Here is a 57,671-nt window from a genome sequence, read left to right as displayed (position 1 = left end):
CAATTATTATAGAATTCTATCGCCTTCCTTCTCCATTTTTCGCGCAAACGATGAGCCTGCCTAATTCTTCCCTTAGCCTCATAGTCCCTCAGCTCTCGTAATTTATTTTTATATCGTACTGTATTTTTCCAAGGAGGAGACACAGAGAGCAAATTAAGCTCTGGATCTAAAAAGCCAAATTTTTGATATATAATTCGAAGGTTAATATCCAAGTTCTCCCCTTCTTCTCCTAATGTCCTCGGATGTTCTTGATGAAACCCTACCCTTTTCTTGATACTTACAAAAGATAACCCCTTCTGATACAAGCGGTAGCCTAATTCCCAGTCCTCTAATCCATATCTAATAAACTTCTCCTCAAAACAACCTACACGTAGCAAATCCCTTTTCTTTATAGAGACGCATCGTGTCACTAATAAAAGCCATGATGCCACATCTGTTTCTCTATAGGCTTTCCTTGCTTCGCGACTTCCTGTTGACCATTTATAAACGTATTTTCCAATATCATGAAAGCGATGGTATAAGTCCTCCGGTTTTAGAACAGATACAATATTCTTTTCTGAGCCCCAAAAAGTATCCTGCCAAAGACCAAGTGGCTTTAGAACTTCATGCATTTCCCATTTTTGCTTCTCTGTAAACTCCGGATAATACTGGACATAAGTTCTATTCCACGAACCAGGAATTCCTGATACCACAGTTTTAGGGTATCTCTTGTGATATTTGTGAATGATCTCAAGAAACTCTGGAATTACGATAAAGTCTGCATCACAAAAAATAACATATTTACCTCTTGCAAGAGAGATTCCATGATTCCTTGCATAAGATCTACCCGATTTTTTTTCTGTATTCGAATAAATTAATGGATAGGATGCTTCAAATTTCTTTACTACTTTCTTGGTTTGATCCGTTGATCCGTCATCAACAACGATAACCTCGAATTTTTCTTTCGAAAAGGTTTGTAGATTAAACGAAGCTAGAGTTAAAGGTAATTGTTCTGCGCGGTTATATGCAGGGATAATAACACTATACCTCATAATTTCATTTTCACCTCCACCGCTTCACTTCACACTGGAATATAACTGGTTTACATACTTAGCAAACAACTGATATTTTTTCTTTCGCTTCACTTTATTTAATTCTGTCCAGAATAATCCTTCATCTAAGGGGGCAGCATTAGGTGGAAGCAAATTCAAACCCGGAAATTTAACTTTTGCACACCTCCAAATCAATTTGTCTAGTTGACAGCTAAACTCTTTTGAAATGATTCCATCGGAGAGCAACTGTTCCCGTTGAAACAAAAAGTCGCTTTTCTTTTGCTCTTTTCCAATCGAGACGCAGTGGCAAAGTGCCAGTTCTGGGGATTGGTGCTTATTAACCATATACTCTATATTGCGCCTCAAATCATCGTTCTGTTTGCTCATATTTCGTACGTGTTCCTGATGATAATTTCTAAGGGTTGGGTCTACGATAAATTTTAACCGCTCTTTCCACAAGCGATAGCCAACGTCAGTATCCTCGCAGCCATATCCGACAAATTTTTCGTCGAAGCCCCCTATTTTCCTAAGGTGCTTTTTCCTAACCGATACGTTCATGACTACAAAAAATACCCAGATAAAAAAATAGGGATGATTACCATAGGGAGCAAAGTATCTTGAAATATCCGTATCGAAATGAAGCAGTGGGGAATTCTTCATTCTACTGACTTCCTTTTCCTTAAGAAGGCGAGTGTAGCGCTTAAATTGGAGTTTTTCCTTTGCAGAAGAGTACCTTTTCCTCAGTTTAGGCCTATCTTGCACAAGAGACTTTACTAGGCGAAAGGTATGAGGCTTAAAGTCTTGATAGAGATAAGAATAAACGGATTGCCAGAAAGACCCGCAAACGACTGCATATTTGGACTTCCTATGATAATTTGCATGTCGTTCAATAAAATCCCTTTCAACGATCATATCGCTGTCACTAAAAAGAATCACGTCCCCACCAGCAGCTTCAATCCCCGCATTGCGTGCCCCTGCCCGGCCTTTATTAGGGTTGTTAAAAATATATTTTACTTCAAAATCCCAAGTCTTCCGTTCGAACCACTGCTTCGTACCATCCTGAGATCCATCGTCCACAATAACGACTTCAAAGTTCGGATAGGTTTGATAACGATAGGACTCAAGCGCATAACGCAGCCTCTCCTTCGAATTGTAAGTCGTTAACACTACACTTATTTTGGGTGTCATACAATCAGATACTCCAAACTATTGATCCCCTTTCTGTCCTTTACTCATTCGTTTCATAAATTTCATGAGATCTTCCAGTGTTCCCAAATCTTCATACTCTTTTCCTACAACACAACCTATCTTCATGCCATCGGTCTTAGCTCTCATAAACACGTCACCTAATACAAGCTCATTTTCCCCTTTATACTCATCTTGACAGCGCGTTAGATATTGCTGGAAAGACAATCTCCAAACCGCTGTACCCCAAGCGAATTTCGTTTTCGGCTTTACCTTTGGTTTATCATGAATGTCAAGGACATGACCGATACCATTCTCCTGTTCTTTAAAACGGACCATACCCAACTTCCACCAGGAACTGGTTGGAAACACCCCCAATACAACATGAAGGTCTTGATTATTTTTCATTACCTCTATCATTTTTTCAAATAAACTGGGAGGTTGAAAATAAGTATCAGGCATCCCGAAGAGCAGTAACGTATCATCATCTCCCCAAATCCAAGAAGTGACTTGGGCAAGAGCATCTACCATACCTTTCTGCTTAGGCTGATAAAGATAAGAAAAGTTCATACCTAACTCTTTTCCATTTAAATAATAGCGGGGAATATCCGTTTTCTGTGGATTAATTACAAAAAATACATGATTCACCTTAGCCTGTTGAAGGGATTTAATTAAATGAAGAGATATTGGGCTTACTCTTAAGTTTCCATTAACAGTCTGAAATCCTGCAGGATATAACTCTTTTGAAAAGGGTAGAGGCTGTAGCCTACTCCCCAATCCCGCTGCAGGAATAATCCCTATTAATCTCAAAGGTTTAGTCCCTCCTCTCCTGTCTACGTGCAAATGCTACTCTTATTATATGGTCTAACAAAAAAACGAACACGGCTTGCACCCTGTTTCTAATCCCTATTAGCGTACAATTTTTAACAAAAATAAAATGAAAGCAGCTGGCCTCTACTATGAGCTGCTGCCTTCCTCCTGTGAGAGAAAGTTAATCTCTAGCGCAATTCTGTTCAACCTCCTCCCAAGTCATATAAATTCTCTGTATATCTTCTTCTATTAATTCACTGCCTAATTGGACCTCAATAAATTCTAGATTCGAAATGGCCATTATTCCATGTTTCACCCCTACTGGTATCTGAAGTACATCATTAGGTTTTACGCGGTAGATCTTGCCATCTATTGCAAATTCCCCGTCACCTGAGATAATTGTCCAAACTTCGTTTCTTTTCTGATGAAGTTGATAGCTGATGTTTTTTCCTTGATTAATTTTTATACGTTTAGTTAGTACTTCATTTCCATTCGGCGTCTTAATATGCTCCAATACTCGGTAGCAGCCCCACCGCCGCTCTTCATACATCGGCCTATTCTTATTGTCCTTCACATATTGCTTAATCTGATCACTTGCTGATTTCTCAGATACTAGAATTCCATCCGGACTAACAGCAACAATAGTATTTGTTAACCCCAAAACCGATACGGGCAAGTTTAATTCATTTATCAGATGAGTATTTATTGAGTCTGAACTCACCATTCCCTTTCCTAATACATAGGAATCCATTTTAGCGGTTAAAGTACTCCAGGTTCCTAAGTCAAACCAAGATCCATTAAAGGGAATGGCGATGATATTTTGTGCTTTTTCTACTACTTCATAATCGAAACTAGAAATAGGCAACTTTCCATATGACTCTAGCAATTGATTATAATCCTTTGGCAATCCCTTTTGTTCAAGCAAAGATAGAATAAACCCTAGTTTGAATGCAAAAACGCCACAATTCCACAATGCTCCATGGTCAATGAGTTCTTTTGCTCGGTCTGCACACGGCTTCTCTACAAAACCACGTACCGGTATTGGTGTACTCTGCTCTTCTCCCTCGCCTTTAGACTTAGGAATAATATAGCCAAAATTCGTTGCGGCATAGTCAGGAGTTTTACCTATGAGAGCCAAATCAGCTTTTAATTGGATTAAGTATTCTTCTAACTTTAAGATCGACTTATAATATTCTTCTCCTACATAAGGATCTGCAGGCATAAAACAAACAATTTCATCTAATGGAATCCGCTCAATGGAATATAAATAAGTGGAGGCTAAGGCTATTGCTGGAAAAGTATCTCTGCACTCAGGCTCAATAATAAGAGGGACATCACCCAACTGATTTTGCAAGATATCGATATGAGATTTTCCTGTACTAATTCTTGCTGCATCCTGTAAACCAACAGACTTTAGTTGTCTCCAGATCCTTTGAACCATAGACTCAAATTGACCGCTTGGCCCCCTTAACACTTTCAAGAATTGCTTGGATCTAGAATTGTTAGAAAGGGGCCATAACCTCTTACCGGAACCACCAGAAAGTAGAACGAGTTTCATTTGAACACCCCTTAATGAAATTACCGACTCTACTCCTATACTATGAATTATTTTCCTATCGGTTTTAGGTAGATAGCTAACTTTGTAAAAATCATCAAAAAACTAGATGTCATTCTATTAAAATAACTGACATGTAATAGTTTACTACACAATCTTTTTAAGGTTAGTCCGCATATTGTAAAAGTGGGAACACCAAAAACTAGAGAGGAGGGTTATAATCTATGAACAAAAGGAAAGAAGTAATAGAACTTAACAACGAGCGTTTAAAAGGAAGCAATGTGAAAATCGACGTTTTCATACCTGTCATTGAGAAGGACATCATGGTTCTCCCGTCTGTTATCGACGGCATTAGAAGTCATGTTATGCATCCCATAGGGAAATTCTATATCATATCCCCAGAAAGTGAACTCATTAAAGAATGGTGTAGGAAGAAGAAGTGTACGTTCATTGATGAAAATACCGTGCTGCCTATTACCAAGCAAGAAGCTGGTTCAGGATGGATATATCAACAGTTGCTAAAATTAAACGCTGACAAAATATGCTTGAATAAGCATATCTTAGTTGCTGATGCGGATACCATTTTTATAGCTCCTCACGCTTTCATCCGAGGAAAGAAGACTATTTTTTACTGTGCAAAAAACTATTGGGATTATCCACCCATATTCGATCATTTTGCCAATTTAACAGGGCTGCAAGCGGTTGCCCCCATTTCATTAATTAATCATTATATGCTCTTCAGCAAAAAGCGACTCATGAAATTAAAAAGGAGAATAGAATCTATCCATGGTAAGCCGTGGTATCAGGCAGTACTAGATACGATCGACCCAACCGCCTATTGTCCAATTTCCGAATTTGAAATATACGGAAATTACATGCTAGCTAAGCATCCTTCAAAAGTTATTCTAGCCAAGGGGAAAAATCGCGAGCGCAGAAGCAGTGATTTTTACAAATTGCATACTTTAAACTTTAACAAGTTGTCCAAAAAGTTCAATAGCATCTCCTTTCATAATCGAGGATAAAAAGATAATGAAGCAACCCTATCTATGGTATAAGGTTGCTTTATTTATTTATTCATATAACCCTTTCCTATAAATTTGTTTATTTTTCTAATAAGGGCATCTGTTTTTTTGTAACCTATTTTCCTAAGTCTGTTATTCATAAATCGCTTATGATAGTGGATAATATACGGTCTTATACTGTCAGGGGAGAATTTTTCATGCACCTTCTGATTAGTCTGGAAGTTCATTTTAAGAGGAAAGGGGGAAAACGGGAATTTTCCATCTTGAAGGGCTAAAGTCAGTGCGATTTGATCGGTAAAATAGCTTTGTTCGGCTAGCTTCAGTAATTCTCCTTCATAATGGTCAAGTAACAAAAGTATATACTTTTTCCACAATTTTCTTAAGGGCTCAACATATTGTCTAGGTATCGCTATAACTCCCGAATTGAAATAGGGGACGGTTTTATTTCCTAAGAAGGTTTCCATTTTCTTTTTGGGGAAGGGAATATCAAAGGTGGAGAACACAAGCTTCCATTGTTTACGGGATAAGAAGTCAACATAGACCGGTGCTGCTTGAATACGATCACCCTTGATTTGTTTCGTAAAATCACGAGCAACCGCTATATCACAATCTAGAAGTAGTAAGACGTCGAACTTCAATTGGTTATCTATCTCCAACATTCTAACCTTATTCGAACAAGGAGATCTTACATCGAATGGTTGGGAAATTCGCACATCCACACCTAGATCCTTTAACTCCTTCTCAATGCTAGGATCTACACTTTGATTAAAATAAACCATGCATTTCTGCTCGGCCATCTTCCCTCCAAAATGTTTTAAGGTCTTGAATAACACTAGAATCCTCTTATGATAGAGCTCCGTATTTTCACCGAAACATGAAATCACAACTGTTTTCTTGCCTCCCATGTCTTACCTCCTTTCTCCTAACTCCTAATTTACCTTTCATATATTGTTATTTTAAAAAGTAACGGTTTGATTTTTTAAATGGGTTCTTCTTTTTCTTCTGGTAGGAAGCAAAATTTTTTCTATAGGCAATTCTTGATTCGTCAAAGATGGGTTCACCGCTCGCAAAAAAGTCATAACTCCATGCTGTTTTTTTGTGATTCTGTTGTCCCATTTCTCTTAACTCTGTCATATAACGATCCTTTAATTTAAGAAGGTTGGCCTGGCTCATTGAATCATGGGAAAATTTTTTTACCATACTTTTTAATCTCCCCGTTTCGGCACCGGAAAAGTGAAAAAACTTCAACTGCTCCCCGTTAACCCGCCAACTTTCTTCTTTCAGCGAGACTTTTCTGTTAGCAGTATTCCAATAAGCAACATTATAGCCTGGGTGAGTAATAGCTCCTGCATTAAAAAAATAAAGAGCTAAATTTAACCATTTCTGGTCAAAAAAGAGACCTTCTGCAATGTCCTTATAACAGTAATGTTCTAACCTCTTGTGCCACCAGTCAAGAAAACGTCGTGACTCCTTAGAGTTCTTAAGGGCCAAAAAACCTGCATTAAATATTCCGGTTCGCAAAATGGGGAGTTCAAACTTAGGTACGCTAGCATCGCTAGCCTGTATTGTAGTATGGGGGGTAAACAAGATGTCATGATTCGAAAATAAGGCGGGGATCTCTGTCAGAGGGGCATATAAACGGATATCGGTATCTAAATAAACAAAAGTTTGTTCTTGTTTGTATTGATCCATGACGTATTTTAGGAGTGCCGCTTTCAGGGAGTTAGCAGCTTCAAACCTGTTATATTTAAAGATAAATTGGTTGAAATGATTAAGCCCTAGGTCTTTTGCTAGGACCAAGTTATCAAAAGGAGTAAAGTCCCATAAAGAGGGATCCAGTTTTTTCTCCACAACACACAAGACAACGATAGCATGAGGCATGTGTTCCTTTATAGATTTTGCCATCACTTTTGCTCTAGGGATGTGATTATTCGTAGTAACACTACAAATGAGCATAAGTTACCTCCCTTATTTAGTGTTTATATATCCACTTCCTTACCTCTTTATCTTTAATGGGGTGGACCACATAAACATGATCCTTCTTTTTTGCCTTTTTTACCTCTTTTAAAGTAAGGGCAGGTTTCCAACGAAGAAACTTCTTGAACGATGATGGATACCTTCTAAATTTTGCATTGCAGGAGACTGCAAGTGTAGGATAGAGCATCTCTCCCATATTACGAACCTTTACTTTTGAAAAGAATTCCTCTATCCGCTTGTTGTTTATTTTATCTAGCATTTTCTTAACAATCTTCCTCCTATAACACTGCAAGGGATTCGATGTTCTATATATCTTGCTTGGGAGAATATCTTTCCAGTATTCCCTTTCTTCTAGAAGCATTTCAGCCGGCTTCCAAATATCCCGATCAGTATGATCATACGTTTTTGTAAACTTCCACATGCAATCATAACCTACCATTGCTTTTTCTAACATGGCTTCATAACCATGATTCACAAACATCATGTCATACTCCATATAGACCAAGTAGTTATATTTTACTTTTTCCTCTTCTAACCATCTCGCGACGTCATAGAACATACGCCCCGTCATCGTAGGCTCAAAAGGTCTGCTATAAGGACAAATTTTTATTTTCTCTTTCTTCCTCGTTCTCATCCCAAATTTAGGATTAGTACCCCCATTATAAAGAATGATACAAGTATCCTTTTTATTGTATTTTTTTATGTTTCTCACCTGCTGAAGGAGGGCATCTTCATCTTCATGAGCTAACAGGGCATAAACAATCATCTAACAGCCCAACCTTCATCGCACACTTTTTTCTTAAAATAAGGATCATCGAGAACCAAGCCAAACCCTGGTAGATCTGGAACCAGAACTTTCCCCTCTTTAATTTCATAGCCTGATGTACACACACCGGGCACATGGACTTCATCCCACTCTATAAAGGTGAATTTATCCATATAGCAAGCAATATGGGCACTCGCATAATTGCCGAATGGTCCGCCGTAATTATGTGGCGCCTGTTTCACCCTCGTTCCTTTTAATTCGTCCTCCAATTCCAGCAGCTTGTTAAAACCGTAAAATCGTATATCATACTGAATCATGTCTATGAGCCCTTTCTTCGCCCAATCCACGAGAGCCGGGGCTGCTGTTAACCCTTCCCCATCAGCTATCATGACATGAATCTTATGCAGATTCATCCACTCATGTAGGTCTTCAAGTAAGATAGGATCTTCGTAGAATGGCTCTTCAATAAAAGTAAGGTTAGAATGAGCGGTCTCGGCAAGTACCTGCTTGGTTATATTCAAATTATAACTATTATTCGCATCAATCATAATATGAGCGCTAGAACCGACAGCTTCTCGTATACCATTAATAACAGCGATATCCCTATTAATCCCTTCCATTAACGGCATATGACGTGCTCCACGACCGACCTTTATCTTGAAGGATCGATGCCCCATGTTCCAACCATCCAACGCTCTCTCCTGCATAAACTTTATAGCTTCAACCTGATTGGACAAATGAAGTTCATCAAAGTACAATGTCGATTCGTAAATAGGTACTTGGAGTTGCGTAATTAATTTCTCACCTGAAATAATATCGTATACCGGCTTACCAGTGACCTTCCCTAGCCAGTCTAGTAACGGATACTCCAGCGATCTAAATTCTTCATTAATCCTGCCGTTCGAGCTGAAAATGTGGCGGACAGGCTTACCAATCCAATGACTGGCTTGAGATTTCGTTATCCTGGACCAGCCAAAACCAGTGATACCTTCGATTGTCACTCTTGCCACTTCGTTCATGTATACTTTTCCATGCCAACCTTTTCTAGCATTACAGCCTATTTCTCTCCATCGTTCCCCAGGCAACAACACCCATTCTACTTTCTCTATCCGTGCACTTGAATTGAGAATAGACGATAAATCCACCAGCCTACCTCCTTTGCTTAGATCGTCAATTTAGCCCTTTTTATATATCCATTCACGAACCTCTTCATCCTTCACGGGATGTACGGCAAAGATATTACTTTTCTTCTTTGCTCGTTTCATATCTCCGATGGTTAAAGATGGCCTCCATCTCAAATACTTTTTTGTATTACCTGGGAAGGTTCGAACTTTCGCACCGCAGGAAACGGCAAGGGTGGGATACAGCATTTCTCCCATACATCTGATTTTCACCTTGGAAAAAAACTCCTCCCACCTGTCCGGAGAAATTTTCTCTAGTATCTTTGACATGATCTTTCGACGATAAGTTTGGAGTGGGTTAAATGTTCGCGTAAGAATACCTCCTGGAAATATATCACCCCATGGCTCTATTTCTTGAAGCATGAACTTACCTGGCTCCCACTTTGTTTTTTCAGGGTCTGTAATTGTACGATTAATCTTCCATATGCAATCATAATCTTTAAGCCATTCATCAAGGGCATCTTCAAAGCCATCATTGACAAACATCATATCTGATTCAAAATAAACAAGGTAATCATATTTTACTTTTGTTTCCTTTAACCATCTTGCAACATCGTAGAACATTCTTCCGGTACCCTTAGGTTGAAACGGCCTGCTGTATGGGCAAATCTTTATCTTTTCTTTCTTGGCTACCTTTTTTCCAAACTTTTTATTGTTTCCACCATTGTACAAGACAATCAGTACATCATCTCGGTTATACTTCTTGATGTTCCTCACCTGTTGTAATAGCGCCTTTTCATCCTCATGGGCCAACAAGGCATAACAAATCATCGTTTTCACCTCCGATACTTAAATTTTCTTTTCTGCAATCTCCTTAAACAGCGTTAATGCCCGAGCAACCGCCTGGTCCATATTGTAATACTTGTAGTCAGCTAATCGACCAGCAAAAAGAACCTGGTCCTTAATCTGCTCTGCTTCCTTAGCATAGAGCCCGTAACTCTTGCGATTGTCTTCACGTGGGATAGGGTAATAAGGTTCATTCTCTTTAGGGTTATAAGACTGGGGAAATACGAACGAGATCGTAGTATGCCTTGAATTTTGTCCTGTCAGATGCTTTTGTTCCAATACTCGCGTAAAGTCGTATTCATGTGGATAATTAATGGTCCCTACTTCTTGATAATACTCTTGATTCATGTTTTGAAACTCAAAGCGAAGGCTGCGATAAGGGAGGGTGCCATGCTTATATTGAAAATACTCATCAATCGGTCCCGTGTATATCATTCGATCAAACTTAATAGCACCAATAAGCTCTCGATAGTCTGTATTTAATAAAAGTTTGATGTTCGGATGGCGCAGCATTCGGCTGAATAATACGGTATATCCATGTTTAGGCATTCCCTGATACGTGTCTTGAAAGTATCGGTTATCCCTGCTAATATACACCGGAACGCGTGCTGTTACCGATCGATCCAATTCTTCTGGGTTCAACTGCCAATGTTTCAAAGTGTACTCATAGTACACTTTTTTGTAGACGTACTCTGCTAAAAAAGTTAAATCCCCACTTGCTGTTTCACGAAGCTTTAAGATAGGGACTTTCGTACCGAAACCAAAATTGGAAATGAGGAGTTCTTCCAGCTTTTCAGCATACCTTGGAGGGAAAAGTTCATAGAGGGAGTTCAAGTTGAAGGGAACAGGAATCTTCTTACCGTCAACTACAGATAAAACCTGGTGGAAATAAGGGCGCCACTCCGTAAACTTAGACAAGTACTGCCAAACCATTTTCGAATTAGTATGAAACGTATGAGAACCATATTTATGAATCAGGATTCCGTTGTCGTCATAACAATCATAAGAATTCCCACCTATATGTTCTCGTCTGTCCACTAATAGGACCTTTTGATTCATTTGGGATGCAATACGCTCAGCTAGAGTCGCTCCGGTAAAGCCCGCCCCAACGATCAGCCAATCTACTTTCATTCATTTACCCTACCTTCCCGAAATTTGTCTATTTTATCTTCCTATACTTTTTTAATATTTTCCGTACTTTATCGGGATTCTCTTCAACCACGTTATCGCAAGTAAAGCTGCCTCTGATATTTCGATTATGAATAATATACACATAATTCTTCTTTGGCATATATTCATGAGGAAGCTTCACTGCCCCAGGATGGCCGCCTTTAAGCTGATATCGAAATCCTTTTAAATAATCACTCGTTTTGTAGATTAGTGTATAGAAAGGAGGGGATTTCCTAGGGTCAATGGACAACCGATGATGGACAGCATCATATTTATATCCCTTATTATTAATTAATACTTGGGTATCTTTTTTTGGCTTCCAGTCATAAAGCTGCTGGACAAAAGTCCTATGGTACATATCATCTGAATCCAGTCGCACCATAAACAGAAAATCAGAACCGTCTGCATACCTCATTACATGTTCTTCGATCTCTCCAAATCTTATAAATCTGATATTGTGAGGTAGCCTATCAAACTGATTAAGACTCTCGGTTACTATTTCCTCAGATGCTGGATCATACTTAATTAAGGCTAGAAAATTTTGATTGGTTTGTGCCTTTAAGCTTTGACAAGTATACTTCATAAAGATGGACAACCTTTGATCGATCCAAGGCTTCGTCAGCCTAGCGATATGATCGGTGCCGTTGTTCCTATTCTTTTTTTTCAGTTCATTGAAGCTCAGGTTAAAAACAATGCATTTTTTAGGCATTATCTCTCCTCCTAATAAAAACGCCAACCTAGTTCTTTTCTACTAATTCCGCAATTTGAAGATAACCTGATTTATTAGTCGTATAGACGGGCAGATATTGACTCCCCCACTTATTTAAGTAATATTCAATTACTTGTCTCCTTAGCAAGTTACGATGCTCAATAAAATTCTTTTGGGTTAATTGATTTCCATGCTTTCGTCGATTGCCTAGATGCTTGTCAATCCAATATATCGGATATCTGTCTATCAATTTAAGACAGATTCTCCGGTCCTCCATTAGCCTGCCTTCAAACGGGTCATTCGTATCCCATCCTCCAACGGAACGAACAGCTTCTGTTCGAAAGCATCTTGGCTGTAACATATTTTTAAAATATCGCAAGAAATCATATTTATTCTCAAACGATCGGTGGCGCATATAGCTTTTGACCACAAGTTCACCATCTTTTTCCTTCACAATATTAACATTTCCATAAAACAAAGCCGTTTCTTTAGATGCTTTTTGAATCGCTTTATTGAATTCTTTCAGAGTTCTCCTCTCAAACCAATCATCTGAATCTAATTGTACAAAGTATGGAGTATCAACCATAGATAAAGCATGGTTCATTACTTTTGATATTCCTACATTTTCTTTCAGTTTTACGTAGGTTATCCTTTTGTCGTTTAGAAATGCTTTAACTACTTTTTCTGAATTATCCGTCGAGCCATCATCAACTATTAATAACAGCCATCGTTCAAAAGTTTGCTTAAGGACACTTTTAATGGCCTTCTTTAAGGTATGCTCCCGATTAAAGGTTGGGATTACAACGGTAAAGAGCGGATTGCTCATTTCTAAGAACACCTCATTATTTCAGTTTTCCAGTAGCAGGTCATGGCTGCTGCTCATCGTTAGGGATCAATTCTTTTAAGACTAACCATCCATCCTTTCGCATCTCAAACACAGGCTTATAATGTCCTCCCCAATGCTCTAACATCTTCGTGTACAGCCATCTTCTTACTGTCGCAAATTTAGCCCGGTCAATCTTTGTTAAGTTTGTGGTGTGGATTCTGTAATTGTAAAGGTCTACATCGATCCAATGGAATTGACTGATGTTGATTAGCTTAAGGAGCAAATAACGATCTTCTCCTAATCGCCCTTCATAAGGAATATCCGGCTCAAATCCTCCTACTTCTCTTACGCTTTCCGTACGCAAAAAACGAGGATAGGGTATATAGGGGTACATAATAAAATCATATCTATCCTGAAAGGAACGATATTTTTGGACGCTCCGTAATTTTAATCCCCGCTCCTCTTGCTTCCAACGAATGGTATTTCCGTATACTAAGGAAACCGTTTGAGGCTGGGTCTCTATGGCCTCTAAGAGAAGCTCTAAGGCGTTTGGTTCTAGCCAGTCATCGGAATCAAGAATAACAAAATATGGAGACGTAATTTGGGATAAAGCAAAATTCAGGGTTTTTCCTGTACCTAAATTGTATGGCATCTCTATTAAGTGAATACGTGGATGTGCTAAAAACCGTGATGCTACTTCAACTGAATCATCTGTTGAAGCATCATCAATAATTAATAATTCCCAATCCTCGCAGGTCTGCCGCAGAATACTTTCTACTGCTTGAGAAAGATAGGAAGAACGATTATAAACGGGAATAACGACGGTTATCTTGCTCAAAATCATCACCTCCCTTTTACTTACAATTAATCACTCCAATCTGTCTTCTTATCATATGGATTTATAGATTTATATGAAACGGCTGATAACCTAGTAGGAAAAATAGTCTAGAATAAAAGGGCTATACACCAAACAGCCCTGCCTTAATTGGCAGAGCTGTTTCTACCTACACCCCAGTACAGAAAACCATAAGACTCCAGTTCCTTTTGAGGTAGAACATTCCTCGCATCAAATACATGTTGGCCTTTCATTTCTTCCTTTACCTTGAGCCAATCAAGATATAGGAATTCTTTCCATTCCGTACATAGTAGGATCGCATCGGTGTTTTTAATAGCTTGGTAAGCCGTTTTTGCTAAAATAATATCGGGAAATCTATCCTTTATTTTAGAATGAACAATAGGATCATAGGCGATGACAAATGCGCCAGCTTGCAGTAAAAGTGGAATTAATTTCAAGGAGGGGGCTTCCCTTATATCATCCGTATCTGGCTTGAAGGCTAACCCAAGTAAAGCAACTCGTTTCCCATGGAATCCTTTCAATTTATTACTCATTTGCTCTAATAGCCATTCTGGCTGACTGTTGTTGACTTCCTGAACTTGTCGCAGGATGGACATTTCCATTTTTGCATTTTTTCCCATAGAATATAAAGCCGCTACATCCTTAGGGAAGCAGGAACCCCCATAGCCCACACCAGCTTGTAGAAAATGAGGACCAATACGCTTATCGAGCCCCATTCCCTTAGCGACATCCGTTACATCAACTCGTAATAGATCACAAAGCTTTGCTATTTCATTGATGTATGATATCTTCGTAGCGAGGAAAGCATTAGAGGCATATTTAATCATTTCAGCATTACGGGGCGTTGTAATAAAGAGCGGTGCATCTACTTTTTCATAAAGCTTACACATTTTTTCTTTTGCAACTTCAGAATCACTCCCAATTACGATTCGATCTGGTTTGCGAGCATCCTGTAATGCCTTTCCCTCCTGAAGAAATTCCGGATTTGAAATGACATCGACTGCCACTTGGAGCTTGCGCTGTCTGATTTCACTTATTATTAATTCTTTTACCCTATCCGCTGTACCTACAGGTACGGTACTTTTATTAACTACTATTTTATATTCACCAATTGATTTTCCGAGTTCCTTCGCTACATCCTCAACATAGGTCATGTTAGGCTGACCATTTGGAAGAGATGGGGTCCCCACAGCAATAAAAATGATTTCCGACTCTTTGACCGCTTCTGAGATATCCGTTGTAAAGAAGAGCGTCTTGTCTCTTAACTGCTCCTGTATAAGCTCCTCGACTCCTGGTTCATATATCGGTAAGATCCCCTTCGAAAGTTTAGAGATCTTTTCCCTATCGATATCCACTCCTATTACTTGGTGTCCTAATTCACCAAGGGAGGCAGCCGTCGTAATGCCGACATATCCTGTACCAATGACTGCAATCTTCATAGGCTCCACCTTTCTGTATGATTTTCTTTATACTGTATTCGGCAGTAACCTAGAAAGCATAGGACATAACCCATTTCACTTAGATTTAGACAACAGCCTACTAAAAAGCTAAAAAGGGAAGGGATAGCGCAATCACAGCTAACCCCTTCTCTTTTGTATTCTTCCTGTTCTTCTTTTTTGCCTAGCTATGATACTCCTTCTAAATTGAAAAACAACTTCATCCATCACGTTTTCTAGAGTTTTGACTTGCTTTAGTACATCATGATTATTTACGACAATTTCTCGAGCATTCGTAATAAGCTGTTGCCAGTCTTCCTGCTTCTCGATCGCTCGCAGCAGAGCGGTGCCAAGTTCCTTTGGTGTATTCTCCTTAGCCAACAAACCGGTTTTCGCCTGTTTCACTAATTCAGGAATTCCTGCATGCTGGGTTGCCACAACTAATCTCCCCGACGCCATAGCTTCCATAAGCACGTTTGGAATCCCCTCTTCGTTCCCATCAGCAGCCGTACGAGAGGCAAGCGCGAAGATATCACATCGTTGCATTTCTTCTTGAACGATTTCATGGCTTTGTCTTCCTAGCAGCTCTACATTTCTTTCAATCCCTAAAGACCATATTAAGGATTCTAGTCTTTCTCTTTCCTCACCATCACCAATAATGGTTAGTCTTGCCTTAGGGTAAGACAATACAACTCGAGAAAAAGCGATGACGAGATCATCCATTCCCTTTTTTTCGGTAAGCCGTCCTACACTTAGGATTCGAATTACCTTTGGATCAGCGTTAAATTTGGGTCTAAATTCAAACTTGCTTAGATCTATACCTGATTTGATTACTGTAATCTTTTGAGGACTACACCCTAAATCAATTAGCTTCTTTTTCATATACTCGCATACAACCGTAAAACGTTCCCCTTCTGAAAACAGTGCAGGAAGGGATTCCCTATAGTCAGGTCGTTTGTTAAGCTGCCGTGACACATCCGATCCATGAAAAGAAGTGAGCATGGGCAACCGAGCTGCTCTCTTCAAGGGCAGCATCTCCACCCCCCCCATGCCGAAACGGGCATATATCAAGCGAATACCCTGGCGGCGAAGAACTACTGCCTTGTTTCTTATATTCTGGAGACAATAGACTCGTTTATAAGGGAAGTTCTTGGCCTCGGGCAATATTTCCTTACATAATACATACGGCTGATACTCTTCTAAATGCTTGATCTGCTCGTATATGAATGTTTCGCTAAGCGGCAGATACCGCTCCCTGTAAACGACGATAGGCTTCCGATTCCTCATCGATAGAGATCCTTTATATATTGAATTTCAGCAAGCAAGCCTTGTTCTAGCGGCATCCCTGGTGCATAGCCTAATTCCTTCTTGGCTTTTGTAATATCAGCCCATGTATGAGGCGGGTCACCGGCTTGCTTTTGGTCATATTGAATACGGGGCTCTATTCCTGTAAGCTTTCCTATAAGATGGATCACATCCTTTAGTACTGTTCTTGATGTGCCTCCAATATTAAAGGCTTCACCGATTCCTTTATACCTTGCAGCTAGCAAATTAGCCTCTACCGCATCATCTATGAACGTGAAATCTCGTGATTGTGTTCCATCTCCATAGACAGTGATCGGTTCATTGTTTAACATCGCCTTAATAAATTTATGAAACGCCATATCCGGACGCTGTCCAGGACCGTAAACCGTAAAATATCTAAGAGATACCGTTGGTACCCCATAATTGTCAGCATAGAGATGACATAATTGCTCACCCGCGAGCTTTGTAACACCATAAGGAGATAAGGGGCGTGGGATGGTTGTTTCTGATGTACTTCCTTCGGTTAGACCGTATATCGAGGAGGAAGAGGCATAAATAAATTTTTTTACTAGGCTATTCTTCGCAGCTTCCAACATCATCTGCGTTGCTAAAATATTGTTTTCTATATAGGTATTAAAGCTTTTTCCCCAACTCGTGCGTACCCCTGGTATGGCAGCCTGATGAAAAACATATTCTGTACCCTTTAGGAGGTCACCCCAGTCAAGCTCAAGGATTTGTTGTTGCAAAAAGGTAAAACCCTCCCGTCCCATTAAGCCACCAATATTTTTTTCTTTAATTTTGCGATCATAGTTATCGGTATAGCAATCAATACCGATGACTTCATAGCCTTCATCAAGAAGCCGCTTGCTGAGGGAAGAACCAATAAAGCCGGCACAACCGGTTACGACCGTTTTTTTCACTGTCCATCACCAACCTGTTACTTTTTCTGGTTTTTTCTCAGCCGTAATTTCTTTACGATTAGTAGCCCCGCGCGGTACCCGAAAACAGGGCTATACCGATTTCCCCATCTGCGCAAAGAGCTGTATACCAACTCCTTGCGCAGATGATTTCTTGCCTGGTAAGCATCCTTATTCGTTAATTGCTGGCGATGCTTTCTCCTGTTATATAAGATTCTGTCAATCCAATATACGGGATACCTTTCTATTAATTTAAGGACCATCCTTCGATCCTCCATGATCCGTCCGTTGTAAGCATCATTTATTTCCCAACCACCTACTTTTCGTACGGACTCTGTACGATAACATCTTGGATGTAACATATAGGTCATATAGGTTAGAAACTCGTATTTATTTGAGAATTGTCGATGGCGTATGATTTTCATCGCTTTCCATTTTCCATGGTCCTTTTCATGCCACATACGGATATTGCCGTAAACAAGGACAGCTTTAGGCCTCTTTTTCATCGCTTTTGAAAATTGCTTCAAAGTGTCCTTCTCTAGCCAGTCGTCTGAATCTAATTGGATGAAAGCCTCTGTCTCGACTTCTTTTAATGCTCTATTCATCACTTGGGAAATACCTATATTTTCTTTAAGGGGAATGAGACGAATCCGCTCGTCAGATAAATAGGGCTCTACTCGCTCAACGGTGTCATCAGTCGAAGCATCATCAATGATAAGGAGCTTCCAGTGTTTATACGTTTGGCGAATGACACTTTGAATTGCATCTTCTATGAAATCCGCGCGGTTGTAAGAGGGGATAACCACTGTAAACGTTGGGTCAGTCATTGAGATCCCCCTGATTCCGCTTCATCGTAAGGCGAGATTTATCCCCTAGATAAAAATGAAGTGATTTGGCATTTGCTGTTCCTTCCAGATGGACTTCACGCCCGAATACGCTCTTGGAAACAGGATATTGCAAGTGGCTAATCACGTTTTTTTCCAGTAAGATACTTTGATCAATCTGGCAATTTTCTATACGGCATTGATCTTGGATCGATACGAATGGACCGATAACAGCATTCCTCAGTATGCAGTCATCTCCGATTACAATTGGAGCAATCAACGTACAATTTTCCACCACAGTGTTCTTTCCTAATAGGATTTGGCCTTCATATTCCTTCTCTAACATCCATTGGTTGGCTTCTAACCATCGGTCTACCGTACCAACATCCGAGTATAGTTTTCTGGTAATCGTGTAGGTTATCGAGTGCCCTTGGTCAATTAGCCACTGAATGGCATCCGTAATCTCATACTCCCCTCTGGCTGACGGCTTAATGCTATTAACAGCATGAAAGATCTGGGAATCAAACAAGTAAGCTCCGATAACGGCAAGGTTACTTTTAGGTTTCTTGGGCTTTTCTTCGAGCCGAACGATATCGTTCCCTTTGATCTCTGCAATACCAAAGTCTTGAGGATTAGGTACAGGAGACAACAAAATGGAGCCATTCGTTCGATTCCTTTGATACGAATCGATCAGAGTGCTCAGATCCTCTGCAATCAGATTATCTCCTAGCAGAAGAATGAAGGGCTCCCCATCAATGAATGATTCAGCCTGTTTTACTGCATGGGATATGCCCTTTTGTTCCGTCTGAAAAATATACGTAATATTTGCACCTAAGCCGTCCCCGTTGCCAATCAATTGTTGGATTCCGTCTTGGGAGGGATGGATGACAATACCTATATCCTTGATTCCATTCTTGGTCAAGTTTTCAATACAGTATTTCAAGACAGGTTTATTTGCCACCGGCAGAAGAGTCTTTGGCTGTGAATAAGAAAAAGGCTGCAGCCTTGTTCCTTTTCCTGCACACAAGACCAATCCTTTCATATTACCACTCCTAAGGAAAGTTGTTTTATCTCCTCCAATTCCAAGCAGTCCTCTCTCTCTTTTACACATCTAAGGTGCCTTGACTGCTTATTTAAGGTCCATCCGAACAGATAGGTTAGCCTTTATGGGTGATCTATTAACATAGTCTATGAACCGGAGAATACCATGGACACGGCTCGTATCCATGGACCAACGCCTTTAATTGGTGGAAAGTACTTGATGCCCTGTATTTTCAAACTATATCAATCTATTAATCGATGTAGGCCTTCGTCTAATATTGTTCAGGTATACTTATGTCCATTCCTTTATATCATTTCTTGAATATAGTAAATCATGGTTGCTAGCTAACCAAATATTAATTTAGGAGGATGTTGTATGGGAATTCTTCCATGTCCGAAGAGGACAACTGTAACTGTGATGCAGCAAGATTTCTTACTAAAGTTCCGCGGTGTTAAGGAAGTTTCGGAGGGAATTTATCGCTGGAGTTACCGAGTATTTTTCACGGATTTTTCAGATCCCGATCCTGCTGATGCCCCTAGTCATATGACATTGCAATTGGGCGATTGTATCCTTGCCGCAAATATTGTTAATTGTGGTGCGGTAGTAGGGGCAACTCCCGTTGCTGAATGTGATTTTATTGTAACCGAGCAAGACCCTTGTCCACTAGATTCTCCCTCCCCCTGTGCAGGTCAAAGAATAACAGGAATTAAGTGGGATATAATAGAGGACGAGATTCCAGACCCATTACAACAAAACTTTATTGATTTCTTTTTTGATATGGATTTGGATCTTGAAGTAGGTCCCGTATGTATCGCTGTGAAAAAAGGGGCTGGAGAAGGTTCTCTTAATTGCGGCGTGATTTGCGGTCCAATTTGCCCGGTTTGGATTCCCGAATAGTCATACAAAAAGACTGCTGAAGGTTGCCTCAGCAGTCTTTATTTCTTATCAGCAAGCAAGATATCATCTTCTTCGACGGTCCTTCCTGCTTCTCTTTCGGTTAGACTGGCGCACGCCAACGCTCTCTTCTCTCGTTTCTTGAACTTCTACTACGGGTTCTTCCATAACGATCTCCGTCTTCTCCCCAATGGCGATCCAAGTCACCATGCCTTGCAGCTCACCTTCCTGCTTACGACGGACAACAGTGATAGTTGCCGTTTTGGTTGCTTGCTCCTTCAGTACCGTATAACAGTCGGCATGATTGGACATCGCTACGATTACATATTTTCCTTCTAGATAAGGCTGATCAAGTTCTATTGTTACATCAACCGATTCCTCATCTCCTGTGAAAGAAAACAATCCAATACCGAATTGCTGAAACGTGTTCTTACTATCTGCTGCGGTTTGAACCGGATTAAAAGTTAATTTTTCGCTAGGGATCGACTCATCTGCGATGTGTTCTTGCCCAATCGCGCCGGAAGCAATTTTATCCGCTGTAACGGCTTGATTCCTAATGTGAGGTGTATCAATAGCATCTTGGGATATATGGTCTGCTGTTACACTATCATGGGCTATTTTCTGTGCATTTACGCTGGCGTCCTGTAGCTTAGAAGTAGAAATAATGTCTTCTTCCAGATGATCTTCTTCAATACAACCCAGACTTAGATGTTCGGAAGTGATGGAGTTTCCTTGAACATGTTTGCCAGAAATACTATTCTCCCGCAAATGCAAAGATCCGATGGATTCTGCTTGAAGATGCTGAGCTTGGATTGTTCTTTCCTGGATGTGCTCTCCGGAAACGGTCTCCTTAGCTATTTTATCTCCGATTACTGAACCATCCCTTAGCTTTTCACTTGTTACACATTGGTCCTGTAATTTTTCAGTGGAAATGACTTCATCTTGGAGATGATCTTTCGTGATGCTGTTTCCTACCAAATGCTCAGATCCTACGGAGCTATGGCAAAGGTGCTTACCTTCTATTGCACCGTCCTGTAAATGCTCACCCTTCACGGCAGTCTTCGCAATCTTATCTTCTGTAACAGAGCCTTCTGCCAGCTTTTCACTCGTTACACTTTCATTTTGCAATTGATTAGTGGATATGGCTTGCTCCTGCACATGCTCCGTCAAGATGCAATTCTCTTGTAAATGGACGGAACCAATAGTCTGGGCATGAAGATGTTTTCCTTCAATAGCTCCATCAACAATATGATCGGCTCTAACGGAATCCCTAGCTATTTTTTCGCCAGTAACCGCTTCGTCTACGATCTTCTTTGTTGTAATACTCTGGTCTTGTAAGTGTACTACTCCAACGACTTGGTCCGTTAGATGATAGGACCTGATGGATTGAGGCTGCAATTGGTTACCTGTTATGCTCTTCTCTTCAATCAGAGACCCATCGATGGACCCCATTCTTAGCTTTTCTTTCGTAACGGCCCCATCAGCGATTTTTTCTACTGTAACACTCTGATTTCCCAGTTTTTCAGATATGATAGCGCCATCTTGAAGATGCTTGGTAGCGACGCTTTTTGCACTCAACAGATCTGGCTCAATAATCCCTTTTTGCAAATGATGGCTTCCGATACCCTCATTTCGTATGAGATCTCCATAGATGCTTCCCTTGGCTATTTTGTCTTCGGTAATTGCCCCGTGAACCAGTTTTTCAGTTGTTACCGATTCATTCTGAAGACTCGACGTGGATACTGCATCATCCTGCAGATGCTCTTCTGAAACACTATACTTACCTAGGTGGCCCGCTGAAACAGACCTCATTTGCAAATGATGACCCTGAATGATTTCTTCTTGGAGGTGTGAGGATGAGATAGCCCCTTTTGCAATATGATCTTCTGTTACAGATCCTTCCGCAAGTTTTTCTTTCGTTACACTTTGTGTCTGCAAATGATTCGATCCAATTATATTCTCTTGCAGATGTTCCTCAGCTATCATGTGGTTTCCAATTAGATCAGAGGAAATACATCCTTTTTGTAAGTGAGAGCTGTCAACTGATGCTTCCTTAAGATGATATCCTGAGATGGAATCCCTAGCGATCTTTTCACTAGTAACCGATTCCTCATCCAGTTTATCTGTCGTTACGCTTGCGTTTTGAATCTTTGAGGCAGAAACGGCACCATTTTGAATGTGATGCTCCCCAACTGATTCCTGTACAAGCTTACCACTTGTTACTGATTGATCCTGAAGCTTAGACGTAGTGATAATACCGTCTCGAAGATGTTTGTTAAGAATAGAGTCTTTATCCAATTTCTCACTTGTTACCGACTGATCCGCTAATTTTTCCTTCGTTACACTTTCATCCTGCAATTTATCTGTGGATACCGATTTCTCTTTAAGATGTTTTTTGGTTATAGCATCCGTTGCAATCTTCTCTGAAGTGACGGATAGATCTCTAAACTTCTCGGTTGTTAAGCACTGCTCCTGCAGCTTGGATGAGACGATCGCATAATCCTGGATATGATCTGCCCTAACCGCTCCCTTAGAAAGCTTTTCTCCAGTTACAGATTCTGGACTTAACTTCTCCGTTGTCACACTCTCATCTTGAATTTTAGATGTAGAAACGGATTCATCCTGGAGATGGGCTGTAGATACGGATTCTATAGCGATCTTTTCGGAGGAGACCGCACAATCTTCAAGTTTCTCTGTTGTCACAGCGTTGCTTTGGAGTTTTTGAGTCGAAATTGATCCATCTTCTACATGCTTTCCAGACACAGCCCCTTCTGCAAGTTGATCCGAAGTTACCGACCCTGCACTTAACTTGGAGGAGGTCACGCTATGATCCTGCAGTTTGTTGGTCGAAACGGATGCATCCCGTAAATGCTCAACAGAAATGGAGTCTTTGGCCAGTGTTTCCCACGTAATGGCTTCTGGCTTAATTTTCTCTGTAGTGATACTTTGATCCTGTATTTTAGAACCCGTAATAGCACTATTGTGAATGTGGTGTTCAAATATACTTTGCTTTTTTAGATGTACGGATGCCACAGATTCTGCTTGCAAATGGCTGCTATGAATCGTTTCAACCGAAATATGTTCTCCTGTTATGGACCCCTTAGCAATCTTTTCGCTTGTAACCGAATCCGGACTTAATTTTTCAGTGGTTACGGCATGATCCTGCAGCTTCGTTTCGGATACAATTCCGTCTTGAAGCTTCTGCTCTGAGATGGAATGTGCAGCTAAATGATTAGATGTAATGCTTCCGTGAACGATATGGGATCCCTCAACGGTATTTCCCTGAAGATGAGTGCCTTTTATTGCACTTTCAGCAATCTTATCTCCAGTAACAGCTCCAGGACTCAGCTTATTGGATGTAACACTTTGATCCTGCAACTTCATGGATGTTACGGACTGATCTTCAAGATGCTTTTCCGTTACGCTTTCTTTCATTAAATGCTGAGAAGATATGGATCCTTTTTGTAGATGCTCTCCATGAATAGACTCATTCTTAATGAAGTCACCATCTATTGTACCAACACTTAACTTATCAATCGTGACAGAGCCAGGAGCCAGCTTCTCCGCCGTGATGCTTTGATCCTTTAGCTTTGAGGTTGTGACGGAGTTTTCCTGAAGGTGAGATTCGGATATGACGTCTGTTGATAGGTGTTCCGAGGTAATGCTCTCATTTGCAAGATGCTCACCTTGAATGACTCCTGCTTGAATATGTCCGCTAGCAATAGAACCAAACCCCAGTTTTTCGATGGTTACACTATGATCCGCTAGTTTACTGGATGTAACAGACTGGTCAATCAATTTATCCGTAGAAACCGATTCGGCAGAAATTTTAGAAGTGGTAATGGAGTGATCCGCAATCTGGTCTGTACTAACGGCTGCATCAGAGATATGCTGCTGTTGAATCGACTTCATTTGTAGATGGATAGAGTGAATCGATTCAGGAGTTATTTTCCTAGCGGTTACGCTATTATCCTGCAGCTTTTCACCTGAAATGGAATTAGCAGCTAATTTTTCTGTTGCTATTGAATTCGGTGCAATTTTATCAGAGGTAATGGAAAAATCAGCAATATGCTGACTCTGGACGTTTCCGATAGCTAAATGCTGATGGTACACCGACTGATCTTGAAGTTGATGAGCTCCCACCGACTTTTCCGCCAGCTTATCTTGCGTTACGCTGCCATCGGATAGTTTGGTTGTCGTTACAGATTGATTCATTAGCTTTTCTGTGGTAATCGATTCAGAGGCAATTTTCGGAGTATTAATAGCTGATTCTTGAATGTGACTAGTGCGAATAGAACCGTCCATGATATGGTGTGCTTGAATAGAGGTCGATTGGATATGAGAGTGGGTTACAGATTGATTCGATAGTTTATCTGACGTAACAGCGTGATCAGACAACTTGGAAGACGTAATCGCATGATTCTTAATATGCTTCGTATCTACGGATTCATGAGCCAGCTTCTCATCTGTTACAACGTGATCTGCAAGCTTCTCGGTCGTCACGGCTTGATTGGCAAGCTTTTCACTCGAAACCGATTGGGGGGCTAGCTTGGAATGCTTAATAGCTTCATCGTTGATATGAGTTGTACTCACCGAGTTCTCACAGATATGCTGCTTGTTTATGATCCCTTCTTGTAGATGCTGGGACTGAATCGCACCATTGGCTATTTTCTGTGCGCTCACACTGAAGTCTGACAATTTTCGGGTAGTGATCGATTGATCGATAATTTTCTCCACTGAAATCGATTCCGGGGCAAGCTTCGCTGTTGTAACCGCATGATCGCTTAGCTGCTGAGTCCCAATAATCCCTTCGGCTAAGTGTTTCCTTTCGACAGCTTGTTCCTGAATATGATGAGATCTAACAGACCCTTGGGCAAGCTTCTCCTCATTCACACTTGATTTAGCCAATTTTGAGGAAACAATCGACTCATCTTTAATTTTATCTGTAGTAACAGAGCCATCTGCCAGCTTGGAGCTATCCACCGCTTCTTCAGCTAACTTTTCCCTGCGTACAGACTTATCTTTGAGTTTCTCTGAAGTTACCGCTTCCCGAGCAAGCTTAGAGGAGATCACCGCACCATCCTCCAAGTGCTCCGAACGAATGGCCTCCTCCATGACATGTCTTGATTCAATGATCTTCTCCTGAATATGTCTTGAACCAATGACTTGATCCGACAATTTAGGTGAGGTAACTGATCCATTTTTTAAATGAAAGGAACTGATGGCATCATTGGCAATTTTAGCGGTATTAATGACGTAATTCGATAAATGATCAGATTGGATGCTGGCTTTCTTTATCTTCTCTCCTGTAATACTTTGGTCCTGAATCAATTCAGTCGTAATAGACTGTTCGTGCAAATGCTTCGTTTGGATTGATCCATCGGCAATTTTCATAGCATCAATCGTTTTATCCGCCAACTTTTCTGAGGTTATGCTATGATTCATCAACTTCTCGCCAGAAACGGATCGATCCTGCAGCTTTCTCCCTGTAATCGCACCTTCTGCAAGATGCTCTTCTTCAATCGAACTGGGGGCGATCTTGCTTGAAATGACACTATGACTCGCAAGTTTAGAGGAATGGACTGCGTAATCCTTCAATGCCTCTGTATCAATACTGCCAGGTTTGATCTTGGATGCATCTATCGACCTATTTGCAATTTTTTCTTTTGTTATGGCTTCATTAAAAATATCGTCTGTATAAATGATTGGCTCACTGCTGCTCTTTTTCCTCTCTTTTAGTACCGTTTCTTTATTTAGTTGATTGCTTTGATCCGTTTCTATCATCTTTGATGGTTTACTTTTTCCAGTCCCTTTTATTTCTGCCTTGGATGCTGTATCTGACTTCGATGGTGTAACTTCTTCCTGTACTTGTTTTATTTCTTTATCTTTGGAAGGAATCTCATCGCGGTTGGTTATGATCTGACTTTCTTTGGGTGCAACAGGAATTTGATTAAATACTCTTTCGGCTCCTTCAGAAGGTTTCTTTGGGTTTTGCTCATCAAGTGTGTTTATAATATCCAATTCATCAATATCTAATGGCGTATTAAAATCCCTACCCAAATTCAGAATTAATGGCGAGCTTTTCTTTTTCTTTCGAGAATTTAATCCGTTGCGCTTCGGATTGGGCATTACTTTTCATTCCTTTCCCCTAGACTCATGTACCCCTACTACACGTAAGATATTCATTCGCCTAAGTAATGCCACAAAAATTGTTGAATTTGGGTAAACGCACAGCTCGTCTTCTAGATCAAGTATCGTCCAACGAAAGTACCCTTTTCGCTGGACGATAGGTTTGAATCCATTAGGCCTGAGTATTATCCTCGTTGAGTACCAGTGTAACTGGTTGAGGCTCCTTTACTTCATTTCCCACTAACTTCTCATATATCCGAACATATTTTTTTGCCGTTCTAGTCCAAGAAAACTTCCTGACATATTCCATACCCTTTTTCCCGAACTCCTCCCTTAGTTCTTCGGATTCTAGTAACGTTCTAATTGAATCATAAAGCTCCTGCTGATCTCTATCTAGGGAGACAATTAAGCCATTTTTCTTATGTTTCACGACTTCTGGAATTCCGCCTCGGTCTGAAGCGACTATCGCTTTTGCGGAAGCCATGGCTTCTAGGTTAACGCGACCGAACGGCTCTTGCCACACCGAAGGAATGACAACAAGATCAGCTAGTTGATAAATATAAGGAATTTTGTGGGGCTTAATGAAATTAGTAAAAGTAACATGATTCCCCAATGTCTTCGTTTTGTTCTGAATTTTTCTCACATAAGGTGTCATCACATTCCTTCCGTAGCGTGATGCACCGGTAATAATGAGTTTAAGATTGGGATAATCTTTCACAAGCTTAGGCATGACGTCAAGGATAAGATGGATTCCTTTTTCCTTCAGCAGCCTGCCAACGAATAGAAGGGTAATATCACCATCTCTGATTTTCAGTTTCTTTTGCAATTTAGCTATTTTTTCGTCTCTATCCTGAGCTTTTTCGAACGGTTTAGGGTCTATCCCCAGATGTACGGCATGTGCTTTCCCTTGAAACGCAGGGAAACTCTTCACATAATAGTTACGTAAATATCGGCTGTTTGTAATGAGTGCATCTGCCTTTTTGGCAACTCGCTTCATAGCCTCCCTACTTATACACGGAGGGGAAGCAAAAACGGTAGAATGCATATTTAACACAACAGGTAACTCAGGAAACTTTTCTTTAAGGTATAAGACGTAGAGAGGCCTATTTTCCACCATTACTATATCAGGCTTATCATTATGCATATGTTGCATAATTTTATGAAGGTATTGGCTAGAGTTCATAAATATAAATCGCTTATAGTGTAAATCCCCTATTTTCTCTGATCTTCTGTATTCCGGACACTTTTTTGCATAGACGGTCACTTCATGTTCTTGCTCCAATTGTTCAGCAACCATTTGGATATCATGCTCCACACTACTTCCAATTACTGGGGGGACAGAAAAACTACCTGGGCTTATGATTGCAATTTTCATGGCTACACCCCTGCTATTTGGTTATTTGTAATAGGGTATGTATCCTCATAGTTCGAAGACACGGCACGTGTCTAAGAAGTAGCGAGTACTTTTCCCTTACTTGCGATCTTGTGGTCTATTCTTGTAAAAAGCAGCATTAAGCTGACCTTGTATAATTTGGTTTCTTAGTTTTCCTTCCATCTGTTTCTTCTCCATCTTGCGGATCTCGAATGTCTGATAACCATCCTCCATCTTATTTGCAATCTCTACGAGACGATCCACATCATTAAACGAATACTTCCGGGTACCGCCTTTTGTTCGATCAGGAAAAATCAACTGCCGTTCCTCATAATAACGAATTTGCCTCTCTGACAGGCCAGTCAATTCACTGACAATACCAATCGTAATCACTTTCTTCTCCTTGTATGACATAACCGCCCTCCCAAACGAAACATTGTATAACATTCTATGTTATATTATATTACACAAACACAAGAAAATGAAGAATAAAACCCTCTAGTCTTAATAAGATCAGCTTAGAGGTGTATGGAAGTCATTATCTCTTACATAACAAAAAACCTCTCTTAGACGCTGGACGCTCTAAGAGAGGTTTTATAATTTAATCTTTATCTATAATAATTACCATGTTTAGTTGTCCTATGGTTTCCATTTCAAATGGGATACTCACAGCTTGGTCGAATCCATAGAGCTTAGTTTCCCCTACCATTACCGTAGGCGGAGTGATATCAATCACATAACCTCTTCCCGCTAAATAAGTGGATAAGTTTCCGACGATCATGTTACCGAGTTCACCCGCAAATGATTCAAGCATTTGATTATCCAATTGCATGCCAAACATAGATTCTCCCAACTTACATAAGGTATCCATTTTCCCGTCAAGAATAAAGCGAATATGCAAATCACCTGTTAAACTGACAAGTACCCCCAATTCCTTCTGATGAACCGGAGCTTTAAACCACGTTGGAGACTGGAAGCTTACGGGTAGTGGGATAATAGTCGAGATGGATTCTAGGGTTCCTTCAATTATTGGTGCAATTTTTTCATCCATAGGAATTAGCTCCCTCTTTCCTGGTTGGTTAAGCCATATTGATTGTATCGAATCAGGGCGTACCTTGGTGTGATATTTATCACACGGAGTATGTTGTAAGTATAGCTGACAGTCTCCATTTTTTCTATATGTTTTATTGTCATAGGCAAAAGAAAAAGAAGCCTTCATAGGCTTCCTACCTCTTCCTTTTTAGTAGAAACTTCCCATAGCGAATCGGATTTTCATACGTCTTATACCATTGCTGATCTAAGTGACCGTGATGGAAGCTGTAACGCAAATCTCTTCCATTCACTTCAATAAAATACGGTCTTCCTTCACTATCTACCCCGATATCAAATCCCACATCAGCGAGGTTTGGTAACTTCTTGCCAAGGTATTCGGCAATTTTGAGTGATGCCTTCTTAATAGCCTGAGTTGTTCTGTTGACGTCTAGCCCACAAGCTTCAAATAACTTTTCACACCGCTTCACCTTGCCCCCCCTCGCTACGTTGGTCACATGGTTACCTCTTGCTGCAACCTTTCCGACCATACCCGTAACCTGCCATTGGCCATTTCTGCTTTTTTGTACGGAAACCCGAATATCGAAGGGATTCCCTTTATATTCAGCAAGGGGGATGGCTTCCTGCAGGAGATAGGTCTTTGCGCGTGTCTTCTTTTTAAGAAGAGAATACATCTTAGCTGCCTTCTTTTTTTCTCTCATTCCTGCCGCTTGGATCTTCCAATGTGTTGGGCTATCCTTCACAATGCGGATGATCCCTCTCCCTATACTGCTGCTAACAGGTTTAACGTATATCGAATCGTATTCATCCATCATATGTTCAAGATGTTTTTTGTTAAATTTCATGGTATGAGGCAAATACTTTCTAATGCTCTTTTTGTTCATAAGTAAACGATGAATGTAAAACTTGCTATAACGGGTATGCTGATTAAATATGATTCGTCCTCTAGTCAGTGACTGTAGTCTTTTAAACAATACCGGGTTAGCAGACATTGACCGGTTATGAATCACGTTTGGGATCTTTTCTTTTACGAGTCGGAATCTGCCTTTATTCCAAAGATATCCCTTTACACGATTACGAGAAATCTCTACATTAGGCAAAGAGAAGTACAGAATAGACATGTTATTTTTGTTTGCAGCTTTATTATAAAACGATATCTTTTCATGACCTGTTCTTCTAATCGGAATTCCTTTCCAAAGGGCGTGGTCAAGTAAGATTCCCATTCTTGACTTCATTGTACCCGCTCCTTCCGTTTTTCCAACAGATACCTGGCATAGGCTACGGGCTTTTCATAAGTTAATTTCCAAGTGTCTAACATATTGCCCTTAGCAAAGCTGTAACGCTGATCCCGTCCGTTCATCTCGATGAAGTAGGGGTGTCCCAATCTATCTATTCCAAAGTCAAAGCCTACATCCGCTAAATGAGGAAGCTTCTTCTCTAAAGCATGGACTATATTTAGTGCTAGTTCCTCAAGTTTATCGCTCACCTCACCAAGAATAAGATCGGGATACTCCTGAAGCAATTCCTCTAAGCGATACACTGTTCCCCCTTGAGCAACATTGCTCAAAAAGTGTCCTGGTCTAGCAGCCTTTCCAATCATTCCCGTAACACCCCATTTTCCTTTTCCATCCTTCTGAATGGAAACACGTATGTCAAAAGGGCTGCCTTTATACGTTGCTAAGCGAATCGTCTCTTGCAGGAAATAAGCTCGATTACCGACTAGACGCTTTAGACTGGGATATAGTTCTCCGGTCGCTACCATGTGATCTGCCAGCTGTCTTCCTGAGCGGTATTTCACATTCCATAATAAGGGTGTAATACGGTCCACCTTAATAATCCCTTCTCCTACGGTTCCTTTATCTGGCTTTAGCATGATGGAAGGGTACTGCTGTCCCATCTTCGCTAGTTGTGATAAAGAGAAGCGATCACTCATCGGCAGATACTGTATAAGGCTCTTGTGCAGACTTAAGATCTCAGCAATTTCCACTTTGGAATATCTATTCCAGAAATTAAATAGAGATACCCCTTTTTCAGCCAGTTTCTTGCAATATGTGTAACCTAATGGGGATTGGAAGATAGCCCGATTATGGACAACGCGCGGAATCTTGATGTGATGTTGCTTCCAACGCCCCTCACTTTTCACTAGTACGTTTACTTGCCCATTTCGTAGGGAAACGTCTCGCAATCGGAAAAAACAAGGAGTTAGATCGTAGCGTTGCCCTGATTCATAGTAATAATCTATATTTTCATGGCCGGTTTGATCTCTTGGTATATCTTCCCATAGTCCATCATTCACTAATATCCCGAGCCAATCTTTTTTCATCTTCATCACCCATTTAGTTTCTCACGATACGTTATGTTCCCTACAGAAAAATGTGCTTTTACCAGAGAAAACGGGCTTGTACCTGGAAACCGGCAAAAAAAAAGAGCCTAAAGAGATCCTCTAGGCTCAGTCATCCTGATTATTTTCCAGATTCGTTCTCAAGCCAATTGTAAAACGGAAAAGGCTCTACTTTCTTAGGAACTGCTGCTGCTTGCGGGGGCTTGCGAAACTTCAAACTAAAATCACGTGCCTGCTGTGGGGTGCGAATTTGATTTCTCTGCCATTCATATAGAATTCTATCAATATAGCGGAAAAACATTTTATTAGAGATGACGGCTTCACGTAAAGCGGCAATAATAAGTTCATCCGTGTAATGATCTTGATCTTGCCACATGGCTAAGGTTTCACATTCTATGGGAGAAAGAGGCCGGCCAAATTCCTGTTCGAAAATCGTAAAAAGATTTTGTTGTGGCGGCTTAGATGTTTCCTCTATCCTTGGTTGAGCTAGCTGTGACATAAAGTGCAAAGACAGTTTCTCATACAGAGCATCAAGTTGATATCTCTCCGAACGAATTCCGGTGCCCTTCTCCACTACATCTTCTATCGTCATATACCCTTTTTGTACTAGCTTCTGGAGCATGTTAATAATTTGAATTTCTTCCGCCGTCATCCGGCTGGCAAGTTCTTGAATCGTGGGGAAATCCTTACCTTCTTGGTTAAAGGTAAGGATCTGAATAATGAGCATCATCTCTTGATCGGTAAGACCCAATTCCTTATATTCTTTAACTAGAATAACGGGGAGGGAGAGATTCCCTTCCTTAAATATTTGAGATAACCATTTTTCCATGCTTCTAATACACCTCATCCCTATTATACTACTGGCTAGGCAGGAATGTTAGAATTGATCTTTTCCAACCTGAATGGTATGAGAGTAAAAAAAAAAAACTATATCGCTTCTGCACCAAGCAATATAGTCTCTTATTCATCTATGGATATAAACGGTTAAGCAATCTCGGGAATGGGATGGTTTCCCTTACATGTTCTACGCCACACATCCAGGCTACTGTCCGCTCTAAGCCCAGTCCGAACCCAGCGTGTGGTACAGTACCGTATTTTCTTAGGTCAAGATACCACTTATAAGCTTCCTCATCAAGCTTATGCTCTTCATAGCGTTGCTTCATGAGTTCAAGATCGTCAATCCGTTGACTTCCCCCGATAATCTCACCATATCCTTCAGGAGCAATAAGGTCCGCACATAGAACCACTTCCGGTCGATTAGGATCTGGCTTCATATAAAACGCTTTGATACCTGCGGGATAATGTGTAATGAAGACAGGCTTATCAAAGTGTTCAGCAATGGCCGTTTCATCAGGTGCCCCAAAATCATCTCCCCACTTAATCTCGTGTCCCTTTTCTTGAAGCAACTTAATAGCATCGTCGTATGTGATGCGTGGGAAAGGAGCTTGAATGTTCTCAAGCTTACTGATATCACGATCTAATACCTTCAATTCCTTCTGACAATTCTTCAACACCGACGCCGCAACATGACTGACGAAGTTCTCCTGAATGATAAGACTCTCTTCATGATCACAGAACGCCATCTCAGGCTCGACCATCCAGAATTCAATAAGATGGCGTCTTGTCTTCGATTTCTCAGCTCGGAAGGTGGGGCCAAATGTAAATACACGCCCTAGTGCCATCGCAGCAGCTTCCGCATAGAGCTGTCCGCTCTGAGAAAGATAGGCATCTTCATCAAAGTACTTGGTATGAAATAGAGAGGTTGTCCCTTCAGCAGATGTTGGTGTCAGAATCGGAGAATCCACCTTGGTAAAACCATTTTCATGGAAAAACTCATACATAGAACGGATAATCTCCGAGCGAATAGCAAGGATCGCTCTCTGTCTTGGAGAGCGAATCCATAGATGACGGTGGTCCATCAGAAACTCTACTCCGTGCTCCTTAAGAGAAATCGGATATTCTTCTGCAATTTGTATGATTTCAATTCCCGTTACAGTAAGCTCATAGCCGCTTGGCGCACGTTCCTCGGCTCGTACAATCCCTGTTACATAAAGGGAACTCTCTTGCGTTAGCTCCTTTGCTCTTTCCCATACTTCAGGAGTTGCTTCCGCCTTCACCAAGACTCCTTGAACAAAACCGGAACCATCTCTTAACTGAAGGAACTGAATTTTTCCACTTGATCTTTTATTGTATAGCCAGACCCCAATTCGGATTTCTTGACCTTCAAAGCGTCCTAACTGACTGATAGTTGGATTCATATATAAACAGCCTCCATTATTTAACAACAATATGTATTATTGCCCTTAGAATTATACAATTCCAAGGGGGGAAAAGCAACTGAAAGTGCTTTCACCGTCTCCATTCTTTATAGAGGGCACGATCTATTTTCTTTACCTCTTTCAAAAAAGGTTTGAGTAACTTTTCCCTTTTCAGGTCTTTAAGAAATAGCCGAGGTTTTGAGCTCTTGGTTGTATACGCATTTACATGATCCACGACTTTCAATTCTTCATCCTTTGTCACAAGGATATGGCGAAGCCTCATATCAAGTCTAGTAAATTTTAGCTTCTTCATATTCGAAAGAATATCTAAAACTTGCTTAACGATAAGTTCGGAAACTTCACCATGTTTGCGTAAATGTCTTTTTAAATCCTTTCCCTTGATATATTCCATCACAATATAAGTAGGCGCTGACTCGTAGAGTTTAGGCATAAAGGACATCCTTTGTCCTGCTTCGATTGCTTTTAGTTCTTTTTTGGCACTTGTTTTTTTTGCATAGATCTTTACACAACGCTTGGAGGATAGTTTGAATACCGCACCCTGCGCTCCTTGTCCGATCAATTTGTATGTTGTGGGGTTTTTCACCTTTAATTTCGTTTCTCCCAACTTTCTTTGCTCTCTGACTTTTACCTTAATAGACTTGAAGTCTTCCATTTCATCCACCTCCTACTAAAAAATGCTATATACTTAATCTATGCATGTGAAAATAAAAAGCATTAGATGTTTGATGTTTTTTTGAACAATGCGCACATGTCTATATAAAAAGGCACGAAATCCTAACGATTTCATGCCTTAAATTTATGGGTAACTTAGGTTGACGGACGATTCGGACCATCGAGTTTCTTATCCCCATAGCCAGGAGCTTGTTCTTTTGCTGCTTCGGGCTGGTTCGTCATTTCATGCTGACGAATATTATCATTTGTACTTTGACGTTTCTTCGAGTATTTCATGGTTGGATTCTCCTCCTTCGCACCGTTTCGTATTTATCATCTTCACTTTTGTAGCATTTTATGTGTAAGGAGAGTTTCTCTAGATCAAAGAGTGATAAAGCTTTAACCAATCTTGCGATACTCTGTCAAAGTGATAGGTTTCGGCAGCGAGCTTGCGATTCAACCTTCCCATGAGTCGGGCCCGTAGAGGTTGTTTTATTAGTCTAATCGCATGTTTAGCATATACTTTCGGATTTTTATAATCCTTAATGATATAGCCTGTTTTTCCTTCATGAACGACTTCACCATTTCCTCCTCGTTTCGTCGTGATGATGGGCAGTCCTGCTGCCATGGCCTCATAATGAACCCTTGCAAGCGGTTCTTTCCATTGGGAAGCGCAAATAAAGAGATCTGCAGCCGCAAAATATCGAGGAATGTCATCTACAGGGACGTACGAAGTAAATACAATTCTTTTTTTTAGAGGTTTAGCACGTTTTTGAAGATAATTCCAATATTTATCCTTTTTATCATCAGCATACCACTTACTCCCCACTACTAGTAAGGTTGCTCTTGGCACATGCTGAACAATTTTCCTCATTGCATGAACTAAATGATGGCATCCCTTATAAGGAACCAACCGACTAACAAAAAGGATAAGTGGATCTTTAGCCTTGATTCCGTACTCTTTTCGGATTTGCCTCCTCCATTGTTTCCCTTTTTCTGACCAAACTGGTGCATATTCTTGCAAATCGACTCCCGTATAGATCGGTTGAATTTTTCCTTTAGCTGCGGGATAATCCTTGATAGTCTCTTTTGCTACAAACTGACTAACTGTCATGATTTGATCTGCATCTCTAAGTGAAAACGATCCGTGTTTTTCTGAATCATTTAGGAGATTATGCAAGGAGAGGACGAATTTAGATTGGGGGGAAATTTTCCTTAGCTTCGTTATCCAACCAGGTCGATTAAACGTTTGAATAATATCATAACTTTTACGTGAGATGTGAGAGCTGACCTCATCAAAAAAAGTCTCTGTTGGATATCTTATATACTTTACGCCTTTTACCGTCTCTTTATCCTTTAGAGCTGGATCGGTAATAGAATACACTGTGACTTCATGTTCCTTAGCCAAAATCGGTGCTACTCTAGAGATTAGGAGTTGAATAGCCCCTCCCTTTACCGGTGGACAGGGACCCCGATCGGAACTGATCAACGCAATTTTCATGTGATTTCATCCCTTCCCGCCACTTAGGCTTTCTTTACCAGTTTTCTATACAATCTTTCTAACTTTCGAACTTGATGTTTCATATTAAACTGTTTTAGTACTTTATCCCTTCCTCTTCTTCCCATCTCCCCCCATCGCTCAGGATGATGGATAAGCTTTAGTATTGATTCAGCTAAAGCCTTTTTATCTTTTTCCTTAACAAGATAACCCGTTTTCTTATGCTCAACGAGTTCAGGAATTCCTCCATGCCATGTAGAGACTACAGGCAACCCGCAAGCCATCGCTTCCTTAATGACATTAGGAATTCCTTCTTGATTTCCTCCCTTTGCTTTAATGCTAGCCAGAACGAAAATATGAGCTTTTTGCATCTCCTTTTGAACTTTTTCATGAGACAATCTTCCTAAGAAATGCACCTTATCTCGGATTCCTTTCTTCCTCGCACGTCTTTTTAATTCTTTTTTTAATGGTCCATCACCTACAATTCGCAGTTCCACTTTTGGAAATTGTTTATGCACCCGAGAAAACGCGGAGAGTAAGTATTTCATTCCTTTCTTTTCAACAAGCCGACCAACAGATAGGATAATGATTTTTTCACGTTTATTTAGCGCCCTTTTTTTGAATCCAAACTCGTTCACATTGATCCCGCTATACTGAATGTGGATTTTTTTCTTAGGACAACCGAAACGAATAAGAATCCTCTTCATATCTTTTGAGGGCACAGTGAAACCTTCCCCACTCTTAAACAACTGCTTCAGTTCTTTTCGGTAAGTATCACTTCTTTTGCGGTTGGTTGGAAGATCTGATCCATGAAAGGATGTTAGCATAGGGATTCCTAGCTTCTTCTTAACCGGTAGAACAGCCACGCCAATGGTACCAAATCGGGCATGAATAAGCTTTATTTTTCTTTTGCGGAGAATTCTCTCTAGTTGCTCGCGCTTTTTATACTTATAGACTCTCTTAAAGGGGAATTCTTTCTTATTAATCCTTCGTTGGGTACAAAGGATAGCCTTTGTTTTTTTTAGATTCGTCAGCTCATTATAGATAAAAGTCTCACTAATCGGTAGAAAGACAGAGCGAATGACAGCAACCTTTCGCAAGGTATCCCTCCTCAAATATACCTCCTCAAATACAACTGACAAGGACTGTTATTGTATTGTATGGATAACTTTAATTCCGCTCATAGACAAACACATAATTGGAAACAAAATCCTAGCCCTTTTTTTATATCGTCTTTCCAAGAAAGCACTGTCCCACCTCTGTTCTCATAAGATAGGATGAAGGTGGTGAAACCGTGATTCATTACATTGTTGGACGGAACTTAGGGCACTTGAGCCGTTGCGTAGCCAATGTGAAGAAGTTCAATCAAATCAGCGATCAGAAAGTAAAGGTCTTCGCCTTTAAACATTCCCATTCGTGGTTACGCTCCAACTTGCCGAAGGCTAAAATTCGGAGCTTTAGTAAGGAAAAATTAAAAGACAAAACCAAGAATTTTCTTAAGGCCAAACTGATTATGCATGACTGGAGAAAAGAAGTGGAATGGCTAAAAAAAGAAAGAGGAAAAAAAGGGCCAGTTATTGGGGGCATCTACCATAGCGAAATGTTTACAACACGGGAAGATTCGGATTGGACAACTAAATTTAAGCACGAGATTCACGATGTATCCGAAAAGACAACCGATATCTTCTTTCATATGAATCTTCTTCCGCCATATCGAACCCCCAAGCTTTCCACTTTTTATGTACCCATCCCCATTATCTCACGCAAAGTCTCCATGTCCCCTCAAAAAGTAAGAAAAGTACTAGGCCTCAAATCTAGTGAACCTTTCATCCTTATCCATATGGGTGGAGGAGTAGGACCATTCCGCTACAAATATATGGATGAATGGTATGATCGTCTCATGAAAGTACGCACTCCTTATCGCATGGTAGTAGCTAATCAATTTGGAGGTGTTCGCAGGAAATTTCCAAAATCGGTCATTCAGGCACCTTTATTTCCTAATGGCCCAGACTTGATTAATGCTGCCGAATTAGTCATTAGTAAACCTGGAATGGGGATTATGATTGACTGCATTACGACGGGTACTCCCTTGCTTTCCCTTCCTGCTGATTCTAAAGAAAGAGAAGTAAAAAACATGATGCTTCAAGATTTAACCAATAATCCATTATGCATCGCCTCAAAAAAGACGTCTGTACATCATCTTTCAAGGCAAATCCGGAGCCTCTTGGATCAATCCCAATTGATTAAACAATCCTTTCAACAAGTACCCTGCAATGGGGCAGAAGTCGTTGCTAAATGTATGAAAAAGCTCTCTAGAATTTCCTTAGAAGATCTGCCTGATGCCTATCCGGAAATTCTACGGCTGTCGCCTTTTGATATGCAACACACCAAACGCTAATGGGAAGGATGTTATGTTAAACAAACTTATCAAACGAGTGAACAAAAATTACGATCTAAAGATAAAAAAGAAATCTCTGATAAAGAAAGATTCTGCCATGGTGGTCAAATTAACCGATCAGAGCGGGACGAAATACGCTCTGAAAACACTATATACAAACAAGCAAAGGCAAGAATTTATTGCTCGTTCTGAATTACTGTTAAGCAAGAAGGGTGTCAAGCTAGCGAAGCCAATCCCAACTACGGATAATAAACTCTATTTCATCTACCGGGGACATCCGTACGTGTTATATGAATGGGCAGAAGGAGAGAGACATCCTTTAAATAACTCGAAGGATTTAGAAAGCCTAGTTAAAACCATAGCGGGAATGCATAAGGCCTCCTATAATTTAAACTTTCCAAAGAAGACGAAAGTGTATCGAAATACCAATTGGAATCGGGAGTATAAGAAGAGACTGAAATTTATTAAGCAATTTTATCAAACAAACAAAAATAGTGTTCATCCTCGGCTACAAGCCTACCTTCATGCCCTCCCTTTCTTTAGCAATATGGGCAAGAAGGCTTTAAAACTTTTAGCCAATAGCAAAGCCGACTCACTCTCTAAAAAGTATAAAGAACAAATCCTTGTTCATGGCGATGCCCATCAAGGAAATATCCTCAACCACGATCAAGAAAAAACGATCATTGATTTAGAAGACATACGCTATGATCTCCCATCCAAAGATTTAATACGGATTTTTGCTAAATATACGAAGAGGCATAAATTTGAGGGAGAAGTATTTGAGAAGATGCTAAATTCATATGAGAAGATTAATCCACTCGGCAAGAAAAAACGGAAAGTCGTTCTTATTGACTTTCTCTTCCCCAATACCATTTATAGAATGCTGCGCTTAAAGAAATATAAGATTCAATCCTTGGGTGAGGTTAAGGAGATCATTAAACAAGAGAAGAAGATGGCAAGGTACATTAGTCAATTGTTAGCTAATTACGACGAAAAAGACCCCACTTCGGCATAACGCTGAAGTGGGGTCTTTGTTCTTTAGCTTACTTCCTTACGCTCTTGCTTAGAGAAGTTGCGGAAAAAATCCCCGCTTAGAACTTCTTCTTTTACAAGAATCACGGCGCCCTCTTCCATAAGCTGACGCTTGGACTTTAGAATCTTTCTCGTTTTATCTAGAAGCTCATCTAGAATCTTAGAGCTCTCTGCTTGGATATCTTCTTTACGCAGCATCTCAAGCTTCACAATGCCCAATTGAGATAGTCCGCTGTCAATCATGGAGTGAACAAGTCGAAGAGCCTGGTCAAAATCACCCTTAGAACCTGTGCTGCGGTGGCCATATTTTAACTCCTCAGCGACAGCTCCACCTAAACAAATCATGATCTGCTTCTCAAGGTATTCCAATGTATACAAGTAGCGATCTTCTTGAGGATTCTGACGAACATAGCCCAGTGCCTGTCCCCGTGGACTGACCGTTACTTGAGAAACCGAATAAGGGTTAACCTCTTCAGAAATAATCGCATGGCCAAGCTCATGAATCGCAACTCGCTCACGTTCTTGCTCATTGGTCTCACGATCCGTCTTTTCTCCCATCATAACCTTGTCAATTGCAAGAGAGAAGTGAGCCGTGGTAATCATGTTAGACTTTTCTCTGAACGCATAAATCGCCGCTTCATTGGTAACACTTTCTAACTGAGCACCGGAAAAACCATAGGTTTCTTGTGCAATACGTTCTAGATCAATATCCTCTGCAAGTGGCTTGTTTTTTACATGGATGTTAAGAATCTGTCTTCTTGCCTTTTTATCCGGAAGGTCCACGACAATCTTACGGTCAAAACGCCCTGGACGCAACAATGCATCGTCTAGCATGTCGGAACGGTTCGTTGCCGCCATGATCAGAATACGTGGTTGGTCTGTCGTTGACATCCCATCCATCTCGGTTAGCAATTGGTTTAAGGTTTGATCATATTCACGGTGATGGCTGCCTTCACGCTTCCCACCTAAAACATCAATTTCGTCAATAAAGATAATGCCGCTGTCTTGATTATTTTTCTCGGCTTGTGTCTTTACTTCTTTAAAAAGATCACGAATACGCTGAGCTCCAACACCTACGTACATCTCAACGAACTGTGAACCACTAGCCGCAACGAAAGCCGAATTCGTGTAGTTGGCTGCAGCCTTTGCCATGAGGGTCTTTCCTGTTCCCGGAGGTCCAGTCAGAAGAATCCCCTTCAGTGGGCGAATACCATATTTCTTTGCGTCATCCTTATGAATAAGGAAGTCAAGGGCTTCCTTCAGCTCGCCTTTAGCGCGCTCCTGACCTCCAATGTCCTCAAATTTCATATCTGTTTTTGGAACGCTGTTTTTCCCCTTTTTCCCTTGTCCAATTCCAATTCCACCGCCGGACTGACGAATCATAAAATAGGCAAAGATGGCAATAAGGGCTCCCCCAATAATAAGAGGGGCAATGTTCACGCCCATGAAGGCTAGAAAAATAAATAAAGCAGGAATAATTCCAATCACAATTTCTTTACTCATGCGTTTTCACCTCTTCCTTCAAAGGAAGGACAGCATACAGATGTTGCGCCCCGCTCTGTAAAAAGACATACACGTTCTGTTCATCCATACGGGCTACCGTCTTTTCCAACTGTCTCTTCTTCCCCATCTCTTCTATAATTTCAGGAATGCGAGAGTACTCTTGCTTGCGAATAGCTTCCGCTAAGCCAAAATATTCCTCCTCCCAAAGGTTCAACATGTCTTCCCCATGTTTAGACAATTGAATGGAAACAGATTTACCTGGTACTGTAGTCGCAACAAACTCCCGAATTTCTTTATAATCATTCACAAAAGTATCAGGATTGGTAAAATCTAGATAGAGGTTCACCTGATTTTTATTAATTTGCATATCATGCATCGTGACTTGAGACTTCTCCTTGATAAACGCTTCTATAGGCTTCTGTACATAGAACTGTTGGTACGTAAACCAACCACCGAATAATAAGACCAAAGTAAAAATAAGAGACAATAATACGGGCATTGCACGTAGATTCATGCTTGCGCCCCCTTTCTATGCACCTATTAATATCCGTGGAGTAAGAACTACAATGAACAGTATATCATATGATCTATCATTTAGGGTGCAAGAATGTTTTTCCTAGAGAATTATTTACGAAAAAAAAAGAGGATCCTCCCATAATCAACGTAAATACGCTGATTGGAGTCACCTCAATGAATACTAACTATTTTCCTTTTGTAATCGGTAAGAACGAATAAATTGCCCGCTCAACATGTCATAATAATAATAGTTAAATTTATCTTCCTCATCTATAAGAAGCGCTTCCCATACAGGTCTGCGATCTTCCATTCCAGGTTGCAGACGAACCCATTCTTTTATCTTCACCTGGGCCCTCACTTGTTCTTCGATTCTTTCCTGTGGTACTACGTCCTTCTCGTATTCAAATCCTTCAAACGATCCATCCTTAAACCAGGCAATCATGGGGATATCTGATGCGTTTTTCCCCCGTACTACCGTATAGCGATCCTTCCCATGATAAAGGGAAACCTTCTCCACTTGTTCAATCGCTGTGAACTCGAGCGCCAGCATGATACCTTCTTTTTCCCAAGATGCCTTGTCATCCAATACGCTATATATGAGATGGCCTGTCTGCCATATCACCAGCAACATCAGGATGGACAACCCGATTAGCCAGTTCCTCACTGTTTCACTTCCCCTTAAATACCTTTGTTTATCTATATGATACCACAGTAATGTCTGCGGACTGTACAAAAGTTGAACAAAATGGGCAAATACTGCTACTTATGCTTGCGAAGGCAAAGGACATAATATAGTTACCGCGCAAGAGGGAGGTGAATGCGTGGCCCTAGATGGAACTACCCTTAAATATATTGGTGATATTCCTCCGGAAATTGTAGAACGATTAATGAACGACCATCACATGTCATGGGTTGCTTTATCATCGCCATTTCGTTTTCAGGAAGACGCAGCACCTTCATACAGACAACCTGATTTCTCTTCATGGATCCAAATGGATTAGATTCTATTGCCTTCACCGGACCATCCTACCGATCAGAAGGCAGCACAGTATCAAATCTTCCATCATTAGTGTGACTAAAATCAACCTACCTATACCTATGAATTAAAAAAGTCCCCCGGGGGACTTTTTTACCTTTTCAGCAATTTAAACATCCGATTCGCCTCAAAAATGACCTGCTCTTCGTCTACGGTTAGCAATTGCCCTTTAGAAACAAGCTGTACACCATCTACATAAACGTCATGGACATCGTATCCTGAAGTAGCATAAACAAGATGTGACACCGGATCATGGAAAGGATGGAAATGAGATCGATCGGTTCTTATCACGATAAAATCTGCCTTTTTCCCAACTTCTAATGCTCCTGTCTGATCTCCGATAAACATGGATTCTGCCCCATATCGAGTCCCCATTCGCAATGCTTCCTCTGCAGGGACGACAACAGGATTGTAGCTTACTCCTTTATGTAACAAGGCTGTCATCTTAATTTCTTCAAACAAGTTTAGGTTATTGTTACTAGCTGAACTATCGGTGCCTAAGGAAACGGTAACTCCTTTAGCCAACAGTTCTGGAACACGAGCCACTCCACTTGCCAATTTTAGATTACTAATCGGATTATGAGACACCTTTACCTTCCTTGCAGCAAGCAAGTCTATTTCCTCATCGGTAAGATGGACGGCATGAGCGACTAGGGTTGGTCGTTCAAACACTCCAAGCTTGTCAAGATGTGCAGGTGGGCGAAGTCCGTAGTCCTTGACGTTCTGCTCTACTTCTCGCAGAGATTCTGACATATGAATATGTACAGGCAGATCCAGTTCATGAGCCTTCTCCACGATCTGGCGTATGTAGTCAGGCGGACACGTATAGGGGGCATGGGGAGACATCATCGTAGTAATTCTACCGCCTGCTTGTCCATGCCAGTTGCGAGCGAAGGCAGTTGCCTCTTCAAGCTTTGCCTTCTGAACGTCTCCCGGACATAATCCGATGACTCCACGGGTCAAGCTAGCTCGCATCCCGCTTTTCTCAACCGCTTCTGCCACTTGATCCATATGGTCATACATATCCACAAAACTCGTAGTACCCGTTCTTAACATCTCGATGATGGAGAGCATGGTTCCCCACTTTACGTGATCTGATGTAAACTGCCCTTCAAGCGGCCACATTTTCGTCTCTAGCCACTCCTGTAGCGGCAGGTCATCTGCATACCCCCGAAGCAATGACATAGCAGCATGGCCATGTGTATTCACCAAACCTGGCATCACAATAGACCCTTTTACATCGATTATCTCACCGTAACCAGAGAGATCCTCTGGAGTCTCGCCTACGTATGTAATCTTTCCCTCTTCAAAAACAAGTGCGCCATTCGTAATTACTTCATTCTGTTCATTCACCGTAACGATGGTGCCGCCAACAACGATCTTCTTCAACTAATTCCACTCCCTTCCTTTGCACATATCCCATGGTTCATTTAAGCAAAATTGAAAACCTCAAGTCAAGTTACTTTTTGTTTTAGAAATTCTAGAAGCTGATCAAGGGATTGATTTTTCTTTTCCACCGTAATGGAAGCAAACAAATCTCCTGCCCGCTCCAATCTGTCTTTCATCGTTTGAATCGTGAAATCTTTAGGATGAAATCCCAATCGCACTTCATCCCAGCTTACCGGAGCAGAAACGCTGGCCGCCTCTCTTGCTCTGGGAGTATAGACTGCAGGCAGCGTCCTGCCTTCCCCATGCTGAATATAATCAAAATAGAGCTTACTCCCTCTATTTTTCACCAATCTCTCAATGGTCACCTTTTGTGGAAAGCGTTCGGCTATATAATGAGCAATAAACTTATTAAGCATATGCGCTTCTTCAAAAGTATACTTCACTTCTATGGGAATATAGATTTGTAGCCCTGATGCTCCCGAGGTCTTGGGCTGACTAAATAAGCCTAGAGATTGTAAAACTTCCTGTATAAGAAGAGCAATCTCCAGCACATGAGTATAATCGTCAAGATCCATGGGATCTAAGTCAAAAACGAGTTCCGTTGGGTACCGTTCCTTCTGATAATGGTTAAAGGCCACATGCAATTCAATGCAGGCTTGGTTCCCCAACCAAACGAGAGTGGGAAGATCGTTGGCAACAATATAGTTCGTGTCTCTCCATGTATGGGTTTTTATCCATTCTGGAGCGTGGTCCGGTATGTTCTTTTGGTAAAAAGACTTCCCATGGATTCCATCCGGATACCGAATCGTGGTTAGCAACCTATTCGTCAAGTAAGGCAGCATAGCGGGTGCCACCTCAATCAGATAGCGTATGTAGTCAAACTTGGTAATCTCAGCTTCAGGCCACATGATTTTTTGAGGATTCGTAATTCTGACCATCCGGCCTTCTACTTCAATTTCAAATTCTTCTCTTTTCATGACAACTCCCTCGGGTAAATGTATACTTGTACCTTGATTGTTACCTAAATCCTTCGGGTCCATGCAAAAAAAGCCACCTCCTACGAGGCAGCTTTTACCATATTTAGACGGTAACCTTTTTACGGCGCTTTTTAGCAGGCTCCTTGGCTTCAGCTGCCTCTGCAGTACCTGCTGCTGGGGCTTTGTCCTGCTTCGTCGCCTCGATGCTGGCCTGAAGAGCCGCCATGAGGTCAACAACTTTGCCTAAGCGAGGCGCTTCTGGAGCTTCCTGAATTTCTTCCCCTTCAATTTTCGCATGAATCATTTCTGTGAGTTTAGAGCGATACTCATCCGTATACTTTTCAGGATTAAAATCTGTCGCAAGGTTTTCAATGAGCTGAACAGCCATGTTCATCTCTGATTCATTAAGTTCTACTTTTCCTGGAAGTCCTGGAACATGTTCAATCGACCGGACCTCATCCGGGTAGAAGATCGTCTCCATCACGATACAATTATGATATAACCGGACGGCAGCTAAGCTTTCCTTGGATCGGATGGTAATCTTAGCAATGGCAATCTTGCCTGTGCGATTCATGGCTTCCCGAAGCAATGTGTAAGCCTTATCTCCCGTTTCATTCGGTGATAAAAAATAAGTTTTGTCAAAGTAGATCGGATCAATCTGCTCTAGACTTACAAAGTCAAGAATTTCTATGGTTTTTCGAGTTTCGGGCGTGATCGCCTCAATATCTTCATCTTGGATGATGACGAAGCGACCTTTTTCGTACTCGTACCCTTTTACAATTTCTGCCGTTTCAATTTCACGATTACAGGATGGACACATTTTGACGTATTTAATGGGTGTTCCGCACTCTTTGTGCAAATGACGGAAGCGAATATCTTTATCTTCAGTGGCGGAGAACATTTTTACAGGTATATTTACAAGACCAAAGCTAATGGATCCTTTCCACATGGTATGCATATTTTTAAACACTCTCCTTTGGTTATAGAGTGCTTATTTTGCATCAAAATATCCTTTCGTCTTTTCCCGGTCGATCCGATAATCTTCTCCATTGGAAAAAACACTAATTGTGCCATGTGTTCTGGTTTGATAAATATCGATCCATGTCTCATTTAGTCTTTCAATCACTTCGTCAAATCCCTCAGCTCCCGACTTATTCCTGAAGATAATCGCAGCATGAGCATCTACCTTCTCCAAAAATGGAGGACTTGAGGCTTGGTTGCTTCCACTATCACTAACTTTTAGTATCTGAGATTTCACGTTGTATTTTTCAAGTAATTCATTTTCTGCGTCTTCATTAATATCGCTCGTAAACAAGAACTTTACTTGATTATGGATCAACTGAAAAACGAGTGAGTTGGCTTGTGGTGACAAGGATAACGGCTCCGTAGGATGGAGAACCCGCATTTTCAACGACATGGGCCACTCATAGGTTTGTCCCTCTTCTATCGCCGTTAATTTTCTTATCGGAACATGAATCTTGGTTAATATCGTATCTTGAATCAAGGCAGGAACAAGAACTTGACTTACTGGAAAGCGCTCAAGAATCTCATTTGTCCCTCCAATATGATCATTCATCCCACCGGTAAGAATAAGAACATCAATCTTCTTTACCTGATGCTGTTCCAATAAATCTGCCACCTCAGATCCACTCTTCATTGACCCCGTATCAATAAGCATCGTAAACCCATCTGTGCCTTTAATGAGGCTCGCTTCTCCCTCAGAAACGGCAAGATAATGTACAGCAATTCCCTCAAAGTCTTGCTCATCGGGCAATGGGGGATGGGGGCTGCGATCTGTAGCATTCCCCTCCCCTGAGAAGAGGAAAAAGAGTAAGCTTATCACAGTCAGCAACTTATTCATCCTAGTATCACCCTGATCTTATGTCATCTTTATTACCCTAACCATTCATCAATCATGGGCAATAGATCATCTAATGAACGGAAATGAAGAGGTGTTTCTGGCAAGGACTTCACAAAATACTGCCCATACCTAGCTTCCACGATCCGTTTATCAAAAACAATGACAACTCCTTTATCCCTCGCCGTACGGACTAACCGACCGAAACCCTGCTTAAATCGTATGACCGCTTGCGGGACAGATAGATCCATAAAAGGATTTCCTCTATTGCTCTTGATATACTCACTTCTGGCTTCCACCACAGGGTGATTAGGAGGCCAGAACGGAAGGCGTACAATCGCTAGACAGGATAGGGCCTCCCCCGGTATGTCCACCCCTTCCCAGAAGCTGCTTGTTCCAAGCAGGATACACCTAGGTGTCTGCTTGAACAAACGAGTGAGTTTGCTTCTACTACTTGAATCCATTCCATGTCCAAGGATGGTTAACCCCTCGGCAGTTAGTATCTCCTTTAACGGCTCATAAACCTGTCTAAGCATCTGGTAGGAAGTAAAGAGAACAAGCATTCTCCCTTCAGTCACACGGGCTAGCTTCACTAAAGATTCAATCAGATGCTGGACAAACTCCCTATCGCTGCCCGACTTCAGGGCAGGGACATCTGACGGCACACAGAATAGAGTCTGACTTCGGTAGTCAAAAGGCGATGCATGCTGGATGGTGGAAACTTCTGTTTCTTCTAGCCCCATTCTCTTTAAAGAATAAGAAAAGGATTGATTCACACTTAAGGTCGCAGAAGTTAGGACTACACTTTCTTTACGTGAAAAGAATTGCTCGTTAAGAAGAGGCGCGACATCAATGGGAACTCGGTATAAGAAAACCGTTTTACGATTGGTCCGCGTATCAAGCTCCATCCAGTGAATATGCTCTTCTTCTGGTTGTAAGATTAAATTCTGTATCAACTGCCGAATGCCAACTCCTGCTCTGATCGAACCGTGTAAATCCGTTAGCAATCCGCGAAAAACGAATGGCAGTTCCTTATTGTCATGCAGCCCAATATAGATCCGATCAAGAGATTGCTCAAGTGATCGAATCCATTCTGTAACATATGTCGCTGCCTTATGGGCCCCTAAAGCCATTTTCTCGGACCAATCTGTCGCAGAGAAGCGTTTGACTAGCCTGCCTGCTTCTGTCCCTTCCTTGGCCGTGCGGACACCCCAATTGTACAGACGAGTATACCAGTCTCGGACATAATCCTTTCCATCTAGCAATTGAGTCAAACAAGCTTTAAGCTCCTCTTCCACATTAGAAGGTTGGGCAAGCATGGATAACTCCTTCTCTAGCTTATCGAGGATTCCAGTACCACGCTCGGAGCTCAATTCCGACAAGAAATTCTCTACTTGCAGAGAACTTAAAGACAGGCCCAAATGATGACTTGCCACATCCTCAAAGTGGTGGGCTTCATCAATTACCGCATAATTATAGTTTGGCAGCAATCTCTGTTCTGCTTTCATATCGGTAAATAATAAGGAATGATTGGTGATAATGAGATCTGCTTCCTGTGCTTTTCGTCTAGCTGAAAAATAGTAACAACGTGAAAACCACGGACATTGATTGTTCAAGCAAGAGTGAGTATCACTTTGCACCTGTCTCCAATAGATCTGTCCGCCTGGAGGCAGATTGATTTCTTCTACGTCTCCCGTTTCGGTTTCGGTTAACCAGATCAAGATCTGACCTTTAGAGAGCTGTACATCGAAGTTATCTGTTATCTCATTTAGACTGTGTTCATATTTGCGCAAGCAAAGATAATTGTTGCGCCCCTTTAATAAAGCAGCATCCACATCTGAATTAAATAGCTTTTGAAGCAAAGGAAGGTCACGAGTATATAGTTGTTCCTGCAATTGAATGGTGTGAGTACTTACCACAACTTTATCTCCGGTTTTCTTCGCCCAATAGAGGGACGGAATAAGGTAAGCCAACGATTTTCCTGTACCCGTTCCAGCTTCGATTAAGGCATGCCTGGATTGAGAGAACGCATGGAAAACCTGAACCATCATCTCTTGTTGAGCCACCCGCCACTCAAACTGCTCAAATTCTTCTTGCAGTTTGTTTTGCAATAATTGAAGGAATTCTTCATATTCGTAAGTAAGCCCTGCTTCATAACGATCAACATGAAATGGGTTCCGGTTTCGCAAGGCTAACTGTCTATAGGTTTCAATTTCTTGCCCCTCTTCCTCCAATCTACCCTCAAGAAGGCGCCGATGTTCAATATGACCCAATAGTTCAGGAACATCTGAGGAAAATCCCTTCGTTAAATCCGTTAGACGCTGGAGAACTAAATATGGGAGACGGTCGAGCTTATCAAGGAGGGACAAGAAGATATGAGCAGTTGCCATAGCATCAGAATCCGCTTGATGCGGGGTCTCGTGTTCTATATCCAGCTCGGTAGATAAATCCGAAAGTTTATATCCCGACTGATTAGGTAGGAGTAGCCGTGATAATTCAACCGTATCTATTATGGGACCCGAGTAGGTAAGGTAACCATGATCGGCTAGAGCATGCTGTAGAAAGCCCAAATCAAAAAAGACATTATGTGCAACAAACACCGATCCGTCGAGTATCTTGAGGAGCTCCGGCAGAACCTCTTCAATAACAGGAGCCTCCTCGACCATCTGATCATTAATTTGAGTTAATTGCTGTATAAAAGCAGGAATTGGAATCCCTGGATTAATTAATGTAGAAAATTGGGATATGATTTCCCTATTTTCAATAAGAACGGCACCTATCTGGATGATACGATCGCCATCCTTTGACTTATTTCCCGTAGTTTCAAAATCAACCACTAAAAACTTATTCAATCGGTTCACCTCAGGTCATTTAGCGTACGGTCATACGCAGAAGCTTGTCCTCATCATACCACAACCTGAACCGATTCACAGCGTATACTCCCAAATGCGCAAAGCTTCGTCCTTTTCTCCCATCATATATCGTGATAGACCAAGCCAAAGATAACTATCGGGCATATTAGGACTCTCTTGAATGGATTGCTCTAGATGTTTTTGAGCAGTAGCGTAGTCTCCTCTAGTTAAACTTACTTTTCCTAATTGCAACAACCCCAATCCTCTTGTTGGAGCATGCATGTCCGAGATTAATTGATAAGCGTAAGTTTCTGCTTCATTCCACTCCTGCCTAGCCATGTGAACATGAACTAACCCTGCTATTGCAAGAGGATACCTACCTTCTTGTTCGAGAATCTGTTTAAAAACCTTCTGTGCTTCCTCATAGTCCTGAATATGGTGCATAATCCAGCCATAAGAAAATTGATAATCAGGATTAGTTGGGGAAAGTGACATAGCTTTCTTGATATAATTAATCCCTACAGGAAGTCCTTCTGCATGCCACATGTTCCAGCCAAGACCGTGCCAAGCTGCGGCATTTTCAGGGTCTCGCTCAAGAATAAGTCGGTAACACACTGTGGCATTTCCAAACTGCCGCAGATTCTCAAAGCTTTGGCCAGCCTGCCACAGAAGGTCTGGATCCTGTGATATCTGAATAATTTCAGTTAATGTTTGTTCAGCCTCGTCAGTCATTCCCTCTTCTTGGTAGCATTTAGACAATTGTAGGTAGATCTCCCAATCATCCTTAAACTCGTTCGCCAGCATTTTCCAAATGGGTAAGGCATCTTGATACTGCTCTAAGTTCATCATGACTAAAGCCTTGTTGAAATAAGGATCTCGAAGCTTCGGATAGGCTTCTATAGCTCCTTCAAACTGGAACAAGGCCAGTTCTGAGTTCCCGAAGCCAGCTAACAGAGACCCATAGGCATTTAGAGCTGTTGCCTTAAGCAACCGGTTTTCAGTCGTTCTACTTACAAAGCGCAATTGATTTTCTGCCTCTTCCCATTCTCCATTCATCATATGGCTAAAGCCTAGATATAACCTTGCTACATCAAGCTCTGGATCCTCGTCTAAGACTTCTCGAAAATGCTCTGCCGCCTGCCCGTACATAAGGAGGTTGTAGTAGCCTTGCCCCTTACGGAAAGCGTGAGCAGCGTAGCCAGATAAAACACTCACCATTTCTGGTTTATTCGTAGGCTTATGTTCTAAGTTCATGATTTCTTTAAAAATCTTTTCAGCAACTTCGTCAGACATCTCAGCTATTTCCATATCCAAATTGTTACTGTTTACTTGGAATCCCTGCACTCGACTTTGCAGCTTCGTCATGCGTTCTTCAAATATTAGCCATTGATCCAAAATATCATCGCTAACCTTGCGAAGCTCCATCACTTCTTGAATGAGCTTCTCCTGAACAGATGACGAGTTTGTTTCGGACCAATCTTTTTCGATTCCATCTAATCGTTCCATTAATGAGCAAAAGAGGTGTTTAACCAGCATAAATTGGAACCACCTTTTTCATATTTCCTACTATTTTTTCCTGAAACATAAGAAAAATGCGGCCTATTTTTTTAGGCCGCATTCCTTTAGTAGATGGTAGCGTGAATTTCTTCCCCTAACATCTCTATAATTTTATTGTTTTCATCCATAATCGCGACTTTAGGCTTGTGGTTTCTGACCTCTTCATTCGCTACTTGGCAGTACGAGATGATAATCACCTTATCACCTGGTTGAACAAGCCTTGCTGCCGCTCCGTTTAGGCAAATCACACCGCTTCCACGCGGACCTGCAATGACATAAGTTTCTAAACGGGCGCCATTATTATTATTAACAATTTGTACCTTCTCATTAGGCAGTATATCCACAGCTTCAAGCAAGTCCGTGTCAATCGTAATGCTGCCTACATAGTTCAAATTGGCTTCAGTAACGGTTGCACGGTGTATCTTAGCATTCATCATGGTTCGCAGCATGCTGTTCTCTCCCTTTATCCTACGTCATCATTAAATTGTCTATTAGTCTTGTCTTACCAAACCTTACAGCCAGTGCAATAAGGAAAGACGTGTCACCAAATTCCTCTATAGGTTCTAGGGACGGATAAGCTAAAACTTCCACATAATCTATATCCGCTAAAGGCTGACTGCTAATTCTAGCTATGATCAGTTCACGAATCTCTGCTGGTGTTTTCCCTTTTGAGTAAGCATCACGAGCCTCTTGCAGAGATTGACTAAGGGAAAGGGCTTGTATTCTTTCCTCTTCCTTAAGATACACGTTTCTGGAGCTCATCGCTAAACCATCTTTTTCTCGAACAATGGGACAAGGAATCACTTGAACCGGTATATTAAGGTCTTGCACCATCTGTTGAATGACCGCGACCTGTTGAGCATCTTTCTGCCCGAAGAAAGCACTATCTGGCTGGACCATATTAAACAGTTTGCAGACTACTGTTGCCACTCCGTCGAAGTGACCAGGTCTCGAAGCACCACACAAGCGATCCGTGACTCCCTTGACTTGAATGACTGTTTTTGTTTCTTGAGGATACATTTCCTTTACATCCGGGACAAACAGGAGATCTACCCCCCTCTTCTCGGCCATCACCTGATCGCGTTCTAGGTCTCTAGGGTAGCGTTCAAGATCTTCATTCGGGCCAAATTGCAAGGGATTGACAAAGATACTCATGACAACGACATCTGCATGCTGTTTGGCAAGATCAACCAAACTCATGTGACCTTCGTGGAGGTAACCCATTGTTGGAACAAAACTAATCCTATTTCCCTTTGCCCTTTGTTCTGCTGTCCATGAACGTAGTTCAGTTACTGTCTTTACGATGTTCATGGCGTACACTTCTCCCCATATAACTCTTTGATCGTTTCTTCCTTCATCGAGAAGTTGTGTTCCATTGCTGGAAACGCTCGTTGTTTCACTTCTATACTATATTGAGAAATCGCGGCTGAGATCTGCTCACCTACTTGAGCAAATGCCTTCACAAATTTGGGTCGAATTGAACTCGCATATTGAATCATATCATGAAAAACCAATACTTGGCCGTCACATCCAGCTCCCGCCCCAATTCCTATGGTTGGAATGTCAAGACGTTCCGATATATAAGTACCTAGTTGATGAGGGACACATTCTAATACGATGGCAAAAACCCCTGCTTCCTGAAGAGCTAGCGCATCCTCCATTAGTTTTTCTGCGTCCTCAACGGATCGTCCTTGTACCTTGTAACCACCTAACTGGTGAACCGATTGTGGAGTTAAACCGATATGCCCAACCACCGGTATCCCAGCTGCTACTAACTGCTGAATAACCGGACAGAGCTCTTTTCCTCCCTCTAATTTCACTGCCTTCGCAAGACCTTCCTGCATGAGTCTAGCTGCATTCCGAAGCGTAGACTCTGCACTGAGATGGTACGTCATAAAAGGTAGATCTGAAACCACAAAAGCACGTTTCGCGGCGCGAGTAACCGCTTTGGTATGATGAACCATGTCATCTAGTGTTACTGGAATCGTCGAATCATACCCCAACACTACCATACCTAGAGAATCACCTACGAGGATCATCTCCGCTCCTGCTTCCTCGGCTAGTTTAGCGGAAGGATAATCGTATGCTGTTACCATTACAATAGGTTCTTTTTCTTTTTTCATTTCTCGAAAAGTGGATGTCGAGTACACTCGATCCGTTGCCATGTGCTCCCCCATTCTTCTGAGCGCCAAACTAAAATATAAATACCCCACAGGAGCAATCAATAACCTGTGGGGTGGACATAACAATACAGAGGCATGCCGTGCCTTGAAGTCGCACGGATTCTTCTGTCTCGGTCCATTTAACAGGCTCAGAGCAGACTTGTAAATTAGCATGCTTAGATATAAAAGATATTATTTGCATGAGAACTGTGATTGTGCTATTCCTTCCCATAAAAGGATACAGCCAATATGCCATTAGTATAACAGAATTACCCTAAAGATCAACCCAATTCTATATCTGCGGAATAGACTTTCTCTATATTTCCATCGTCCTTTTGCACTAATAATACTCCATCGTCGTCAATCCCTAAAGCGAGTCCGGTCATCATTCCACTTATCTGACGAATGATGACTCTCTTTCCAATCGAGATCGCATGGGATTCCCATCGTCTCTTAATCGGAGCAAATCCTTCAGTAAGGTAAAGCTGATACAGCCTCTCCAATTTTTCGAGGAAATTCTGGACGAGCTTTACCCTTCTGATCGGTGCTTGCTTTTCAAGCATGAGTGAAGTGGCAATCTGTCCAATTTCCTCGGGAAAAGATGGAGTATTTACGTTGATGCCTATTCCAATAATTAAATAGTTAATACGATCCGACTCTGCGTTCAGCTCTGTCAAAATCCCACAGATTTTCTTGCCATTCAGCAGGACATCGTTTGGCCATTTAATCTGGGCAGGGAGATTCGTCTCTTCTTGTATCGCCTCCACAATCGCCACAGCCGCCAGTAAGGTAAGTTGGGGACAGCGATGCAGCTCTAACTGGGGACGGAGTAGAATACTTAACGCAATCCCTGTTCCTGGAGGAGAATGCCAAACACGTCCAAGCCTGCCCTTCCCACCAACTTGTTCGTCTGCAATGACGACGGTCCCTTCTTTCGCACCTTCTTTTGCTAAACCATGTGCCTTATGCTGTGTAGAATCTATCGTGGGAAAGAAGTGCACCTCCTGGCCTAATGACGTTGTTTGTAATCCCTCCTTCACCTCTGCAGGATAAGGCACATCCGGAATAGAGAGAAGACGATACCCTGATCGTCGTACCGCCTCAAACTCATAACCCTCCTCACGCAGCTCTTCAATGTGCTTCCATATGGCCGTTCTAGAGCAATTAAGAGCCTGACTGAGGTTCTCACCAGAAACAAACTCTCCATTTGCTTCTTTAAACATTTTCAATATCTCTTTCTTCATCTTTGATCCTTAACCTTTCTTATTTCCTGCAACAGGTACTCTCGGTCATTCGGTATGCCGTCTATTGCCACACGTTCGAAGAGGTACTGCAGGGATTCCTTGATCCAAGGGCCAGGTCGCTTCTGAAAAACAAGGACAAGCTCTTCACCTGTAACAGCTAACTGCTTTATGTGACGTAAGTTTAATTGTTCATTCCATTTCTCCAAGTGCTCGAACGGAACGGATTCCATGGATGGGGAAAAGACATAAGAAAGCATCCTTCCTTCTCTCACCTTCTCCATTCCATAGAGAAGGAGTAGTTTCTTTGCCTCCCGCTCCCCGGCAAGCGGAGTATGTGCAATTCGAAGATAGGTAGCTACAGCTTGATATTGTTTGTTTGGAAACCGCCAATGAGAGAAAAATTGTTGAACTTCATCCACTGGATCATGGTAACATAAAGCTGCCCATCTCAAGGTTGGATTCGTGCATTCTTCTAACCAGACACCTCCATCGTGAGAGGTCAAACTATCCAACCTTGTGCTCCAATCCTTAAAGGGTAGTAGACCCTTAGTAGCTAACAAATCGATTGCGGATGCTGGGTGAGTTCCTTCAATCATCTTAACAATTTCATCCCTAATTCTTTCCCTTGAAATCCAAGTTAAAAGGTGACTGCACTCCATCATAGCTGCCCAAGTTGTCTTCTCAATATGCAGCCCAAATCTTACACTAAATCTTAGTCCTCGGAGGATTCGTAAAGCATCTTCTTCAAATCGCTCCAAAGGATTTCCCACTGCTCGAAGGATTCCTTGGGACAGGTCTTTTTGCCCCTCATAAGGATCTATTAACCTTCCCCGTTTGTCCATGGCCATGGCATTGATGGTATAGTCGCGCCGTCCTAAGTCCATTGAAATATCTTGTACGAATTCCACTTCACCGGGGTGTCTGTGGTTCACGTAGTTTAACTCTCTTCGAAAGGTCGTAACTTCTAGGTGCTGTTCACGCCACACCACTGTAACCGTACCATGCTTTATTCCTGTGGGAATGACCTTAGGAAAAACACTCATAACCTGGTCAGGTGTAGCAGAGGTTGCCACATCTATATCGTTAATAGGAAGTCCGAGCAGCTTGTCCCGAACATATCCTCCTACCTTGTAGGCCGCAAATCCGTTAGTCTCGAGGATGGATAGCAGTTCATTTGCAGCTTCTTCCATATAAGTAACCTCCTTTTCCTGTGCACAATATGATAAGAGAGGAGGTGAGCAGAAATGCGCGTGTTTATTGGGGTCTTAGTTTTATTGACTAAATTATTTCAGTCTCTCCAGACCCGAAGATAGACTAAAGGGAACATGGCTGGACTTCGCCATAGACTAATCTCTCATAGATCTCTTCATATTGTCTTGCAATTTTCTCCTGGCAAAACATATGGTAGGCACGATGAAGAGATTGCTTAGAGAACCGGGCATAGAGCTCTTCTGAATTCAAAAGCAGCTTGACCTTCTCTGCCATCCCTTCAATGTCGCCTATCGAAAGAAGATAACCTGTCTCCCCTTCCTCAACAACCTCTGGCACTCCCCCTGTTTTCGTTGCAATGACGGGTTTTCCACAGGCCATCGCCTCAAGTGCAACTAAGCCGAAGCTTTCCTTCTCGGAGGTAAGTAATAACAAATCCGCCAGAGAATAAACACAAGCCAGGTTATCCTGTTTTCCCATGAAACGTATATCTTCGATCAAACCCATATCTTGAGCTAACTGTCGTACCATTTGCGTGTCAGGCCCTTCACCAATAAGCAGAAGCTTAGCTGGCATGGACGCACGGACTCTCTCAAATACTTTCACTACATCTTGTGTTCGCTTTACGGGACGAAAGTTTGATACATGAATGATTATCTTCTCCCCATTTGGGGCTATTTGTTGCTTTACGTCTTTCATATCTCGCGGGTAATACTCTCTCTTGTCCACGAAATTATATACTTTCTCGATGTTTTTTTGGACACCCAGCAACTGCTTCGTCTGATCAATAAGATCCTGGGATACCGCGGTCACGCTATCGCTCTTATCAATACCAAAACGAATCATATCGCTAAGGGAACGGTCATATCCTAACACCGTAATATCCGTCCCATGGAGGGTTGTTACGATCTTCAAGTGATCTCCCACCATCTGTTTTGCTAGGTAAGCGCTAATAGCATGAGGGACAGCATAGTGAACATGCAGCAGATCTAGCTTCTCTGTCTGAGCCACCTCCGCCATTTTGCTCGCAAGGCTTAGATCGTAAGGCGGATATCGGAACACATTGTAGCGATTCACCTCAACCTCATGATAATAAATATTTGGATAAAATTTTCCTAACCGAAAAGGCATATCCGACGTAATAAAATGAACGATATGTCCTCTTTCTGCTAAGAGTTTTCCCAGCTCAGTTGCGATAACTCCTGAACCTCCAACCGTCGGATAACAAGTAATCCCAATTTTCATGGTTTGTCCTCTCAACACAAATAGTCTAAGGATAGGGGCTTAGCAGAGGTAAAACCCTCAGCGAAGCCCTTTCCAATTTTTCTGCCGAACAAGTATTCTCTGCTGCGTATCTGCTCGAAATATCCGGTGGTTAATGGAGTTTCAACTCCCCCACTCGATGGCATGAACTGGCTTTTATACGCTTCTAAAATATGTAACTTTTGCTCATAAACATCCGATACATCTACACATAAATCAGGGTCGACAAAATCGTTAATAAAGTAATGGTAGACTTTCGCCACTTTGAAAGCCTCGCCCGCTTCAGGGGCAAATTTCCGTATTCCGGCACTAAATACGGCCTCTCTTACTAATCGAGAGCACCACTCATGGTCCGGATGACGATCCTCGCTATAGGGAGCAAGAATGGTGGTGGGCTTTACTTTTCTAATGACTTCAACAAGTTGTTTGATCTGAGTCGGGTTAATCTCAATCCCTCGGTCAGGAATATGAAGATTCAGCCTTTCCTTAGCTCCCATTCTCATTCTTGCCTCTTCCGCCTCTTGAATTCTCGTCTCCACATCCCCATTAGATGACAGCTCTGCTAGAGTTAAGTCACATAACACAATCGACTGACCTATAGAAGCATGCTTGTAAAGCGTCCCTCCCGCACCGATTTCGATATCGTCAGCATGGGCACCAATAGCCAAAATGTCTACAAACATATTTCTTTACTCTCCCTTATACTTATCTACAACTTCTCTCCAGCTAAAAAAGCCATGCTCTACAGCTCTCACCAATAGCTCAGCTGTCGCCACATTCGTAGCTAAAGGAATTCCGTATACATCACATAAGCGAAGCAAAGCACTGACATCTGGCTCATGAGGTTGTGCGGTTAGAGGATCCCTGAAAAAGATAATCAGATCCAGATCTCCAGTTGTGATAAGTGCGCCAATTTGTTGGTCTCCCCCTAAGGGGCCTGAGGCCAAGCGTTGAACTTTCAATTCCGTATTCTCCATGATTCTTAAGCCTGTCGTCCCCGTAGAATACAAAGAATGCTCAGAAAAGATATGCTCATAGGCAATCATAAAGTTTACCAGTTCAT

General features: G+C 41.5%; 52 protein-coding genes (2 of these 52 only partly in view). 4 read left to right on the top strand and 48 right to left on the bottom strand.

All coding sequences use genetic code 11. The features are described from left to right. The 4 genes from EIZ39_RS07590 to EIZ39_RS07575 all read right to left on the bottom strand — a co-directional run. On the bottom strand, positions 1–1,031 hold the 5' portion of the coding sequence (locus EIZ39_RS07590) for a glycosyltransferase family 2 protein (RefSeq protein ID WP_129199054.1). 1 nt of this gene lie to the left of the window's left edge; the window shows 1,031 of its 1,032 coding nt (coding positions 1–1,031); its start codon is at positions 1,029–1,031; its stop codon straddles the left edge of the window (only 2 of its three bases are visible, at positions 1–2). A 24-nt stretch (positions 1,032–1,055) separates the two neighbouring features. Beyond that, a complete protein-coding gene (locus EIZ39_RS07585; RefSeq protein WP_129199052.1) occupies positions 1,056–2,219 on the bottom strand; it encodes a glycosyltransferase family 2 protein in 1,164 nt (387 codons plus the stop codon). Positions 2,220–2,237: 18 nt separating this feature from the next. Further along, entirely contained in the window at positions 2,238–3,026 is a 789-nt protein-coding gene (locus EIZ39_RS07580; protein WP_164984960.1) for a sugar phosphate nucleotidyltransferase, read from the bottom strand. 181 nt (positions 3,027–3,207) lie between these two features. After that, on the bottom strand, positions 3,208–4,584 hold the full coding sequence (locus tag EIZ39_RS07575; RefSeq protein ID WP_129199048.1) for a sugar phosphate nucleotidyltransferase: 1,377 nt from the start codon (positions 4,582–4,584) through the stop codon (positions 3,208–3,210). Between the two features lie 221 nt (positions 4,585–4,805). Between EIZ39_RS07575 and EIZ39_RS07570 the strand changes: the two genes are divergently transcribed. Beyond that, positions 4,806–5,603: a DUF6492 family protein gene (locus EIZ39_RS07570; protein ID WP_129199043.1), complete on the top strand. Its 798-nt coding sequence runs from the start codon at positions 4,806–4,808 to the stop codon at positions 5,601–5,603. A gap of 44 nt (positions 5,604–5,647) precedes the next feature. On the opposite strand, the gene EIZ39_RS07565 is transcribed toward EIZ39_RS07570, so the two are convergent. The 14 genes from EIZ39_RS07565 to EIZ39_RS07500 form a co-directional block, all read right to left on the bottom strand. Further along, a complete protein-coding gene (locus EIZ39_RS07565; protein WP_129199041.1) occupies positions 5,648–6,508 on the bottom strand; it encodes a hypothetical protein in 861 nt (286 codons plus the stop codon). A 46-nt stretch (positions 6,509–6,554) separates the two neighbouring features. Further along, a complete protein-coding gene (locus EIZ39_RS07560; RefSeq protein WP_129199039.1) occupies positions 6,555–7,559 on the bottom strand; it encodes a hypothetical protein in 1,005 nt (334 codons plus the stop codon). A gap of 16 nt (positions 7,560–7,575) precedes the next feature. Beyond that, on the bottom strand, positions 7,576–8,346 hold the full coding sequence (locus EIZ39_RS26465) for a hypothetical protein (protein WP_164984959.1): 771 nt from the start codon (positions 8,344–8,346) through the stop codon (positions 7,576–7,578). After that, on the bottom strand, positions 8,343–9,491 hold the full coding sequence (locus EIZ39_RS07550) for an enolase C-terminal domain-like protein (RefSeq protein ID WP_129199036.1): 1,149 nt from the start codon (positions 9,489–9,491) through the stop codon (positions 8,343–8,345). Before EIZ39_RS07550 ends, EIZ39_RS26465 begins: the two co-directional genes overlap by 4 nt. Before the next feature lie 30 nt (positions 9,492–9,521). Then, positions 9,522–10,298, bottom strand: a complete 777-nt coding sequence (locus tag EIZ39_RS07545; RefSeq protein ID WP_129199034.1) for a hypothetical protein — start codon at positions 10,296–10,298, stop codon at positions 9,522–9,524. A gap of 18 nt (positions 10,299–10,316) precedes the next feature. After that, complete coding sequence (gene glf / locus EIZ39_RS07540) at positions 10,317–11,444, bottom strand: UDP-galactopyranose mutase (protein WP_129199032.1); 1,128 nt, start codon at positions 11,442–11,444, stop codon at positions 10,317–10,319. Between the two features lie 28 nt (positions 11,445–11,472). Then, positions 11,473–12,192, bottom strand: coding sequence for a glycosyltransferase (locus EIZ39_RS07535; protein ID WP_129199030.1), 720 nt, complete (start codon positions 12,190–12,192; stop codon positions 11,473–11,475). Positions 12,193–12,220: 28 nt separating this feature from the next. Beyond that, positions 12,221–13,018 (bottom strand): glycosyltransferase family 2 protein, encoded by a 798-nt coding sequence (locus EIZ39_RS07530; RefSeq protein ID WP_129199028.1) that lies wholly within the window; start codon positions 13,016–13,018, stop codon positions 12,221–12,223. Positions 13,019–13,058: 40 nt separating this feature from the next. After that, the gene (locus tag EIZ39_RS07525) at positions 13,059–13,856 is read right to left on the bottom strand and encodes a glycosyltransferase family 2 protein (RefSeq protein ID WP_164984958.1); all 798 of its coding nucleotides are present in this window, start codon (positions 13,854–13,856) and stop codon (positions 13,059–13,061) included. 143 nt (positions 13,857–13,999) lie between these two features. Further along, complete coding sequence (locus EIZ39_RS07520) at positions 14,000–15,313, bottom strand: UDP-glucose dehydrogenase family protein (protein ID WP_129199024.1); 1,314 nt, start codon at positions 15,311–15,313, stop codon at positions 14,000–14,002. A 138-nt stretch (positions 15,314–15,451) separates the two neighbouring features. Further along, positions 15,452–16,597, bottom strand: a complete 1,146-nt coding sequence (locus tag EIZ39_RS07515; RefSeq protein WP_129199022.1) for a glycosyltransferase — start codon at positions 16,595–16,597, stop codon at positions 15,452–15,454. After that, positions 16,594–17,535 carry an NAD-dependent epimerase/dehydratase family protein gene (locus EIZ39_RS07510; RefSeq protein ID WP_129199020.1) on the bottom strand — a complete coding sequence of 314 codons (942 nt, stop codon included), beginning with the start codon at positions 17,533–17,535 and terminating at the stop codon, positions 16,594–16,596. Before EIZ39_RS07510 ends, EIZ39_RS07515 begins: the two co-directional genes overlap by 4 nt. A 17-nt stretch (positions 17,536–17,552) precedes the next feature. Then, positions 17,553–18,359, bottom strand: a complete 807-nt coding sequence (locus EIZ39_RS07505) for a glycosyltransferase family 2 protein (protein ID WP_129199018.1) — start codon at positions 18,357–18,359, stop codon at positions 17,553–17,555. Then, on the bottom strand, positions 18,352–19,398 hold the full coding sequence (locus tag EIZ39_RS07500) for a glucose-1-phosphate thymidylyltransferase (RefSeq protein WP_129199016.1): 1,047 nt from the start codon (positions 19,396–19,398) through the stop codon (positions 18,352–18,354). The genes EIZ39_RS07505 and EIZ39_RS07500 overlap by 8 nt, the downstream gene beginning before the upstream one ends. A 375-nt stretch (positions 19,399–19,773) precedes the next feature. Here EIZ39_RS07500 and EIZ39_RS07495 point away from each other — a divergent pair, with 375 nt between their 5' ends. Then, positions 19,774–20,295: a hypothetical protein gene (locus tag EIZ39_RS07495; RefSeq protein WP_129199014.1), complete on the top strand. Its 522-nt coding sequence runs from the start codon at positions 19,774–19,776 to the stop codon at positions 20,293–20,295. Positions 20,296–20,358: 63 nt separating this feature from the next. On the opposite strand, the gene EIZ39_RS07490 is transcribed toward EIZ39_RS07495, so the two are convergent. The 12 genes from EIZ39_RS07490 to EIZ39_RS07440 form a co-directional block, all read right to left on the bottom strand. After that, the gene (locus EIZ39_RS07490) at positions 20,359–26,421 is read right to left on the bottom strand and encodes a WIAG-tail domain (RefSeq protein WP_129199012.1); all 6,063 of its coding nucleotides are present in this window, start codon (positions 26,419–26,421) and stop codon (positions 20,359–20,361) included. Positions 26,422–26,593: 172 nt separating this feature from the next. Further along, on the bottom strand, positions 26,594–27,796 hold the full coding sequence (locus EIZ39_RS07485; RefSeq protein ID WP_129199010.1) for a glycosyltransferase family 4 protein: 1,203 nt from the start codon (positions 27,794–27,796) through the stop codon (positions 26,594–26,596). A gap of 96 nt (positions 27,797–27,892) precedes the next feature. Continuing rightward, positions 27,893–28,207 carry a MerR family transcriptional regulator gene (locus EIZ39_RS07480; protein ID WP_129199008.1) on the bottom strand — a complete coding sequence of 105 codons (315 nt, stop codon included), beginning with the start codon at positions 28,205–28,207 and terminating at the stop codon, positions 27,893–27,895. 187 nt (positions 28,208–28,394) lie between these two features. Further along, positions 28,395–28,844, bottom strand: coding sequence for a chemotaxis protein CheX (locus EIZ39_RS07475; protein WP_129199006.1), 450 nt, complete (start codon positions 28,842–28,844; stop codon positions 28,395–28,397). 175 nt (positions 28,845–29,019) lie between these two features. Further along, the gene (locus tag EIZ39_RS07470) at positions 29,020–30,078 is read right to left on the bottom strand and encodes a YheC/YheD family endospore coat-associated protein (RefSeq protein ID WP_129199004.1); all 1,059 of its coding nucleotides are present in this window, start codon (positions 30,076–30,078) and stop codon (positions 29,020–29,022) included. Further along, entirely contained in the window at positions 30,075–31,166 is a 1,092-nt protein-coding gene (locus EIZ39_RS07465; RefSeq protein ID WP_164984957.1) for a YheC/YheD family endospore coat-associated protein, read from the bottom strand. Before EIZ39_RS07465 ends, EIZ39_RS07470 begins: the two co-directional genes overlap by 4 nt. A 139-nt stretch (positions 31,167–31,305) precedes the next feature. Then, positions 31,306–32,013 carry a DnaD domain-containing protein gene (locus EIZ39_RS07460; RefSeq protein ID WP_164984956.1) on the bottom strand — a complete coding sequence of 236 codons (708 nt, stop codon included), beginning with the start codon at positions 32,011–32,013 and terminating at the stop codon, positions 31,306–31,308. A 139-nt stretch (positions 32,014–32,152) separates the two neighbouring features. Next, positions 32,153–33,442: an asparagine--tRNA ligase gene (gene asnS, locus EIZ39_RS07455; protein WP_129198998.1), complete on the bottom strand. Its 1,290-nt coding sequence runs from the start codon at positions 33,440–33,442 to the stop codon at positions 32,153–32,155. Between the two features lie 91 nt (positions 33,443–33,533). Beyond that, positions 33,534–34,115, bottom strand: coding sequence for an RIO2 family protein (locus tag EIZ39_RS07450; protein ID WP_129198996.1), 582 nt, complete (start codon positions 34,113–34,115; stop codon positions 33,534–33,536). Between the two features lie 155 nt (positions 34,116–34,270). Further along, positions 34,271–34,411, bottom strand: coding sequence for a hypothetical protein (locus EIZ39_RS26460; RefSeq protein ID WP_164984955.1), 141 nt, complete (start codon positions 34,409–34,411; stop codon positions 34,271–34,273). 79 nt (positions 34,412–34,490) lie between these two features. Continuing rightward, the gene (locus tag EIZ39_RS07445) at positions 34,491–35,615 is read right to left on the bottom strand and encodes a glycosyltransferase family 4 protein (RefSeq protein WP_129198994.1); all 1,125 of its coding nucleotides are present in this window, start codon (positions 35,613–35,615) and stop codon (positions 34,491–34,493) included. Positions 35,616–35,638: 23 nt separating this feature from the next. Further along, positions 35,639–36,712 carry a glycosyltransferase gene (locus EIZ39_RS07440; RefSeq protein WP_164984954.1) on the bottom strand — a complete coding sequence of 358 codons (1,074 nt, stop codon included), beginning with the start codon at positions 36,710–36,712 and terminating at the stop codon, positions 35,639–35,641. 194 nt (positions 36,713–36,906) lie between these two features. On the opposite strand from EIZ39_RS07440, the gene EIZ39_RS07435 reads away from it, so the two are divergent. Both EIZ39_RS07435 and EIZ39_RS07430 read left to right on the top strand, forming a co-directional pair. After that, complete coding sequence (locus EIZ39_RS07435; protein ID WP_129198990.1) at positions 36,907–38,010, top strand: hypothetical protein; 1,104 nt, start codon at positions 36,907–36,909, stop codon at positions 38,008–38,010. 13 nt (positions 38,011–38,023) lie between these two features. Further along, positions 38,024–39,025: a phosphotransferase gene (locus EIZ39_RS07430; protein WP_164984953.1), complete on the top strand. Its 1,002-nt coding sequence runs from the start codon at positions 38,024–38,026 to the stop codon at positions 39,023–39,025. A 23-nt stretch (positions 39,026–39,048) separates the two neighbouring features. Here EIZ39_RS07430 and EIZ39_RS07425 read toward each other — a convergent pair whose 3' ends face one another. The 18 genes from EIZ39_RS07425 to mgsA form a co-directional block, all read right to left on the bottom strand. After that, on the bottom strand, positions 39,049–40,545 hold the full coding sequence (locus EIZ39_RS07425; RefSeq protein WP_129198986.1) for an AAA family ATPase: 1,497 nt from the start codon (positions 40,543–40,545) through the stop codon (positions 39,049–39,051). Continuing rightward, the gene (locus EIZ39_RS07420; protein ID WP_129198985.1) at positions 40,538–41,059 is read right to left on the bottom strand and encodes a hypothetical protein; all 522 of its coding nucleotides are present in this window, start codon (positions 41,057–41,059) and stop codon (positions 40,538–40,540) included. Before EIZ39_RS07420 ends, EIZ39_RS07425 begins: the two co-directional genes overlap by 8 nt. 183 nt (positions 41,060–41,242) lie before the next feature. After that, the gene (locus tag EIZ39_RS07415; protein WP_129198983.1) at positions 41,243–41,725 is read right to left on the bottom strand and encodes a cell wall elongation regulator TseB-like domain-containing protein; all 483 of its coding nucleotides are present in this window, start codon (positions 41,723–41,725) and stop codon (positions 41,243–41,245) included. 179 nt (positions 41,726–41,904) lie between these two features. Next, on the bottom strand, positions 41,905–42,078 hold the full coding sequence (locus EIZ39_RS26455; RefSeq protein WP_164984952.1) for a hypothetical protein: 174 nt from the start codon (positions 42,076–42,078) through the stop codon (positions 41,905–41,907). Between the two features lie 112 nt (positions 42,079–42,190). Continuing rightward, a complete protein-coding gene (locus EIZ39_RS07410) occupies positions 42,191–43,486 on the bottom strand; it encodes an amidohydrolase (protein WP_129198981.1) in 1,296 nt (431 codons plus the stop codon). A 65-nt stretch (positions 43,487–43,551) separates the two neighbouring features. Next, positions 43,552–44,526, bottom strand: coding sequence for a non-homologous end-joining DNA ligase (gene ligD / locus EIZ39_RS07405; protein ID WP_240675727.1), 975 nt, complete (start codon positions 44,524–44,526; stop codon positions 43,552–43,554). Between the two features lie 40 nt (positions 44,527–44,566). Beyond that, entirely contained in the window at positions 44,567–45,421 is an 855-nt protein-coding gene (ku, locus tag EIZ39_RS07400; protein WP_129198979.1) for a non-homologous end joining protein Ku, read from the bottom strand. Between the two features lie 33 nt (positions 45,422–45,454). Then, positions 45,455–46,324 carry a ComEC/Rec2 family competence protein gene (locus EIZ39_RS07395; RefSeq protein ID WP_129198977.1) on the bottom strand — a complete coding sequence of 290 codons (870 nt, stop codon included), beginning with the start codon at positions 46,322–46,324 and terminating at the stop codon, positions 45,455–45,457. A 32-nt stretch (positions 46,325–46,356) separates the two neighbouring features. Continuing rightward, positions 46,357–49,173 (bottom strand): ATP-dependent DNA helicase DinG, encoded by a 2,817-nt coding sequence (gene dinG, locus EIZ39_RS07390; protein WP_164984951.1) that lies wholly within the window; start codon positions 49,171–49,173, stop codon positions 46,357–46,359. 75 nt (positions 49,174–49,248) lie between these two features. Beyond that, positions 49,249–50,709, bottom strand: coding sequence for a tetratricopeptide repeat protein (locus EIZ39_RS07385; protein ID WP_129198973.1), 1,461 nt, complete (start codon positions 50,707–50,709; stop codon positions 49,249–49,251). A gap of 86 nt (positions 50,710–50,795) precedes the next feature. Beyond that, positions 50,796–51,179, bottom strand: coding sequence for an aspartate 1-decarboxylase (panD, locus tag EIZ39_RS07380; RefSeq protein ID WP_129198971.1), 384 nt, complete (start codon positions 51,177–51,179; stop codon positions 50,796–50,798). Positions 51,180–51,198: 19 nt separating this feature from the next. Continuing rightward, positions 51,199–52,041, bottom strand: a complete 843-nt coding sequence (gene panC, locus EIZ39_RS07375; RefSeq protein WP_129198969.1) for a pantoate--beta-alanine ligase — start codon at positions 52,039–52,041, stop codon at positions 51,199–51,201. Next, on the bottom strand, positions 52,038–52,895 hold the full coding sequence (gene panB / locus EIZ39_RS07370; RefSeq protein ID WP_129198967.1) for a 3-methyl-2-oxobutanoate hydroxymethyltransferase: 858 nt from the start codon (positions 52,893–52,895) through the stop codon (positions 52,038–52,040). Before panB ends, panC begins: the two co-directional genes overlap by 4 nt. 278 nt (positions 52,896–53,173) lie before the next feature. Next, positions 53,174–54,136, bottom strand: coding sequence for a biotin--[acetyl-CoA-carboxylase] ligase (locus EIZ39_RS07365; RefSeq protein ID WP_129198965.1), 963 nt, complete (start codon positions 54,134–54,136; stop codon positions 53,174–53,176). Then, positions 54,133–55,326, bottom strand: coding sequence for a CCA tRNA nucleotidyltransferase (locus EIZ39_RS07360; RefSeq protein WP_129198963.1), 1,194 nt, complete (start codon positions 55,324–55,326; stop codon positions 54,133–54,135). Before EIZ39_RS07360 ends, EIZ39_RS07365 begins: the two co-directional genes overlap by 4 nt. Positions 55,327–55,450: 124 nt before the next feature. Further along, entirely contained in the window at positions 55,451–56,590 is a 1,140-nt protein-coding gene (gene bshA, locus EIZ39_RS07355; RefSeq protein ID WP_129198961.1) for an N-acetyl-alpha-D-glucosaminyl L-malate synthase BshA, read from the bottom strand. An 11-nt stretch (positions 56,591–56,601) separates the two neighbouring features. Continuing rightward, the gene (gene bshB1, locus EIZ39_RS07350) at positions 56,602–57,291 is read right to left on the bottom strand and encodes a bacillithiol biosynthesis deacetylase BshB1 (protein ID WP_129198958.1); all 690 of its coding nucleotides are present in this window, start codon (positions 57,289–57,291) and stop codon (positions 56,602–56,604) included. Positions 57,292–57,297: 6 nt separating this feature from the next. Next, positions 57,298–57,671, bottom strand: the 3' portion of a protein-coding gene (gene mgsA, locus EIZ39_RS07345; protein WP_129198956.1) for a methylglyoxal synthase. The gene runs 37 nt beyond the window's last position; only the last 374 of its 411 coding nucleotides appear in the window; the start codon falls outside the window, past its right edge — the gene reads right to left on this strand; it ends in the stop codon at positions 57,298–57,300.

It is taken from the genome of Ammoniphilus sp. CFH 90114, from assembly GCF_004123195.1.
Taxonomy (GTDB): domain Bacteria; phylum Bacillota; class Bacilli; order Aneurinibacillales; family RAOX-1; genus YIM-78166.
The sequence above is the reverse complement of the archived record's forward strand: the minus strand, read 5'-3'. Positions and strand labels throughout refer to the sequence as shown.

What these genes read in the sequence shown, in the direction of transcription:
- EIZ39_RS07585 (WP_129199052.1), bottom strand. Translation starts at nt 2,219, where the DNA reads ATGACACCCAAAATAAGTGTAGTGTTAACGACTTACAATTCGAAGGAG.
- EIZ39_RS07575 (WP_129199048.1), bottom strand. Translation starts at nt 4,584, where the DNA reads ATGAAACTCGTTCTACTTTCTGGTGGTTCCGGTAAGAGGTTATGGCCC.
- EIZ39_RS07570 (WP_129199043.1), top strand. Translation starts at nt 4,806, where the DNA reads ATGAACAAAAGGAAAGAAGTAATAGAACTTAACAACGAGCGTTTAAAA.
- EIZ39_RS07565 (WP_129199041.1), bottom strand. Translation starts at nt 6,508, where the DNA reads ATGGGAGGCAAGAAAACAGTTGTGATTTCATGTTTCGGTGAAAATACG.
- EIZ39_RS07560 (WP_129199039.1), bottom strand. Translation starts at nt 7,559, where the DNA reads ATGCTCATTTGTAGTGTTACTACGAATAATCACATCCCTAGAGCAAAA.
- EIZ39_RS26465 (WP_164984959.1), bottom strand. Translation starts at nt 8,346, where the DNA reads ATGATTGTTTATGCCCTGTTAGCTCATGAAGATGAAGATGCCCTCCTT.
- EIZ39_RS07545 (WP_129199034.1), bottom strand. Translation starts at nt 10,298, where the DNA reads ATGATTTGTTATGCCTTGTTGGCCCATGAGGATGAAAAGGCGCTATTA.
- glf (WP_129199032.1), bottom strand. Translation starts at nt 11,444, where the DNA reads ATGAAAGTAGATTGGCTGATCGTTGGGGCGGGCTTTACCGGAGCGACT.
- EIZ39_RS07535 (WP_129199030.1), bottom strand. Translation starts at nt 12,192, where the DNA reads ATGCCTAAAAAATGCATTGTTTTTAACCTGAGCTTCAATGAACTGAAA.
- EIZ39_RS07530 (WP_129199028.1), bottom strand. Translation starts at nt 13,018, where the DNA reads ATGAGCAATCCGCTCTTTACCGTTGTAATCCCAACCTTTAATCGGGAG.
- EIZ39_RS07520 (WP_129199024.1), bottom strand. Translation starts at nt 15,313, where the DNA reads ATGAAGATTGCAGTCATTGGTACAGGATATGTCGGCATTACGACGGCT.
- EIZ39_RS07515 (WP_129199022.1), bottom strand. Translation starts at nt 16,597, where the DNA reads ATGAGGAATCGGAAGCCTATCGTCGTTTACAGGGAGCGGTATCTGCCG.
- EIZ39_RS07505 (WP_129199018.1), bottom strand. Translation starts at nt 18,359, where the DNA reads ATGACTGACCCAACGTTTACAGTGGTTATCCCCTCTTACAACCGCGCG.
- EIZ39_RS07500 (WP_129199016.1), bottom strand. Translation starts at nt 19,398, where the DNA reads ATGAAAGGATTGGTCTTGTGTGCAGGAAAAGGAACAAGGCTGCAGCCT.
- EIZ39_RS07495 (WP_129199014.1), top strand. Translation starts at nt 19,774, where the DNA reads ATGGGAATTCTTCCATGTCCGAAGAGGACAACTGTAACTGTGATGCAG.
- EIZ39_RS07490 (WP_129199012.1), bottom strand. Translation starts at nt 26,421, where the DNA reads ATGCCCAATCCGAAGCGCAACGGATTAAATTCTCGAAAGAAAAAGAAA.
- EIZ39_RS07485 (WP_129199010.1), bottom strand. Translation starts at nt 27,796, where the DNA reads ATGAAAATTGCAATCATAAGCCCAGGTAGTTTTTCTGTCCCCCCAGTA.
- EIZ39_RS07480 (WP_129199008.1), bottom strand. Translation starts at nt 28,207, where the DNA reads ATGTCATACAAGGAGAAGAAAGTGATTACGATTGGTATTGTCAGTGAA.
- EIZ39_RS07475 (WP_129199006.1), bottom strand. Translation starts at nt 28,844, where the DNA reads ATGGATGAAAAAATTGCACCAATAATTGAAGGAACCCTAGAATCCATC.
- EIZ39_RS07470 (WP_129199004.1), bottom strand. Translation starts at nt 30,078, where the DNA reads ATGAAGTCAAGAATGGGAATCTTACTTGACCACGCCCTTTGGAAAGGA.
- EIZ39_RS07465 (WP_164984957.1), bottom strand. Translation starts at nt 31,166, where the DNA reads ATGAAAAAAGATTGGCTCGGGATATTAGTGAATGATGGACTATGGGAA.
- EIZ39_RS07460 (WP_164984956.1), bottom strand. Translation starts at nt 32,013, where the DNA reads ATGGAAAAATGGTTATCTCAAATATTTAAGGAAGGGAATCTCTCCCTC.
- asnS (WP_129198998.1), bottom strand. Translation starts at nt 33,442, where the DNA reads ATGAATCCAACTATCAGTCAGTTAGGACGCTTTGAAGGTCAAGAAATC.
- EIZ39_RS07450 (WP_129198996.1), bottom strand. Translation starts at nt 34,115, where the DNA reads ATGGAAGACTTCAAGTCTATTAAGGTAAAAGTCAGAGAGCAAAGAAAG.
- EIZ39_RS26460 (WP_164984955.1), bottom strand. Translation starts at nt 34,411, where the DNA reads ATGAAATACTCGAAGAAACGTCAAAGTACAAATGATAATATTCGTCAG.
- EIZ39_RS07445 (WP_129198994.1), bottom strand. Translation starts at nt 35,615, where the DNA reads ATGAAAATTGCGTTGATCAGTTCCGATCGGGGTCCCTGTCCACCGGTA.
- EIZ39_RS07430 (WP_164984953.1), top strand. Translation starts at nt 38,024, where the DNA reads ATGTTAAACAAACTTATCAAACGAGTGAACAAAAATTACGATCTAAAG.
- EIZ39_RS07425 (WP_129198986.1), bottom strand. Translation starts at nt 40,545, where the DNA reads ATGAGTAAAGAAATTGTGATTGGAATTATTCCTGCTTTATTTATTTTT.
- EIZ39_RS07420 (WP_129198985.1), bottom strand. Translation starts at nt 41,059, where the DNA reads ATGAATCTACGTGCAATGCCCGTATTATTGTCTCTTATTTTTACTTTG.
- ligD (WP_240675727.1), bottom strand. Translation starts at nt 44,526, where the DNA reads ATGGACCCGAAGGATTTAGGTAACAATCAAGGTACAAGTATACATTTA.
- ku (WP_129198979.1), bottom strand. Translation starts at nt 45,421, where the DNA reads ATGCATACCATGTGGAAAGGATCCATTAGCTTTGGTCTTGTAAATATA.
- EIZ39_RS07395 (WP_129198977.1), bottom strand. Translation starts at nt 46,324, where the DNA reads ATGAATAAGTTGCTGACTGTGATAAGCTTACTCTTTTTCCTCTTCTCA.
- EIZ39_RS07385 (WP_129198973.1), bottom strand. Translation starts at nt 50,709, where the DNA reads ATGCTGGTTAAACACCTCTTTTGCTCATTAATGGAACGATTAGATGGA.
- panD (WP_129198971.1), bottom strand. Translation starts at nt 51,179, where the DNA reads ATGCTGCGAACCATGATGAATGCTAAGATACACCGTGCAACCGTTACT.
- panC (WP_129198969.1), bottom strand. Translation starts at nt 52,041, where the DNA reads ATGAACATCGTAAAGACAGTAACTGAACTACGTTCATGGACAGCAGAA.
- panB (WP_129198967.1), bottom strand. Translation starts at nt 52,895, where the DNA reads ATGGCAACGGATCGAGTGTACTCGACATCCACTTTTCGAGAAATGAAA.
- EIZ39_RS07365 (WP_129198965.1), bottom strand. Translation starts at nt 54,136, where the DNA reads ATGAAGAAAGAGATATTGAAAATGTTTAAAGAAGCAAATGGAGAGTTT.
- EIZ39_RS07360 (WP_129198963.1), bottom strand. Translation starts at nt 55,326, where the DNA reads ATGGAAGAAGCTGCAAATGAACTGCTATCCATCCTCGAGACTAACGGA.
- bshA (WP_129198961.1), bottom strand. Translation starts at nt 56,590, where the DNA reads ATGAAAATTGGGATTACTTGTTATCCGACGGTTGGAGGTTCAGGAGTT.
- bshB1 (WP_129198958.1), bottom strand. Translation starts at nt 57,291, where the DNA reads ATGTTTGTAGACATTTTGGCTATTGGTGCCCATGCTGACGATATCGAA.